This window comes from Pandoraea sp. NPDC090278 (assembly GCF_044772185.1).
Lineage (GTDB): Bacteria > Pseudomonadota > Gammaproteobacteria > Burkholderiales > Burkholderiaceae > Pandoraea.
Genome location: NZ_JBIVYJ010000001.1, coordinates 1,440,695 through 1,498,365, shown reverse-complemented (window position 1 = coordinate 1,498,365; position 57,671 = coordinate 1,440,695). Strand labels below are relative to the sequence as shown.

General features: G+C 64.2%; 46 protein-coding genes and 2 pseudogenes (2 of these 48 running past the window's edge). 30 read left to right on the top strand and 18 right to left on the bottom strand.

Annotation, left to right across the window (positions count from 1 at the left end; translation table 11 throughout):
- Positions 1–454, top strand: partial view of a hybrid sensor histidine kinase/response regulator gene (locus ACIQWO_RS06430; RefSeq protein ID WP_402820739.1) — the end only. Its footprint begins 1,286 nt before the window's first position; 454 of the gene's 1,740 nt are visible here — the last part of the coding sequence; its start codon lies beyond the left edge, outside the window; it ends in the stop codon at positions 452–454.
- 20 nt (positions 455–474) lie between these two features.
- On the opposite strand, the gene ACIQWO_RS06425 is transcribed toward ACIQWO_RS06430, so the two are convergent.
- The 3 genes from ACIQWO_RS06425 to ACIQWO_RS06415 form a co-directional block, all read right to left on the bottom strand.
- Positions 475–1,140 carry a hemolysin III family protein gene (locus ACIQWO_RS06425; protein ID WP_150737074.1) on the bottom strand — a complete coding sequence of 222 codons (666 nt, stop codon included), beginning with the start codon at positions 1,138–1,140 and terminating at the stop codon, positions 475–477.
- A 44-nt stretch (positions 1,141–1,184) separates the two neighbouring features.
- Positions 1,185–1,739, bottom strand: coding sequence for a peroxiredoxin (locus ACIQWO_RS06420; RefSeq protein ID WP_039398025.1), 555 nt, complete (start codon positions 1,737–1,739; stop codon positions 1,185–1,187).
- A 202-nt stretch (positions 1,740–1,941) separates the two neighbouring features.
- Entirely contained in the window at positions 1,942–2,448 is a 507-nt protein-coding gene (locus ACIQWO_RS06415) for an Lrp/AsnC family transcriptional regulator (RefSeq protein ID WP_402820734.1), read from the bottom strand.
- A gap of 172 nt (positions 2,449–2,620) precedes the next feature.
- On the opposite strand from ACIQWO_RS06415, the gene ilvB reads away from it, so the two are divergent.
- From ilvB to astA, 6 genes are all read left to right on the top strand, one after another.
- A complete protein-coding gene (gene ilvB, locus ACIQWO_RS06410; protein ID WP_402820732.1) occupies positions 2,621–4,453 on the top strand; it encodes a biosynthetic-type acetolactate synthase large subunit in 1,833 nt (610 codons plus the stop codon).
- Between the two features lie 191 nt (positions 4,454–4,644).
- Entirely contained in the window at positions 4,645–5,424 is a 780-nt protein-coding gene (locus tag ACIQWO_RS06405) for a basic amino acid ABC transporter substrate-binding protein (RefSeq protein ID WP_402820729.1), read from the top strand.
- Between the two features lie 152 nt (positions 5,425–5,576).
- A complete protein-coding gene (locus tag ACIQWO_RS06400) occupies positions 5,577–6,329 on the top strand; it encodes an amino acid ABC transporter permease (protein ID WP_402820726.1) in 753 nt (250 codons plus the stop codon).
- Positions 6,313–7,035: an amino acid ABC transporter ATP-binding protein gene (locus ACIQWO_RS06395; RefSeq protein ID WP_402820723.1), complete on the top strand. Its 723-nt coding sequence runs from the start codon at positions 6,313–6,315 to the stop codon at positions 7,033–7,035. The genes ACIQWO_RS06400 and ACIQWO_RS06395 overlap by 17 nt, the downstream gene beginning before the upstream one ends.
- A 200-nt stretch (positions 7,036–7,235) precedes the next feature.
- Positions 7,236–8,477, top strand: coding sequence for an aspartate aminotransferase family protein (locus ACIQWO_RS06390; RefSeq protein WP_402820720.1), 1,242 nt, complete (start codon positions 7,236–7,238; stop codon positions 8,475–8,477).
- A gap of 207 nt (positions 8,478–8,684) precedes the next feature.
- Complete coding sequence (gene astA, locus ACIQWO_RS06385) at positions 8,685–9,749, top strand: arginine N-succinyltransferase (RefSeq protein ID WP_402821868.1); 1,065 nt, start codon at positions 8,685–8,687, stop codon at positions 9,747–9,749.
- Between the two features lie 28 nt (positions 9,750–9,777).
- Here the strand turns inward: astA and ACIQWO_RS06380 are convergent, their stop codons facing one another.
- The 5 genes and pseudogenes from ACIQWO_RS06380 to ACIQWO_RS06360 form a co-directional block, all read right to left on the bottom strand.
- Positions 9,778–9,873, bottom strand: coding sequence for a spore coat protein U domain-containing protein (locus ACIQWO_RS06380; protein WP_402821865.1), 96 nt, complete (start codon positions 9,871–9,873; stop codon positions 9,778–9,780).
- 64 nt (positions 9,874–9,937) lie between these two features.
- A pseudogene (locus ACIQWO_RS06375) lies at positions 9,938–10,687 on the bottom strand (spore coat protein U domain-containing protein); the annotation flags it as partial.
- A gap of 62 nt (positions 10,688–10,749) precedes the next feature.
- A complete protein-coding gene (locus ACIQWO_RS06370) occupies positions 10,750–13,311 on the bottom strand; it encodes a fimbria/pilus outer membrane usher protein (protein WP_402820717.1) in 2,562 nt (853 codons plus the stop codon).
- A gap of 2 nt (positions 13,312–13,313) precedes the next feature.
- Positions 13,314–14,081 (bottom strand): molecular chaperone, encoded by a 768-nt coding sequence (locus tag ACIQWO_RS06365; protein WP_402820714.1) that lies wholly within the window; start codon positions 14,079–14,081, stop codon positions 13,314–13,316.
- A 15-nt stretch (positions 14,082–14,096) separates the two neighbouring features.
- Positions 14,097–14,624 carry a spore coat U domain-containing protein gene (locus ACIQWO_RS06360; RefSeq protein ID WP_402820711.1) on the bottom strand — a complete coding sequence of 176 codons (528 nt, stop codon included), beginning with the start codon at positions 14,622–14,624 and terminating at the stop codon, positions 14,097–14,099.
- 578 nt (positions 14,625–15,202) lie between these two features.
- Between ACIQWO_RS06360 and ACIQWO_RS06355 the strand changes: the two genes are divergently transcribed.
- The 9 genes from ACIQWO_RS06355 (at position 15,203) to ACIQWO_RS06315 (ending at position 28,304) form a co-directional block, all read left to right on the top strand.
- A complete protein-coding gene (locus ACIQWO_RS06355; protein WP_150574348.1) occupies positions 15,203–15,775 on the top strand; it encodes an HdeD family acid-resistance protein in 573 nt (190 codons plus the stop codon).
- A 96-nt stretch (positions 15,776–15,871) separates the two neighbouring features.
- Entirely contained in the window at positions 15,872–16,357 is a 486-nt protein-coding gene (dps, locus tag ACIQWO_RS06350) for a DNA starvation/stationary phase protection protein Dps (protein ID WP_402820706.1), read from the top strand.
- Between the two features lie 184 nt (positions 16,358–16,541).
- Positions 16,542–19,247: a GNAT family N-acetyltransferase gene (locus tag ACIQWO_RS06345; protein WP_402820703.1), complete on the top strand. Its 2,706-nt coding sequence runs from the start codon at positions 16,542–16,544 to the stop codon at positions 19,245–19,247.
- A gap of 91 nt (positions 19,248–19,338) precedes the next feature.
- Complete coding sequence (gene corA, locus ACIQWO_RS06340) at positions 19,339–20,316, top strand: magnesium/cobalt transporter CorA (RefSeq protein WP_150574345.1); 978 nt, start codon at positions 19,339–19,341, stop codon at positions 20,314–20,316.
- 238 nt (positions 20,317–20,554) lie between these two features.
- Positions 20,555–21,901, top strand: a complete 1,347-nt coding sequence (locus ACIQWO_RS06335; RefSeq protein WP_402820699.1) for a CaiB/BaiF CoA transferase family protein — start codon at positions 20,555–20,557, stop codon at positions 21,899–21,901.
- A gap of 160 nt (positions 21,902–22,061) precedes the next feature.
- A complete protein-coding gene (locus tag ACIQWO_RS06330; protein ID WP_402820696.1) occupies positions 22,062–22,904 on the top strand; it encodes a sulfite exporter TauE/SafE family protein in 843 nt (280 codons plus the stop codon).
- A 595-nt stretch (positions 22,905–23,499) separates the two neighbouring features.
- Entirely contained in the window at positions 23,500–24,006 is a 507-nt protein-coding gene (locus ACIQWO_RS06325; protein ID WP_402820693.1) for a hypothetical protein, read from the top strand.
- 204 nt (positions 24,007–24,210) lie between these two features.
- Positions 24,211–24,885, top strand: a complete 675-nt coding sequence (locus tag ACIQWO_RS06320; protein ID WP_039398051.1) for a response regulator transcription factor — start codon at positions 24,211–24,213, stop codon at positions 24,883–24,885.
- 29 nt (positions 24,886–24,914) lie between these two features.
- Positions 24,915–28,304 (top strand): ATP-binding protein, encoded by a 3,390-nt coding sequence (locus tag ACIQWO_RS06315; protein ID WP_402820690.1) that lies wholly within the window; start codon positions 24,915–24,917, stop codon positions 28,302–28,304.
- Between the two features lie 56 nt (positions 28,305–28,360).
- Here the strand turns inward: ACIQWO_RS06315 and ACIQWO_RS06310 are convergent, their stop codons facing one another.
- A complete protein-coding gene (locus ACIQWO_RS06310; protein ID WP_402820688.1) occupies positions 28,361–29,266 on the bottom strand; it encodes a LysR family transcriptional regulator in 906 nt (301 codons plus the stop codon).
- Positions 29,267–29,396: 130 nt separating this feature from the next.
- Here ACIQWO_RS06310 and hmgA point away from each other — a divergent pair, with 130 nt between their 5' ends.
- On the top strand, positions 29,397–30,716 hold the full coding sequence (gene hmgA / locus ACIQWO_RS06305; protein ID WP_402820685.1) for a homogentisate 1,2-dioxygenase: 1,320 nt from the start codon (positions 29,397–29,399) through the stop codon (positions 30,714–30,716).
- Positions 30,717–30,843: 127 nt separating this feature from the next.
- Positions 30,844–32,118 carry a fumarylacetoacetase gene (gene fahA / locus ACIQWO_RS06300; protein WP_402820682.1) on the top strand — a complete coding sequence of 425 codons (1,275 nt, stop codon included), beginning with the start codon at positions 30,844–30,846 and terminating at the stop codon, positions 32,116–32,118.
- A 46-nt stretch (positions 32,119–32,164) separates the two neighbouring features.
- On the opposite strand, the gene ACIQWO_RS06295 is transcribed toward fahA, so the two are convergent.
- From ACIQWO_RS06295 to astE, 4 genes are all read right to left on the bottom strand, one after another.
- Complete coding sequence (locus ACIQWO_RS06295) at positions 32,165–32,365, bottom strand: hypothetical protein (RefSeq protein WP_402820679.1); 201 nt, start codon at positions 32,363–32,365, stop codon at positions 32,165–32,167.
- 137 nt (positions 32,366–32,502) lie between these two features.
- A complete protein-coding gene (gene ydiK / locus ACIQWO_RS06290; protein WP_402820676.1) occupies positions 32,503–33,687 on the bottom strand; it encodes an AI-2E family transporter YdiK in 1,185 nt (394 codons plus the stop codon).
- A 128-nt stretch (positions 33,688–33,815) separates the two neighbouring features.
- Positions 33,816–35,726, bottom strand: coding sequence for a hypothetical protein (locus ACIQWO_RS06285; RefSeq protein ID WP_402820673.1), 1,911 nt, complete (start codon positions 35,724–35,726; stop codon positions 33,816–33,818).
- A 294-nt stretch (positions 35,727–36,020) separates the two neighbouring features.
- On the bottom strand, positions 36,021–37,091 hold the full coding sequence (gene astE / locus ACIQWO_RS06280) for a succinylglutamate desuccinylase (RefSeq protein ID WP_402820670.1): 1,071 nt from the start codon (positions 37,089–37,091) through the stop codon (positions 36,021–36,023).
- A 197-nt stretch (positions 37,092–37,288) separates the two neighbouring features.
- Between astE and astD the strand changes: the two genes are divergently transcribed.
- From astD to ACIQWO_RS06250, 6 genes are all read left to right on the top strand, one after another.
- Positions 37,289–38,770, top strand: coding sequence for a succinylglutamate-semialdehyde dehydrogenase (gene astD, locus ACIQWO_RS06275; protein ID WP_402820667.1), 1,482 nt, complete (start codon positions 37,289–37,291; stop codon positions 38,768–38,770).
- Between the two features lie 83 nt (positions 38,771–38,853).
- Entirely contained in the window at positions 38,854–40,215 is a 1,362-nt protein-coding gene (gene astB / locus ACIQWO_RS06270; RefSeq protein ID WP_402820664.1) for an N-succinylarginine dihydrolase, read from the top strand.
- Positions 40,216–40,286: 71 nt separating this feature from the next.
- Positions 40,287–40,835 carry an NADPH-dependent FMN reductase gene (locus tag ACIQWO_RS06265; RefSeq protein WP_402820661.1) on the top strand — a complete coding sequence of 183 codons (549 nt, stop codon included), beginning with the start codon at positions 40,287–40,289 and terminating at the stop codon, positions 40,833–40,835.
- A 147-nt stretch (positions 40,836–40,982) separates the two neighbouring features.
- Positions 40,983–41,348, top strand: a complete 366-nt coding sequence (locus tag ACIQWO_RS06260; RefSeq protein ID WP_402820658.1) for a DUF1488 domain-containing protein — start codon at positions 40,983–40,985, stop codon at positions 41,346–41,348.
- Positions 41,349–41,620: 272 nt separating this feature from the next.
- Positions 41,621–41,830, top strand: coding sequence for a DUF2964 family protein (locus ACIQWO_RS06255; protein WP_150574331.1), 210 nt, complete (start codon positions 41,621–41,623; stop codon positions 41,828–41,830).
- A gap of 140 nt (positions 41,831–41,970) precedes the next feature.
- Positions 41,971–42,162, top strand: a complete 192-nt coding sequence (locus ACIQWO_RS06250) for a DUF2964 family protein (protein ID WP_150574330.1) — start codon at positions 41,971–41,973, stop codon at positions 42,160–42,162.
- A gap of 30 nt (positions 42,163–42,192) precedes the next feature.
- Here ACIQWO_RS06250 and ACIQWO_RS06245 read toward each other — a convergent pair whose 3' ends face one another.
- On the bottom strand, positions 42,193–42,942 hold the full coding sequence (locus ACIQWO_RS06245; protein WP_402820654.1) for a class I SAM-dependent methyltransferase: 750 nt from the start codon (positions 42,940–42,942) through the stop codon (positions 42,193–42,195).
- A 371-nt stretch (positions 42,943–43,313) separates the two neighbouring features.
- Here ACIQWO_RS06245 and ACIQWO_RS06240 point away from each other — a divergent pair.
- Positions 43,314–44,500 (top strand): annotated as a pseudogene (locus ACIQWO_RS06240) (TIGR03862 family flavoprotein).
- Positions 44,501–44,569: 69 nt separating this feature from the next.
- Here ACIQWO_RS06240 and ACIQWO_RS06235 read toward each other — a convergent pair.
- From ACIQWO_RS06235 to ACIQWO_RS06220, 4 genes are all read right to left on the bottom strand, one after another.
- Entirely contained in the window at positions 44,570–45,730 is a 1,161-nt protein-coding gene (locus tag ACIQWO_RS06235; RefSeq protein WP_402820651.1) for a methyltransferase, read from the bottom strand.
- Between the two features lie 95 nt (positions 45,731–45,825).
- Complete coding sequence (locus tag ACIQWO_RS06230) at positions 45,826–47,769, bottom strand: FUSC family protein (protein ID WP_402820648.1); 1,944 nt, start codon at positions 47,767–47,769, stop codon at positions 45,826–45,828.
- A gap of 22 nt (positions 47,770–47,791) precedes the next feature.
- Positions 47,792–48,442 (bottom strand): HAD-IB family hydrolase, encoded by a 651-nt coding sequence (locus ACIQWO_RS06225; RefSeq protein WP_402820646.1) that lies wholly within the window; start codon positions 48,440–48,442, stop codon positions 47,792–47,794.
- 6 nt (positions 48,443–48,448) lie between these two features.
- Positions 48,449–48,811, bottom strand: coding sequence for a hypothetical protein (locus tag ACIQWO_RS06220; protein ID WP_402820643.1), 363 nt, complete (start codon positions 48,809–48,811; stop codon positions 48,449–48,451).
- Positions 48,812–49,096: 285 nt separating this feature from the next.
- Between ACIQWO_RS06220 and bcsB the strand changes: the two genes are divergently transcribed.
- From bcsB to bcsA, 5 genes are all read left to right on the top strand, one after another.
- Complete coding sequence (gene bcsB / locus ACIQWO_RS06215) at positions 49,097–51,454, top strand: cellulose biosynthesis cyclic di-GMP-binding regulatory protein BcsB (protein WP_402820640.1); 2,358 nt, start codon at positions 49,097–49,099, stop codon at positions 51,452–51,454.
- Entirely contained in the window at positions 51,455–52,705 is a 1,251-nt protein-coding gene (gene bcsZ / locus ACIQWO_RS06210) for a cellulose synthase complex periplasmic endoglucanase BcsZ (RefSeq protein WP_402820637.1), read from the top strand.
- Positions 52,690–56,544 carry a cellulose synthase subunit BcsC-related outer membrane protein gene (locus ACIQWO_RS06205; protein WP_402820634.1) on the top strand — a complete coding sequence of 1,285 codons (3,855 nt, stop codon included), beginning with the start codon at positions 52,690–52,692 and terminating at the stop codon, positions 56,542–56,544. Before bcsZ ends, ACIQWO_RS06205 begins: the two co-directional genes overlap by 16 nt.
- An 80-nt stretch (positions 56,545–56,624) precedes the next feature.
- A complete protein-coding gene (locus ACIQWO_RS06200) occupies positions 56,625–57,404 on the top strand; it encodes a cellulose synthase operon protein YhjQ/BcsQ (RefSeq protein ID WP_402820632.1) in 780 nt (259 codons plus the stop codon).
- Positions 57,401–57,671: the 5' portion of a UDP-forming cellulose synthase catalytic subunit gene (gene bcsA / locus ACIQWO_RS06195; RefSeq protein ID WP_402820629.1), read on the top strand. The gene runs 2,414 nt beyond the window's last position; 271 of the gene's 2,685 nt are visible here — the first part of the coding sequence; its start codon is at positions 57,401–57,403; its stop codon lies off the right edge, out of view. Before ACIQWO_RS06200 ends, bcsA begins: the two co-directional genes overlap by 4 nt.

Below are 57,671 nucleotides of genomic sequence, written 5' to 3'. Positions count from 1 at the left end.
GGCCCGGGAGGCCGGGTTGGACGGTGTGCTGACCAAGCCGGTGTCGCGCCAGCGGTTATCGCAAACGCTGGCGGTCCGCTGGCCTGCGTCGGAGGAGGGCGATGACGAACTCGTCCCCGATGTGACGTGCAATGTCGGCAGCGATGCAACGTCGGAGGCGGCGCTATCGCTCAGCCACGAGAAAAGTCCGCCGAAATCGCGGTCGGCGCTAAGGGATGACCCCTACGCGCGACGCATGATGCGAGATGAAATGGCGAAGGATCTGGCGCGCTTTCGTCGTCTTTTGGCAAGACGCCGTCGCGAAGACCTTGAAGCCGCTCAGGGCCTCATTCATCGCATGCGAGGCGCGTGCCGCATGTTCGGCGATCCGGCGTTGACCGAGCGGTGCGACCGGCTCGCCGAGAAGCTGGCGAACTGCCGGTGCACTGCGCAGGGTTCAGGGGACGACGTTTGATCGGAAAGGATCCGGAAGCGTCAGATGTAGCGCCAGACGGCGAGGTAATGACAGACGGTGCCACCGATGGCGAAGAGGTGCCAGACGAGATGCCCGAACTTGATGTGCCCGTCGAGCGAATAGAAGATCGCCCCGATGGTGTAGGCAGCACCCCCGGCATATAGCCATCCGGCGCCGGGGCCGGGAATGGCGGCCAGCACCGGACCTGCGACCAGCACGGCCATCCAGCCTAACCCGATGTAGAGCAGCGTCGAGACGAGCGGGCGGTCGAGCAACCCGAGCGACTTGGCGACGAGCCCCGCAATTGCCATCGCCCACACGCCGGTGAGCAGGGGCCAGCCCCACGGATCGTGCAGGATCTTGACGGTGAAGGGCGTGTAAGTCCCGGCAATGAAGAGAAAGATGGCGCAATGGTCGACGCGCATGAACACGCGCTTCGCCCGGCCGTCCGGCAGCCCGTGGTACAGCGCGGATGCCAGATAGACCACGACCATCGTGACGGCGAACACGCCGATGCCGATCTGCTGCACGGTGCTGGGCAGCGGCGGGCGTACGGCGGTGAAGAGAAACGGGATCGCTGCGAGCGCGGCCAGACAGGCGAGGCCGTGGCTGAGGCTGTTGGCGAGTTCTTCGCTGCGGGTCTGCGCGCGGGCGATGGTCCTCGCCGTCGGTGTAGCCGTGGTCATGCAGTCCTCATCGGGGAGTCGTCAGTGATGCCTTGGTGATGCCTTCAGTGATGCGTCTCGTGCCACTTGCGAACGGCAGCCATCGTGTTCTGGACGTGCTTGTCCGGATCCATGCTGACGTAGCTGTAGATCACTTTGCCGTCGGGGGCGATGACGTAAGAGATGCGATTGGCGATGTCCGGTTTGAGGGCGAGGACGGCGTCGTACGCCTTCATGATCTTCTGATCGGTGTCGGCCGCCACGGCAAACTTGCTGCGGCACTCGGACACGGAGAACTTGTTGAGCGTGTCGATGTTGTCGTGCGAAACGCCGATCACCGTCGCGCCCATCTCCTTGAACTTGTCGGTCGCTTCGGCGAAGTCATGTGCTTCGATCGTGCATCCGGTGGTAAATGCAGCGGGGTAGAAGTACAGCACGACGGGGCCCTGTTTGAGCGCGTCCGCGAGCGAGAACGTGAAGACTTTGCCGCCGAGCGAGGCTTGCGCCTTGAAGTCCGGCGCCGACGCGCCGTTCTGCAATGCCGCATGGGCGGGGATCATGCACCAGGCCGTGACACCGACAATCGCGGCAGCGGCGGTCATTCCTAACCAACGTTTCATGCAAGGCTCCCGAAGTGGATGCTTAAGGATAGAGGCTTGCGGGGGCGCTGTCCAACGTGCTCCGCGTCGCTTATCAGGACGATCGAAGGATGCCTGATGTTTAACTGGCGGCTGACGAGTGGCAGACGAGCGGCAGACTAGTGGCAGACAAATGGCCGACAGTTTACGGTCGGTTCCGTGACATGAATCTGTCAGCACTGCGTCATGAGTTGCCGGAGGACGCATTGCCATGCGCACTGGGCTGGCCACTGCCGATGGGCAGCACCGTGGTGGACTTGATCTGCGAGAGCGCAATCATCGAGTTCACTTCCTGCACCATCGGCAACTGAGAGAGCCGCTCGAAGAAGAAGCGCTCGTAGGCGTCGACATCGCGTGTGACGATGCGAAGCAGAAAGTCGACGTTGCCCATCAGCACGTGGCACTCCAGCACTTCGGGAAAGTCCTGAATCGCCTTGGAGAATTCGGGCAGTGCGTTGCGGTTGTGTCCGGCGAGTTTTACGTGGGCAAACAGCATGACGTTCAGCCCGACCTTCTTACGGTCGACCAGCGCAACGCGCCGCTCGATCACGCCCTCGGCATCGAGCCGGTCAATGCGTCGCCAACATTGCGATTGAGACAGCCCGATGCGCTCGCCGATCTGCGCGGCGGAGAGCGAGGCGTCTTCCTGCAAAAGTGCGAGGATTTTTTCATCGAATTCGTCAATTTGCATGATTTATTCCTCGACATAGGTAAATTTGAATGAATCATGTGAAATCGACGGGTTTTTGTCAACGATACGCGAAGCATTTACCGCTCGATCCCCGTAAAATTCACAGCTATTAGTGATATTCGCCGCAACAATTCCCTCCCGTTCGACTGAATCAGCAGGAAAACACGTACCTATGAAACTCGATTTGACTTTGCCCGCTGCCGAAACCGCGACCGGTGCCGTCGCCCAGCCCGTTGCTCCGCTGTCTGCCAAAGGCGCAGACCTGATTGCGCGCACGCTGGTCGACATTGGCATCGATACGGTGTTCTGCTACCCGGGCGGGGCCAATCTCGAAATGCTCGATGCGCTCTCGCGCGTATCGATCACGCTGGTGCGTACCGAGCATGAACAGGGCTCCGTCTTCGGGGCGCAAGGCTATGCGCGCGCGACTGGCAAGTTGGGCGTCTGCCTTGCGACCTCCGGCCCGGGCGCGACCAATCTTGTGACGGGCATCGCCGATGCCGCCAGCGATTCGGTGCCGATCCTGGCCATTACTGGCAATGTCGCTACACACTGGCTGGGCAAGAACGCCTTCCAGGAAGTCGACATCGTCGCGATCACCAAGCCCGTCACGAAGCTCGCGCGTCAGGTGCGCGAAGCGCGCGACATCCCGGCCGCACTGCGCGAAGCCGCGGCGTGTGCGCTGGCTGGACGTCCCGGTCCGGTCTTGCTCGACTTTCCGAAGGACATTCAGCAGGCACGTCCCGAACAGCCGACGGACAAGCGCTTTACGTCCGCCGTGCCTGCGGGCATGAGCGACGAGACGGCGCAACGCATTGCCGCATTGCTCGCGCAGAGTGAGCGGCCGGTCCTTTACGCCGGTGGCGGGGTGATCGCGTCGGGGACGAGCGCGCAACTGGTCGCACTGGCCGAAGCGCTCGACTGCCCGGTCGCGCTCACGATGATGGGACTTGGCGCGGTGCCGGACGACCATCCCCTGTTGCTCGGCCCGCTGGGCATGCACGGCGCGTATGCGGCGAACGTCGCGGTCAACGAGGCCGATCTCGTGCTGGCGCTCGGTGTGCGCTTCGACGACCGGGTGATCGGCGATCCCGCGTCGTTCGCGCGTCACGCGAAGATCGTGCATATCGATGTGGATGCTGCCGAGATCGGCAAGAACAAGCCGGTCACGCTGGGGGTGCACGCGGATCTGCGCGACGCTTTTGCCGGTCTGCTGGCGCACGCCAAACGGCGTGACGTCCCGGCATGGCACACCTATCTTCGCGAGCGCCGCAACGCCCATCCGCTGCGTGCACCGCAGACGGCAGGCGAGGCGAGTGCAGGCAAGGACACCGGTGTGCTGACCGGCGTGGACGTGATCGCCGCGCTGGCGGCGCTGCTGCCGCCGGAGGCGGTGGTCACGACGGGCGTGGGGCAGCACCAGATGTGGGCGATGCAGCACCTGCGTTTGCGCGAGCCGCGTACGTTCCTGTCGAGCGCCGGATTCGGCACGATGGGCTTCGGTTTGCCTGCGGCCATCGGTGCGAAGGTCGCGTTGCCGAACGTGCCGGTGATCGATATCGACGGCGACGGCAGCCTGAATATGTCCGTCAACGAACTCTCGACGTGTCGTCGTTACGGCATCGGCGTCAAGGTGCTAGTCATCAACAACCAGTGGCTGGGCATGGTGCGCCAGTGGCAGGACATGATTTATGCGCGCAACCGGGTGGCATCGTCGCTGGTCGACCCGAATGCGCCGGATGGGGCGAACGATGGGCGTCCGTACCCGGACTTCGTGACGATTGCCGCCGGGTATGGCGTGGCGGGCGCTCGTGTCACCCGTGCCGAGGAATTGCCCGCTGCATTGGCGCGCATGCTCGAAGACCCGAGCGAGCCGTATCTGCTCGACGTCCTTGTGGCGCGTGAAGACGACGTGTACCCGATGATCCCGGCCGGTAAAACCTACCGCGATGTGGTTTTCGGTCCTGGGCAAGCCGCCGGGCCGATTGCGGCGGGTGCATTCTGAGTTTTCGACGCAACCGGCCGGAAGACGGAGCGGGCTGCAGGCCCGTCGCATAGGTATTTTCACCGTGTGAGAATTCGGCCTCACGTCGCGAGATCGCAACGAGAAAACCCGCTTTGGCGGGTTTTTTTCGTTTCAAGGGCGCCGAGGAGTATCATTGCGCTCTTTCTGGAATCCTCGCCAAGGAAATTACTATGTTGACGAAGCGCCTGGTGCTGGCCGCCGCTTGTATTCTGACGACCTTTGCCGCGCTGCCGGCAGCACAGGCCGCCGATCCGACCTACACCGTGGGCGCAGGCGGCACGTACCGTCCGTTCGAGTTCGAAACGCCGCAAAAGGAACTGGTCGGCTTCGATATCGACATCATCAAGGCGATCGGCAAGGCCGGTGGTTTCAACACCAAGCTGGTCAGCACCCCGTGGGAAGGCATCTTCGCCACGCTCGATCAGGGCGACCGCGACATCATCATTTCCGGCATCACCATTACCGACAAGCGTCGTGAAATGGTCGACTTCTCGGCCCCGTACTTCCCGGCCGATCAGGTCATCATCACCTCGCCGGGCGCGAAGGTCACCGGTCTGGTCGATCTGAAGAAGCTGCAAGTCGGCGTGGTCAATTCGAGCACTGGCGACATCGCCGTCTCGGAAGAGCTGGGCAAGGCCAGCACCGCCATCCGTCGCTTCGACAACACGCCGCTCATGCTCGAAGAGCTGTATCGCGGTGGCGTGGACGCCGCCGTGGGCGACGTCGGCGTGATCAAGTTCTACATCAAGAGCCATCCGGAAAAGCCGTTCAAGCTCGTCTACGACAACAAGTTCAAGCGCCAGTACTTCGGTATCGCCGTGAAGAAGGGCAACAAGGTCGCGCTCGACAAGATCAATACCGGCCTGAAGAAGATCGTGGCTGACGGGACCTACGCCAAGATCTACAAGCAGTGGTTCGATGCCGACGTACCGACGCTGCCGCAACAGTAAACAACGCGTATAAGATTCGCGCCACGCGCGCCAGAGATTCTGGCCACTCGCGGCCCGTGAGCTGATCGTCAACTACCGACGTCAACCCCCGGGCCGCGAGCGTTTTTCCGCCGGTCAGACCGGTCCGTTTCATTTTGTGAGAAAGGTGCTTCATGGGTGGGTTCCAGTGGAACATCATCAGCGAATACATGCCCCTGTTCGTCGAGGGCACGCTGATGACGCTCAAGTGCACGGTGATCTGTGTGATCGCCGGCACGTTACTTGGGCTCGTGCTTGGCGTTGGCCGTCTGGCCGAAGCGCGTCACGGCTTCTATAAGTATTTCCTGCGCTACGCGGTGCAATACCCCGTGCGCTTCTACGTCAGCTTTTTCCGCGGCACGCCGCTGTTCGTGCAGATCCTGCTGATCCACTTCGCGTTGATGCCGTTGCTGATCAACCCGTCGGGCGGCCTGCTCGTGAGCGGCGATTTCGCCCGCGAAATCCGTTCGCAGTACGGTGCGTTCATGTCGGCCGTGCTGGCGATCTCGCTGAACGCCGGTGCCTACGTGTCGGAAATCTTCCGCGCCGGTATTCAGTCGATCGACCGCGGACAAGCCGAAGCGGCCCGCTCGCTCGGCATGACCTACATGCAAACGCTGCGCAAGGTGGTGCTGCCGCAGGCGTTCCGCCGCATGCTGCCGCCGCTGGGCAACAACGCCATTGCCATCGTGAAGGACTCGTCGCTCGCATCGGCCATCGGTCTGGCCGAACTGGCGTACGCCGCACGCACGGTGTCGGGTGCCTACGCGCGCTACTGGGAGCCGTATCTGACGATTTCGCTCATCTATTGGGTGATCACGCTGGTGCTGTCGGCATTTGTTCAACATCTTGAAACGAGGTACGGCAAAGGTGATCGTCGTCAATAACCTGCAAAAGCAGTACGGCGAGGCGCACGTACTGCGCGGCATTTCCTGCCGCATCGAAGAAAAGGAAGTGGTGTGCGTGATCGGACCGTCGGGTTCGGGCAAGAGCACCTTCCTGCGCTGCCTGAATGGTCTGGAAGACGTGAGCGGCGGCGAAGTGCTCGTCAATGGCTTCCACGTGGAAGATCCGAAGACGGACATGAATGCCATGCGCGCCAGCGTCGGCATGGTGTTCCAGCGCTTCAACCTGTTTCCGCATATGTCAGTGCTGGAGAATCTGATTCTCGCGCCGATGCAGGTCAACGGCATCAAGCGTGACGAAGCGGTGACCATTGCCGAACAGTTGCTCAAGAAGGTGGGTCTGATCGAGAAGATCGACGCCTTCCCGAATCAGCTCTCCGGCGGTCAGCAGCAGCGCGTGGCGATCGCCCGCGCACTCGCCATGCAACCGACGGTCATGCTGTTCGACGAGCCGACCTCGGCGCTCGACCCGGAGCTGGTGGGCGAAGTGCTGGAAGTCATGAAGTCGCTCGCCGAAGAAGGGATGACGATGGTCGTCGTGACGCACGAAATGGGCTTCGCCCGTGAAGTCGCCGACCGCGTGTTCTTCATCGATCAGGGCGTGATCATGGAAGAAGGTCAGCCCGAGCAGATCTTCACGGCGCCGAAGCACGAGCGCACGCGCGAATTCTTGCGCAAAGTCTTGTAATTCTCATGATCGCGGTGCGCGCAATGGTATATCCGCGCGCCGCATCTGATTACAATGCGAGGGTACGCGCGCCGAGTGACTTAGCGCCGCGGCGCGTCGCAGGCATCCTGAGCGCCCAGCCAGGTTTTTTCACAGGGCAGTGACCTTTGTCCGGGCCTGCCCCGCAATCGCTGATTGCACTCCGATTTCACGAGGTAGTCATGAGCCAGCAAATCGCTGTGACCCGCCAGACGTTCGACGACGTGATGGTGCCCAATTACGCTCCTGCCCAGATGGTGCCCGTGCGCGGCGAAGGCTCGCGCATGTGGGATCAGGAAGGTCGCGAGTATGTCGACTTCACCGGCGGTATCGCGGTCAACGCGCTCGGCCATGCCAATCCGGAACTGGTGAAGGTGATCGAAGAGCAGGCCCGCAAGGTCTGGCACATCGGTAACGGTTACACCAACGAGCCGGTGCTGCGTCTGGCCACGGCGCTCACGCAAGCGACGTTCGCCGACAAGGCGTTCTTCTGCAATTCGGGTCTCGAAGCGAACGAAGCCGCACTCAAGCTGGCGCGCCGCTACGCCTACGACCACGCCGCCGAGCGCGGTGGCAAGGAAAAGAGCGAGATCATCTCGTTCTACAACTCGTTCCACGGCCGTTCGCTGTTCACCGTGAGCGTGGGCGGTCAGGCCAAGTACACCGAAGGTTTCGGTCCGATTCCGACGGGCATCATGCACCTGCCGTACAACGATCTGGAAACCGTCCGTGCGACGATTTCGGACGCCACGGCCGCTGTCATCGTCGAACCGGTGCAGGGTGAGGGCGGCGTGCTGCCCGCCGATCCGGAATTCCTGAAGGATCTGCGCGAGCTGTGCGATCAGCACGGCGCGCTGCTGATTTTCGACGAAGTGCAGACGGGCGTCGGTCGCACCGGCACGCTGTATGCCTACGAACAATACGGCGTGACGCCGGACATCCTGACTACCGCCAAGGCGCTGGGCAACGGCTATCCGATTGGCGGCATTCTCACGACGAGCAAGGTTGCTGCAAGCTTCTCGCCGGGCACGCACGGCTGCACGTACGGTGGCAACCCGCTCGCGACGGCCATCGCCGGTCGCGTGCTGGAACTGATCAACACGGCTGAGACGCTGAATGGCGTGAAGGCGCGTCACGACCATTTCATCAAGGGCATCGAGGCAATCAACGCGCGTCATGGTGTGTTCGATCAGGTGCGCGGTATGGGCCTGCTGATCGGTGCCGTGCTCAAGCCGGCGTTCGCCGGTCGTGCCAAGGACATCGTCGTCGAATCCGAGAAGAACGGTCTGATGCTGCTGGTGGCGGGCGGTGACGTGGTGCGTTTTGCGCCGTCGCTGAACATTCCGTTCGCGGACATCGACGCCGGTCTCGCCTCGCTGGAGAAGGCGGTTGCCACGGTGGCTGCCACGGCGAAGGCCGCTTAAGAAGGCCGCCGAAGCGCGCGGTGAACGTAACAAGACCTGCGCCGATGCACAGGACTTCGGGCCGGACCGACGGATGACGTCGCTCCGGCCCTTGTTTTATCCAACTCACGGGATGCTTCCATGACGCGTCAATCGAAAGCGACGGCGATCTCCGGCGCTCCAGCGAATACGGCTGCTGCCTCCTCTGACGACATCGCGGCGAATTCGCTGCGCGTGGTGCGTCTGGCGCGTCCGGACGATCTGCCCGCGCTGCTGGCGCTGGCAGCGATGGCCGGGCCGGGCATGACGTCGTTCAAGCCCGACCGGGCAGCGCTCGAAGCGCGTCTGGCGCGCGTGGCCGCGACCGTCGAAGGACATGCGCCCACGGCGGAGCAAGGCTATCTGTTCGTGATGGAGGATGTCGACACCGGTGAGGTTACGGGCGTTTGCGGTCTGGAAGCTGCCGTCGGCCTCGATCAGCCGTTCTACACCTATCGCAAGGACACGATTGTCCACGCGAGCCGGGAGCTGAATGTCTGGTCGCGCATGCTGACGCTCTCGCTCTCGAATGACCTCACCGGCTACAGCGAACTCTGCTCGCTGCTGCTTGACCCGAAATGGCGCGGACACGGCAACGGTGCGCTGCTCTCGAAGGCCCGCTTTCTGTTCATGGCGCAGTTCCCCGAGCGATTCGGTCCGCACGTGTGTGCCGAGTTGCGTGGCTTCTTCGACGACGAGGGACAGAGCCCGTTCTGGCAGTCGCTCGGACAACACTTCTTCAAGATCGACTTCGATCAGGCGGACTACCTCACGTCCATTGGCAAGAAGTCGTTCGTGGCTGAGCTGATGCCCAAGTACCCGATTTACGTCGACTTCCTGTCACCGCAAGCGCAAGCCGCCATCGGCGTGACGCACCGCGACACGCTGCCCGCTCGGCGTCTGCTGGAGCAGGAGGGGATGCGCTCCGGGTCGCACGTGGACATCTTCGACAGCGGGCCGGTGCTCGAAGCGCGTGTTGCCGATTTACGTGCGGCGCGCGACAGCCGCTATCTGACGGCGAACGTCGTGGCGACAACAAACGAGGACGGCAGTCCGGTACCGGCGACGCCGAACGCGGAACCGTATCTCGTGGCGTGCCTAGGCCTCGAAGGTTTTCGCGCGACGCTGGTGATCGGTCGCCCCGAGCGCCGTGCGTTCGCGCTCAGCCCTCTCGCCGCGCAGGCGTTGGGCGTGAAGACGGGCGATCGCCTTCAGGTCTTGCCGCTCAAGCCGCCGCGCGCCGAAGCGGTCTGAACTCGCCCGGCACCTTCACGGAACGCCATCAGAACTGAATCGTCGCCGTGACCGTGTCGGTGTAGACCCCGGGGGCGGGCGTCGATTGAGACGGCACGCGCGCATAGATCGGAATGGCCTGCACAAGCCCTGTACCGGTGCCGGTCAGTTGCGACGTCCCCGACGTGCCGTCCCCCCCAGATCGTGGCGTAGCCGCTGTCGAGATACAACTGATAGCCGATGCTCGACGTGAGGCCGCTCATTGTGCGCGACGTGACCGTTCCCAGTAGTCCGCCCGACAGGCTCACGCGATAGGCGTCATTCTTCGTGCATTGCACCGAGAGTTGCCCGCTGCCGGTGACTGGACTGGCGAGCGCCGATTGTGTGGCAAAGGTAATGTTGGCGGCGGCGATGGTGCAGTTGTTGATCACGGTGACGTTCGCGGTGAACGGCGAGCCGGGCGCGGCCGTCATGGCGGTGCCACAGGCGGGCGCGGGCGAAAGCGCTGCGTAGGACGCATATTGCAGCGAGGTGTCCGTCGACGCGAACGCTCTCGTGTAGACCGTGTTGCTGCTGCCGGTCGTGGGCACCGTCGTTTGCGACGCCACGATCCTGCCGTAGAAGTTCACATTCTGTGTGACCGTGCCGCCGAGCAACGGCCGCGCCATCGTCAGCGAGATCACGCTGCTCGTGCCGCTGCCCCATGCGTTTGAGTACGCAGGATCTGTGAAGAGTCCGAAATTGATTGTGTTGCCCGCATTCGTCAGCGTAAGCGGCTGGGTGGCATTCAGCGCCAGACAGAGTTTGACGTTTGGATTGCCGGTGAGCACGGGCCAGTTGCACGACACGGGGATCGTGCCGGTCGCCGAAAGTGCGAAACCAGAGATCGGGCTGAACGCAGCGAACGCAAGCGTTGGCGTGCCGACGGAACATGTCTGCGCCAGCGCACTCGTCGTCATCGCGAGGCAGCCCACTGCAATGGCGCATTGCCGTCGCACGATGCGAAGCAGGGTCTTGAGCCTCATGACCGATCCTCCACATCGGAAGGCGTCGATGGCGTTACAGGCGCTAACCCATCCGATGTCGACGTTGTCTCCGACGAGCGCGGAAGCGCTTCCTTCGCTAGCGTGCCGAACGCCACGCATTCCAGCGGACCGACGCGGGCGATGCGTCCTTCGGGCGGCGTCGTCCAGTCGAAGGAAACGCGGCAGCGCTGCCGTCCGTCGCGTGATTCGAGGGTGTTGCGCGGGCCGAGTGCGTCGATGAACACTTCGCCGTCGTAGCCCACCACCGTCACCATGCCGCTTTGCACATGGCGCACCGACGTACCCGGGTGTAACGGTTGCCCTGAAGTGTCGACCAGCGTGACGAGTGCCGCGTGATAGCGACGTACCGGAAAGTGCACAAGCACGCCGCTGCGCGACTGCGGCGCCACGCGGCGTTCGGTTGTCGTGACTTCGAGATCGGCGGGCAGATGCATGGGATCGATGCCGATGCGCGACGCTTCGAAGCCGTTCAGATCGGGCACGAGGAAGTAGCCACGAGAGTCCGTGCGGCCGACCGGCACCGATTCGCGCATCACGGGCACGTTGGCTTGCGCGTCGGTGCTCACGAGTGCAAAGGCGTCGTAAGTGCGCCGCGTGGCGTGCACGCTGTTGTCCATGACGACGAGTGCACCGGTCATGCCTACGCCGACGCCGGATTGCCGTCCCACTTGCTGCGCCAGCGCCGAGACCTGCCCGTGACGCCCGAGATACTGCACTTCGCCCTGCATCGTGCGTTGCGAGAAGGCGCGTCCGCCGAGCACCTGCCAACCCCAGCCGCCAGCGTAATCGGGCGTGCGGTTCGCGCCCGCCCACGCCTGCGTCTGTCCGTCCTGTTGACTGAACGATGCATTCCCCAGCGCTGCACTTGCGCCTTCGCTGCCACCGCCGAGCAAGACGCTGAGCATCGCGAAGATACCGTGAGAGCGACGCCGCGCAAAGTCGCGAAAGCCGCCCATCGAGAGCATGCCGCGCGTGCCCGCGGGTAGCGTCAGGCTGGCAGACAGCACGCGCGTTGCTGGCTGACGCGGCACGCGTTGGGCGAACCAGGCGAGCGACGCGGTGCTGCCACGCGCGAACGGCACGGAGACGCTCACGCGATCGCTCGCACGCGGCACAGGCACACCGTCCAATGTGGCGATATCGCGGTAGTGACCGGTCGTGCGGATCATCTGTGCGTCGATGCTCACGTGGCGCGACAGGTACTGATAGCCCGCGCTCCATTGACCGCCGGTGCCGCGTCCGCCAGAGACGGCGGTGGACGCGCTGATGACGCCTGCCTGCCCCAGTGCCATCAGCGCGCCTGCGCCAGCGAGGGCGAGCCGTCTCCCGGCTTGCGCCTGTGCTTCGAGGGTCAGGGTGTCCGTTGCGCCGTAGCGCGCGGCCACCGACGCGACGGGATGACGCCGGTACGAAAACGAGCGCACGCCGTAGTCGTCGCGCGGCAGGCCAGCCTCCATGGAAAAGCTCGACAGACCGCGTGCGAGCAGGCGGGGATCGATGTAGAGCGGCACGGTGGTGATCTGCTCACGCCCGAGCGCGTCGCGCGTCACGACGCTCGCTTGCAAATCGCCAGTGAGGCCCGGTGTCTCCTGAATGACGAACGGACCGGGCGGTACGCGTCCGCCCATGCGGCGCACGCCGTCGAGATACAGGTCGACGGACGACGGCACCACGGCGCTGCCATGCAGGGCAGGGATGGGAAACGTGACCAGATCGGGGCGCAGCGCGAAGTTGCGACGCCATTGGAGCCCGCCAATGCGCAGCGACCGGCTCCATGAGAGCGAGCCGGTGATGAGGTCGCCCGCGACCCACGTGGTCAGTCGCGACGGGTTGTCGTGTTGCCACCAGGTGTCGTAGCGTCGGTAGCCACGACGCCATCGCGAATGCTCGGCGAGACCGGTCTGTTGTAGCGTGCCCCCCGACCAGAAGCCCCGCACTTCACTCCACACGGAGGCGCGTGTGAAACCGTCACGCTGCACGTAGCCGTCGTAGTTGACGATCAGACCGGGGTCGGCCGTCGCGCCGATCACGACCGGTGCGGGGCTGCCCAGGCGATAGGGCGAGAGCCACGCATCGCCGACCTCAAGCGCGAGCGTCTGGTGGGTGGCGTCGTAGGACACGCCGATGCCGTTCAGCGAATCGAGCGCGACGTCGACGGCATCGTTGTCAGGCAGGCCGCCGGATGATGACGTCAGGCCGAGCGCGCGCAGATCGCCTGCGCGGGCGAACCAGCGGCCTTGCCGTCGCGCGAATGGGGCAATGCGCCCGGTCGATTCGCCGTTGATGATGACCTCCAGTACGTAGGGCCCGTCGAGCCGGGCGATGCCTGCTGCCGTCGTCGTTCGCGTGGGCGCGGTGGTGGACGACGACGCCGTCGTTGTGTGTGAGACGGTCCGCGAGGCGTCGTCGAACAGCGCCGCACCGGCGTTGCGTGACTCGGCCGATGACGGGAGCGCCGTCAGCGCACCGAGCGTCGTCAACGTGGTCGTCAGCGTGGCAAATGCGACACGCATCCGCGTGGCGACGGCCACGGACACGCTTAGCGACGTTCGTTCGACGCGGCGCCTGCGACAAAGCGCATCGGCACCGCGTCGACGCGTGACTCCACCGTGAACGGCGCAACGGGGGGCGCACCGGCGGGCCAGCGCACGGCGAATCGACGCGTTTGTCCGGCGAGCACGTAGCCGAGCAAGCCACGCGTGAGTTCCACGCTGCGTCCGGAAGCGTCGAGTACCCGTGTTGCCCCCAACTGCGCGTGACGCTCGCCGTCATTGCGAACCTCAAGTTCGCCCTGCGTCATGCGGACGTCGAAATGCAGTGAAGGCGAGCGCGTCTGATTCGTTTGCACGAACACCGGCAGCGAGTAACGCAGACGGATGGAGACACCCTCCGACGGCGCGGCATCGACGGGCGGCAACTCGTCCACCAGCAGCCGGTAGCTTTGCTCGTTCCCCTCGATTTTTTGCGCCACGTGCACCAGCCGCACGATCTGCCGGTCGCCCGGCTCGATACGCACGATGGGCGGGCTGGCGATGAGCGCGTCGGTGGGGGTGAGCACGTTGTCGCCATTGCGTTGCGTCCATGCATACAGACGCAACTGGCCGTGAATCGGCAGATCGCCGGAGTTGCCGAGTGTGAGCGTGGTCGCAGGCTGCGTCGGCATGATGTTGACGATGACCGGCGAGACTTGCAGCGTCGCGCCGTTGCCATCGGTCACACAAAGCGTGACCAGCGCGACGAACGCGCCGCCACAGGCATACGCCGTCGGTCGGCGGACGACCGGTCTGGGAGAACGCATGTTCGTCATGATTCACCTGACCTCTCAGAAGTAGACGGTCGCCGTGACGGTCGACGAGTAGACGTCCGGCGCGGGCATGGTGGCCGAGAGCGTCGCCTGACCGTAGACGGTGTACGTCTTGACCACGCCCGTGCCCGAGTCGCTGAGTGTGTTCGAGCCCTGCGTGTTGCCCCACGGCGTGGCATAGCCCGCGTCCTGAAAAAGCCCGAACGGGATGGTCGTGGTGTTGCCGGTGAGCGTGCCCGCCAGCAGGCGGTTGGTCTCCGTGGAGTTCGCTACGGTGCCCGCATTCAGGCCGATGTTGTAACCCGTCGACGCGGTACAGATCACGGTGAGCGACGAGGTGCTTGCCACCGGTCCCGTCGCCGAGCCTTGCACCGCGTTGAACGTCATGGGCGTGGCGGCAATGGTGCACCCGGGCAGGATCGTCAACTGAACGCGCATCTGGGCGGTTGCCGACCCGTTGGAGTAAACGGCGGCATGGGCCGGCGCGCTCTGGCCAAGCGCGGCGACGATTCCCGTGAGGGCCAGACAAAGCAACGGTCGGTTCATGATGTTTCTCCTTTGGAGTCCTATTCGAAAGTGCGATGGTGCACCGTGGGGACTACGTAGATATCGTTCTCATGACGTCCGTACACGCACCGAATTTCGGACGCTTTTTACGTAGTCTATGAAGGCATTTGCCCGAAATGCGAACGCACAAAGGACTTTCGGAATGATCCCAATTTCACGGCGAAACGACGTACTGAGCGTCTCAGGGGTGTACGCGCAAAGCGCATGCTTTCGACGGACGCATTGCGCATGTGGTGAGTGACTGAAGGCAACGATAGTGAGGTAATGCGCGCGAATGCGACGCATTGCCGCAGCGATGGCGGGGCGATCGCGGGTGTCGTTGCGGAAGTGCCGGTGGGCGTGCAGGGCGGAGAATCGAGGCCGGATGATGTCTGTCAAAGCGCGTGCGAATGACACAAGCATTCGCGTATATTTCACTTGATCTCACGTCGAAGCCGTCTCTAGAATGGGTTCTTGACGCCCACCTAGCGCGCTCATTCACACTAAACGTGTCGTAGGTGTGATAGGTGCCGGTCGTCCGGATTCGCTGCCTGCGGATATTTCACGAGAGGGATGCCATGCTCAGACTTCTGTCGAAATACTGGTGGTTGCTTGTGCTGCGCGGTGTGTTGGCCGTGATTTTCGGTATCGCGGCCTTTGCGTTACCCGGCGTGACGATTGCGGTGCTGGTGCTGTGTTTCGGCGCGTTTTCGTTCGTGGACGGGGTCTTCTCTCTTAGCGGCGCATGGAGCGCACGCCAGGAGCATGCCGATTGGTGGCTGCCGTTGCTGCAGGGCATCGCGGGCATAGTGATCGGAGTCCTGACTTATCTCAACCCGGCGTTGACCGCCGTTGCGTTGCTTATCTATATCGTGGCCTGGAGTTTCGTCACCGGCGTGTTGCAGGTGGCTGCCGGTATCGCGTTGCGTCGCGAGATCAAGGGCGAACTGTGGGTCATTCTCTCCGGTGCCTTCAGCATCCTGTTTGCCATCTTCATCATGTGGCAACCGGGCGCGGGCGCGTTGGCGCTGATCTGGGCCATCGGGTCGTGGGCCATCATCTGGGGCGCTTTGCTGGTGCTGGCCGGTTTCAAATTGCGAGGTGCCGCGCATGGCGTGCCGCATGCGCCGCCGGGACACCTCAGGTCGTAGTCGCATTGTCTCCGTTCGTCCGCATGGGCGCCGAGCGCCCCTCGCCGACGGCTTCCCCCCGGCAACCTGCGGGTTGCCAGACGTCAGGAGTGTCAAATGGCTTTGAACCATACGCGTAACACCCTCGGTGAAAAGATCCGTATCGAATCGGTGAACCAGCTCAATCGCGGACTGATCAACGGCATCGATGTGCAGCGTCAGGCGAAGCAGGCGCACTGGAACGTGCACGGCCCGGGCTTTATCGAACTGCACTTGCTTTTCGACGAGGTTTACAACGCGGCCATCGAGTGGGCGGATCTGTGCGCCGAGCGTCTGGTCGCGCTGGGCGGCGTGGCCGACGGCCGCGTGCAGACCGTTGCACAGAAGACCGAATTGCCGACGTACAAGAACGAGTTCAAGCGCGGTCTCGATCATGCCGCCGCACTGGCCGAAGCCCTCGCTGCCTACGGTGAGATCATTCGCGTCCTGATCGATGCGTCCGCCGAGATCGGCGACGCCACCACGTCGGACGTCTTCACCGAAATCTCGCGCGGCGTCGACGATCACCTGTGGAAGGTCGAAGCGCACCTGCACGGCGAGTGACGACATGCCCGGGCGCTTGTGCGGGCGCCCGCGCGACGAACCCGTCGTTCGACGTCGACGGTTCCGCCGATAGTTCTGCATCACAGACGACGATGAACGCGCGCGCCGCTTGAGCCGGAGCGCGCGTTCTCACGTTCTCAGCCTCGCTGTTTTCCACGCTGTCTTACTCACCCCCGGAGTCGCCATGACCACCCGTAACCTGAGCCAGATGTTCCAGCCGAAGTCGGTCGCCGTGATCGGCGCGTCCAATCGCGAGCGACGCGTTGGGACGACCGTGCTGCAAAACATCGTCGACGGGGGCTTCAAGGGCGACATCTATCCGGTCAATCCGAAGTATTCGACCCTCGCCGGTCTCAAGTGCTACCGAGACGTCGGCGATCTGCCGCAGGCCCCCGACCTTGCGGTGATCTGTACACCGCCGTCGACCGTGCCCGATCTGATTCGCGACCTGGGTGAGCGTGGCACGCGCGCGGTGGTCGTGCTGACCTCGGGGCTTGCCAGAGAAAAGGATCGTCACGGCGTGACGTTGCAGGACCGCATGCTAAAAAATGCGAAGCCGCACGTGCTGCGCATTCTCGGTCCGAACTGCATCGGGCTACTGAGTCCCGGCATCGGCCTGAACGCCAGCTTCGCACACATGGGGGCACGCGCAGGCAAACTCGCGTTCGTCTCTCAGTCGGGGGCGCTCACGACAGCCGTGCTCGACTGGGCCGACGCTCGCGAAATCGGCTTCTCGCACTTCGTGTCGATGGGCGACAGCGCGGACGTCGATTTCGGCGACATGCTCGATTATCTGGCGAGCGACCCCGGTACGGACGCCATTCTGATGTACATGGAATCGATTCGCGATGCGCGCAAGTTCATGTCTGCCGCGCGCGCCGCATCACGCAACAAACCGGTCGTCGTGATCAAGTCGGGGCGCGTGCCTGAAGGCGCACAGGCCGCTGCGTCGCACACGGGGGCGCTGGCTGGCTCGGACGACGTATACGACGCCGCGATCCGTCGCGCGGGGATGTTGCGCGTGGATACCACCGACGAACTGTTTGCGGCCGTGGAGACGTTGGCACGCCTTAGACCGTTCCCGGGCGACAAGCTGTCGATCATGACCAACGGTGGCGGCGCGGGTGTGATGGCGACCGACGCGCTGGTGCTCGACGGCGGCAAGCTGGCCCATCTGACAGAGAAGACCCGTGCCGCGCTCGACGCTGCATTGCCGAAAACGCTGGGCCGCGCGAACCCGGTGGACATCGGCGGTGACGCGGATCTCGAACGCTACACGGCCACACTTGCGGCGCTATGCGAAGACCCTGAGACGGCGGCCGTCCTCTTCATTCAGGCACCCACCGCCGTGATGCCGAGTCTCGACGTGGCGAACGCGCTGGCGGCGCTGCCGCGTCCGTCGAAGAACGTCTTCACCTGCTGGCTCGGCGGCGAGACGGCCGAGCGCGCGCGCCGCATCTGCCGCGAAGCCGGGCTGCCGACCTACGACACGCCGGAGAACGCCGCGCGTGCCTTTCTCGAAGCGGTCAACTATCGACGCAACCAGGCGCTGCTGATGGAAACACCGCCGTCGATCCCGCCGGGCTTTGCGCCGGACGTCGCGCGCGTGCGCGCCATCGTCGACAGCGCCATGCGCGAGGGCCGGGACTTGCTGACCGAACCGGAAGCGAAAGGGGTGCTGGCAGCCTACGGAATTCCGGTGGTCGAGACGCTCGTGGCCGAGACACCGGAGCTGGCGGGCGAAGTTGCCAAGGGCATCGGTTTTCCCGTCGCCGTCAAACTGATTTCACCGGACATCACGCATAAGTCCGATGTAGGCGGCGTGGTGCTCAACATCGAAACGGCAGAGCAGGCGAGCGACGCGGCACGCCAGATTCGTAAGCGTGCACTGGCCGCGAAACCCGATGCACGCGTGACCGGCTATTCGGTGCAGCGCATGGCGAACGGTGCCGAAGCCTTCGAGTTGATCGTGGGGGTGGCCACCGATAACGTCTTCGGTCCGGTGCTGCTGTTCGGGCAGGGCGGCACAGCTGTCGAAGTCATCGCCGATCGCACCATCGGTCTGCCGCCGCTGAACCTGAACCTCGCGCGCGACATGGTGGCGCGCGCCCGTGTGTCGAAGTTGCTCGCGGGCTATCGAAGCCGTCCGGCGGCCGATCATGAGGCCATCTATCTGACGCTGGTGAAGCTCTCGCAGCTCGTGTGCGATGTGCCGGAGATCGCCGAGCTGGACATCAATCCGTTGTTTGCCGATGCACATGGCGTGCTGGCGCTCGATGCACGCATTGTGGCGCGCAAGCCGTCGCTCCCGGGGCATGGACGTCTGTCGATCGCGCCGTATCCGCAGGAGCTGGAAAGCACCATCGATGCTGGCGGAAAGCCCGTGCGCGTGCGTCCCATCCGCCCGGAGGACGAACCGGCCTACAACGCGTTCTTCCACACGCTGACACCGCAGGACGTCCAGTTCCGCTACTTCGGTCTGATCAAGGAGCTGTCGCATTCGCAAATGGCGCGCGTCACGCAGATCGACTACGACCGCGCAATGACGTTCGTCGCCACGGAAAAGGACGAGGCGGGCAATACGCGATTGCTGGGCGTGGTGCAGGCTTTGGCCGATCCGGACAACACCGTGGCCGAATTCGCGGTGACGGTGAGTCCTGCGGCGCAAGGGCGAGGGTTGGGGCGCGCACTCATGGAGCATATCGTCGACTACAGCCGCAAGCGAGGCACCGGAGAACTCATCGGCTATGTGCTCACGGCAAATACGCGTATGCTGACACTCGCCCGTCATCTCGGCTTTGTGGAAGACAAGGAGATGGAGGCGGGCATCGTTCATATCCGGCTGCCGCTGCAACAGACGGCGCAGGCGCGGGAGACACGCAAGGGCTGACGGTCGCGAGGGTGGCGGCGGTCGCATGCGCAGTGCCCGGCGCTCGCGCCACGCGCAGAGTGCAGGGCGGCCGCCTCGACCAGGAAGACGCATGCTAGTGAATTGTGTGGCCTATGAGGATGGCCGCAAGATTGCCGATCTGCACCCCGATGAAATCTCGGACTATCTCGAACGTCCGCACTGCTTTGTCTGGGTGGCGCTCAAGGATCCCGGTCCGGGCGAGTTGGCGCAGATGCAGCACGAATTCGGCCTGCACGACCTCGCCGTCGAAGACGCCCAGCACGGGCATCAGCGTCCGAAAATCGAGCAATACGGCGACTCGCTCTTTGCCGTGCTGCACGTGCTCAACAAGGACGCCGACGGCGATTTCACGATTGGCGAAGTCGCGATTTTCGCGGGCCACAACTATGTACTCTCGGTGCGCTCGAATGCCACGCAGGGACTGGGTGCGGTACGTGCTCGGGCCGAGAAGGAGCCGCATTTGCTGCGCCAGGGCTCGATCTTCGTTCTCTATGCCCTGATGGACGCCATCGTCGACAGCTACTTCCCTGTGTTCGACGACCTCGAAGCGCAACTCGAAGCCATCGAAGAGCAGATCTTTACCCCGAACGCGCCGAACAAGGGGCGCGCGATCATTGAGGATCTGTATCAGCTCAAGCGTCGGCTCATTACGCTGCAACACGCGTGCGTGCCGCTCATGGAAGCCGTCAGCAAGTTGTTCGGGGCGATGGCGCCCAAGCTGTGTGGTGGCATGCAGGAGTACTTCCGCGATGTCTTCGACCATCTCCAGCGGATTACGAAAAACATCGATCTGCTGCGTGAAATGGTTACGACGGCGCTTTCCGTCAATCTCGGCATGATTTCGCTCTCCGAGAACGAAACGACGAAGCGCCTCGGGTCGTTCGCGGCACTCTTCGCCGTGCCAACGATGATTGCCGGGATCTACGGCATGAATTTCGCCGACATTCCCGAACTGAAGTTCCAATACGGGTATCCGGTCTGTATTGCCGCGATGGTTGTCATCGACGTCTTGCTGTTCATGAAATTCCGTAAGGCGGGCTGGCTGTAACGACCCTTGTGAGGCCGTGACAGCCAACAGGCGGGGTGCGATGTCTGTGTCAGGCGCGTGTCCCGGCGGGCGTTGCCACCCGGGTTGTTGCCCGGTGGCAACGTGTGGTGCGACCTCCATTTTTTCGCAGTGACCGGCGTTGAATAACTGTTCTAGAATGCGCTGAATGCCGCGTCAGACGGCTGCCAAGGGTTGAGAACAACAACAAATCGCCAGGCAAGCAAATAGGGGTCAGATATTGAATGCACCACTTTCGGGGATCCGCGTCATTGAGTTCTGTCGTGGCGCGGCAGGTGCCTATTGCGGCATGTTGCTTGCCGACATGGGCGCGGACGTCATCATGGTCGACGATCCCGTCGACGATATTTCCAACGAATACCAAAGCACGATCGGCGAATCGGCGCAGGTCGGATTGCGTCGCAACAAGCGCTCTGTCGCGCTGGATCTGCTGACGCTCGAAGGCCGCAGTCTCGCTCACACGCTGGTGCGCGGAGCGGACGTCGTCATCGAATGTCTGCCACCCGGCACGTTAGCGCGCGCCGGGCTTGGCTACGATGCGCTGTCGGCTGTGCAACCGCATCTCGTCTACGTTTCCATTTCCGCATTTGGACAGGATGGCCCACGCTCTGTGCCGCAGCCAGGGGTGCCCGCGCTTGAGGCGCTCAGGGGCATGCTGGGGGTCGTGCCAAGCGGTGCCGAGCCGCCGCGCGATCTGCCCATTGCCGATCTGGCCGCAGGACTGTACGCCGCGTTTTCCGTCTCGGCTGCGCTCGTCGCAGCGAAGCAGCAGGGGGTGGGCGTGCACATCGATGTGCCGATGCTCGGCGCGACGCTGGCGATTGCGGCGTTGCGGGCGGGCGATGCCGGCGCCGAGGCTGCCCATCGTGCAGGGCTCGTGCCGGCTGCCGCCATGGCCGGAACGGAAGCGGGCGACGCGACGCAGGTCGACGCCGAGATGTCGGCCGTGGCGCGTCAGCGCCGGGCGCTGGCCGACGCAGCGGGTCATGGCAAGGTCTCGCCGCTGGCCGTACCGCTGGCCGATGAGGGCGAGCGTTTTGGCGGCCCATCGGCCCCTTGGCCGACCTTCCGAGCGCGCGACGGCTACTTCGGTATGGATTTGGACGTCCAGACGCATTGGGAGGCGATTTGCGCTCTCGTGCACCGTGTGGATCTGCTCGACGACCCGCGCTTCGGCAGTGCGCGAGAGCGGGCGCGTCATCAGGCGGCGTTGCGCGACGTGCTCGAAGCGGTATTCGTGCTGGACGACCGCGATGTCTGGCTCGCGCGGCTGGTGGCCGTCGGTGTCCCGTGCACGGAAATCAGCACCTATTCCCGTGTGCTGTCCGACCCACAGGTGGCGCATATGGGCTGGGTGCGTCCGATGGTGCTGCCCAGCGGTGAGACGACCCACACGATAGTCTCGCCTGTGCGTCTTAACGGACAAAGCCCTGTCACGCGTCTCGATCCGCCCGCGCCGGGCGCTCACACCGGAGACATCATCGCGGAACTCGACGCGGAATTCGATGCCGAGTCCGGCGCCAGCGAGACGCCCGTCGACATCAGTGCCCGGACATCCTCGTCATAGGCATTTTTCGTTGTTTCCCGTATTTCCAGACACGGCGGCGCTCAGGTAGCGCCGCATTTCTTTGCTGTCGTCTGATGCTTCTATATAATTCAGCGTCATAAGCTTATGACAAATAGTGATTTGGCTTTGGTGCCAAGTCACTCTCTGCTGGATATCGCCCATGTTCCCCGACCTTTCGAGTGCTTCGCCCACGGCCGCCCTGCTCGGTGCAGCGGTCGGACTGGTGTTGGGTTTGACGGGCGCGGGTGGGGGCATCTTTGCGGTGCCAGCGCTGGTGTTCGGACTCGGTTGGGGCGTGCCGCAGGCGGGGCCCGTCGCGTTGCTCGCTGTCGGTGCGAGTGCCGCCGTGGGCAGCGCGCAAGGTTTGCGGGCGGGCATCGTGCGCTATCGTGCGGCGATGCTGATGGCGGGCATCGGGGTTTGTCTCGCGCCGCTGGGCTCGTGGATGGTGCATCGGCTGCCGGAACGGTGGCTCGTGGGGCTGTTCGCCATGGCGATGCTGATCGTGGCCGCGCGGATGTATCGAGCGTCTCGAGGTGGGACGCGTAGTGTGGGCGCGGGTGGCACCTCAGGTGCTTGTGCACCGTTGCCGCCGTGCCGGATGGACCCTGCGACGGGGCGCTTGCACTGGACGCGGCAAGTGGCGAGCACGCTGGGTGCGATTGGCGCCATCTCAGGCTTTGCGTCGGGGCTGCTCGGCGTTGGGGGTGGTTTCGTCATCGTGCCTGCGTTGCGCCGCTTCACCGACATTTCGGTGCACGGCGTCGTGGCGACGTCGCTCTTCGTTATCGCGCTGATTTCTGCGGGCACCGTCGCCAATGCATGGTGGCATGGCATGCATCCGGGAACGCAGGGATGGACGTTTGTCGTGGGCGCGGTGGCGGGCATGTTGCTGGGGCGTGCGCTCGCGCCACGTCTGGCCGCATCACGGCTTCAGCAGATCTTCTCCGCACTCATGGCCGTCGTGGCATTCGGCATGTTCGTCAAAGCGTTTGGCGCTTGAATCTATTTATTCAAAATTGCAAAGTCGCTGCGGCTTTGGATTTCCTTTTGCCTATCTCCCGCTTTAATCGTATTTAATTGAATTTAATCGCTGCCGGTGTCGGCGGCGTTGACGCGCTTTACGTCTCGCAGTCAAAAGTCTAAAAATATTTCGAAAGTCGCAACGTCTTTCGAGTGACTTTTTGCCAATTCAGCACCCGCGTACCACGCTGCGTGCGGTCTGTGGCTGACATGATGGGCATCTTTCAAATGAATCTTTTCCTCACTTGCGTGTCAATTGGAACGCTGCCTGAGCATCTGCGCTACGTCATCTGAGTTATTTCCGCACTGATTTCGATGGCGACGCGCACGCTGTGTAAGCCGCGAACGGTATTCCTCCTAATTTGGACTAGGATGTTTCCTATAAAGAGATCCAAAACGGTAGGGTTTTGTAGATTTATCCTATATTTCCGCTGGTCGTAAAAATGACGCGTAACGTTCCTTTGTCACGCGGCGAGACGATTGGTAATGGACCGATGACCCCAACACACGTTGATGCTTTCTTACCCAGCCAATGCCCTCGCTCAGGTGCCACACAAGCAATGGGGCGGCGTGCTGTGACGACACTAATAAGCTTTGGCAGCGCGCTGGCGATGGCGCTGCTTGCGGGATGTAGCGAATACAAAGCGTCGACGGCGAATGTGACGGGCCTCACGATGGAATCGGAGCCCGACACTTCGCTGGCGCGGGTGGAGCCTCCGGTTGCGTCAACGCGAGAGGTCGAAACGCGGATGCGCCCGGTGGCAGCAGCGGTGAAGCTAAGCGATACGCCGCGGGTGGGCACGGTCGTGAGCGGTTCGTACCGATGGATGGCGGATTGGCCTGAGACCGATAGCGTGCACCTGTGGGAAGCAGCCGCCGGACCGACACGCATTCGCGTCATCGGACGGGCGCGCGAGATGATGCCCTCGGCAGGTTTGCGCGGCGTTCGCATTCGTTACTGTGTCAAGCCGGTCATCGGCACGGGCACAACCCGGTTGACAGGGCACAAGACGTGCTCGGCGTGGACCGCCGTCGATGGACCGGGTGCGGTCGTCGCCGGGAGTGTCGGGAGCGCCAGCTAAGGCAGGCAGCGGACGATGGGCCGTGAGCGGCCCCGCCGGACTGTCGGGGCCCGCAATTGTCGCCCAGCAGCAATGCGGTCACGCCTTCGTGACCAACGCGTGCGTCGCCAAGACGCACATTCCTCTTTTGGGAAGCCATGACGCGACGACACGGCGAGGGATCGCGCGCGCCCACGGCTGACTTCTTTTAACAGGATCCAGCAAATGATGGTAAAGATTCTGATTGCGGACGATCACCCGATCGTCGCCTCCACGCTACGTGAAATGCTGTCCCCGGACCCGGGTTTTCACGTGCTGCCTCCTGTCTCGAATTCGACCGAGTTGTTCAAGGCGCTCGAAACGAATTCCGTCGACGTCCTCATTACCGATTACTGCATGCCCGGTGGTGCATTCGGCGATGGCCTCGTCATGATCAACCGCGTCCGTCGCAAGTATCCCGACGTCAAGATCATCGTGTTCACGTCGATCGAACAGCCGGCCATCATTCATGCACTCGACAGCTGTGGCGTGTTGGGTGTGATGACCAAGTCCGACGATCTGCGTGAAATCACCGTGTGTGTAGAGCGTTGCCGTCGCGGCATGAGCTATCGCGGTGGGCGAGCCGAGCAGATTCTCGAGGAGCAGATGCGCCGCAAGCCGACGGCACGACGCCCGCTCTCACCCAAGGAAATGGAAGTGCTGCGCATGTATCTGGATGGTCAGAACGTGTCGCAAATTGCGGGCGCGCTCAAGCGTTCGGCCAAGACGATCAACAACCAGAAGCGCATGGCTATGTGCAAGTTGGGTTGCCGCACCGACATGGAGTTGTTCAAGCTGCATGTGTCGAGCCCGGTTCAGTTTGCGCGTGACGGCGAAGCCGAAGCGCCGAGTGCCGCCTGAGTCCGCCCCGATCACAGACGTTGGAGTCTATGCCTGCCAGAACGATGACGCGCGACATCGCGATCGCGGGCCGCCTGCTTCGCATTGGTGGCCTGCTGGCCCTGCTGTTCGGTTTGTCGGTGTGGGTCGCAGCGGTCTCCTATGCGCTCTTCGGCACACTCTGGCAAAGCGGACAAAAGACAGAGTCGTTCTTTGCGGCTGTCGGGCGAGAGATCCGGGACCTCGAAATCTTCAACGAACAGGCTCGCGCGATGGCGCAGGCTACCCAGGCAAGCGCTGTGCGTCCCGGCGGCACCACGCAGGCGCTGACCGATCGCATTCTGAAGCCGCTTAACTCCATGCCGGTGGGCACTGCGCGACGCATCAGCGGGGTGGGCTGGGACAGCGAATTCGAAATCGTCAAACTGGCGGAAATCACGCAAGCGCGTGCAGCGTTGCTCGCGCGTCTGACGTTGCGTCTTATGGTGCTCGACGCCAACTTCTGGAGTCCGCTCGACGCACAGGACGAGACCTTCATCATTTCCGCAGACGGTGCGTTTGCGACCTACCGTCCCGCCGTTGGCCGGGAAGCGTTCAGTCCGGCCGATCTGGCGCGCGACACGCAGGCGATTCTCGCAGAAATCAACAAGGTCGAGCGCTATCACGCGCGTATCCGGGGCAGCAGTGAAGGTCCGTTCTGGACTTACAACTACACGCATCCCGTCACGCATCTGAAAACCGTTTCGAGTTTCGTGCCGATTCGCGATCTCAACGGTCATCTGGTGCTTTATGTCGGCACCAGCATGTCACCGGATATGATCGTGCCGCCGCGCATGCGCAACCTTGAACGTTCCGGCGAAGCGCTCCAGTTGATCTCTGAGGACGGCCTTGTCATTGCGAGCGCCGGGCTTCCGATGTCGTCACTGGGTAATTTGCGTACGCTGGTGACGTTGCCGCTCTTTGGCGGAGCGCAGATGACCTTGCGCTCCGACGGTCAGCGTCTGGTGTTCGAGCGGCGATTGGCATCCACGCCGTGGTTCGTGCGTTACGCCGTGCGCCCCGCGCAGTTGCTGCAAGAGAACGCCACGTTGCTGCTCGGCGCGACGTTGCTATTGCTTCTGTACGCTGGCGGCGTCTATGCAGGCATGCGTTACATGCGTCAACGGATCATCGAGCCTGCGCGTCAGCGTACAACGGCATTGCTGGAGCGCGATGCTTTCACCCAGACGCTTATCGAGACGGCACCCGTCGGTATGGCGATCATCGATCCGTTCGAGCCGGCCGTGGTGATGAGTAATCCGGCGTATGCCGGTACGGTCGATTTGCTCAGACATCTTGGCGATGGCGAGCTGACGCGGATGTACCGTCAATTGCACAGCGGTGTGGTGGCGCGTCCCGTCCGGCGTCTTCTCAGCGCGCTCGACGACGCGGGGGAGCGCCACTACGCGGTGAGCTTCGTCGATACGGTGTTTCGTGAGCAACCGGTGTTGATCGGCACACTGTCGGACGTCACCGAACAGCGTCGCTTCGAGCTGGAGCAACGCAAGGCACGTCTTGCTGCGGAGAGCGCCAATCGCGCGAAGGACGTGTTCCTCACGACCGTCAGTCATGAGATGCGCACGCCACTGTATGGCACGCTGGCGTCGCTCGAATTGCTCAGCGCGCAGAACCTCGGCGACGATCATCGCTATTACGTGGACGTGATGGAGAGTTCGACGCGTAATTTGCTCGATCTCATCAACGATCTTCTCGATTATTCGCGCATTCAGGTCGGTCGCTTCGAACTGAATTCGCGCGATTGCTCACTGCTAAAGGAGCTTGAGGCGGTGGGGTTGTCGTTCACGGGCCGCGCGCGTTTGCAGGGTCTCACGTTGGACTGGATGATCGATCCGCTCCTCGTTCGTGCGGTGCACACGGATGCGCTGCGTCTCGGACAGGTCGTGACCAACCTTGTCGGCAACGCCATCAAGTTCACCGAAAAGGGACACGTGGCGTTTAGTGCAATGGTGACGCGCTCGGACATGCAGGGCTGCGACGTGGCCTTTACGGTTGGCGATAGCGGCGTTGGCATTGCGGCTGCGGATCTGGCCGATTTGTTCCGGCCATTCGGCAAGAGCACCACCGAGCCCGGCATGCAGCATGGTACCGGGCTGGGGCTTGCGATTTCGCATCAGTTCGTCGGCATGCTCGGCGGTGTTCTGGCCGTCGAGAGCGAGGAGGGGCAGGGCACGACCATGCGCTTCACGCTGCATCTGCCATGGGCACCCGATAGCGAGGCACCGGTTGTTGTGGATTCGCTGGAGACGTTCGCCTATGTGAGCGCATTGTCGCGTCGTCACTGGTACCTCGATGCGTTGATCCGCCGTGCGGGTTTCATCCCGGTTCGATATGACGAGGCCGTGTCATGGTCGACGGGGGCGGGTCGCGAACAGGATTCCGGCCTCCTGATGTTCGCTGACGAATGGCCGGTGCGCGGTATGGCGGGCGCAGAAGTCTACTTACTCCGTGCTACGCCGGTGGACCGTCCGGCCGGAAGCACACCGACGTGGCCGCGCGACATCGCTCTGCTGCAACAGGCTGAACTTTGGGAGGCGCTGGGTGCCACGCCACGCCCGGGCCTGTCGACCAACGGCGACCTGCCGGTGCCGGGCACGGCCAATGCGCAGACGCGCGTGAAGCCGTTGGCCGGTTGGTACGTCCTGGTCGCAGACGATCATCCGATCAGCGGCATGTTGCTGTCACGTCAGTTGGAAGGGCTCGGCGCGATGGTGGATTGCTATCACGACCCTCGCGAAGCGCTTGACGCGTTCGATGCCGAGTCGCACATGCTTGTTATCACCGACGCCAACATGCCCCACATTTCCGGGCATGCGCTGGCGACGGCGATCAAGGCACGTGCACCCCATGTGCCGGTGGTGGTGGCCACAGCCGACGTCACGCTGCGCAATGATCGCGAGGCGAAATCGCCTTACGATGCGGTCGTCTACAAACCCGTGGACGCCCGTTCGTTGTTGCGTGTCATCGAACTGGTTCGCTCGCGCTACCCGTCGCTTTGCGTGGAGATCACGCCGTTGCCGGCGTCGTCGCGACTGATCGAGAATGCACCCAAGCCGGTGCCTGAGGCGGCGTCACCCAAGGACTGGCGTTTGCCCTTGTCGGACATGCTCGACACCTTTGTCAAGATTGCGGATCAGGACATTGCGAATTGTCGGGCGGCGCTTGCCGAGGCCTCGCGCGAGACACTCCGCCACTCCGCGCACCGGCTGCGTGGCGGCTTCATGGCGTTTGGCCTGAGTTCACTGGCGTCCCTGGCCGCACAGGTCGAGCATCTTGCGCCGCAGGCGTCGGTCGGTCAGATGGAGGCGGCTTTCGACACACTTGATACGGCCTGGAACGATTGGCTGCGCTCGCAAGGGCACGCTATCGCCAGCGACGCGTGAGCGTGAGGTAGGAGAGGATGGCGGCGGGCGGCGCCGGGAAAAGGCGGCCCGCTGTGCTACTCCACGAAATGCTCCGAAATCAGCTGACGTAGCCACTGATTGCCAGCGTCCTGATGGTAACGACGGTGCCAGAACACATTGGTTTGCAGCGCTGGCAGACGCAGGGGTGGTTTGACGAAGTGCAGCCCGAACGGTGCGGCGGCGCGTTCGGCAAACTTCTGCGGCACCGTCACCACCAGATCGTTCGTGCTGACGATGTAGGGCACCGCGATGAAGTGGGGTACCCAGAAATTGGCGTCGCAACCGAAGCCAGCCTGTGCGAGAAGCTGATTGACACGCGCGTAAGGGTTGTCGCCCGTGGCAACGAACAGATGGCGAGCCGCCTTGAATTCGGCCAGGCCCGCGTCCGGCGAATCAAGCGCGTGACCGATGCGGTACATGCTCACATATTGCTGACGGAACAATCGCCGCTGGAAAAACGGCCCTGTCAGATCGTCGAAAGCCCCCACCGCAAGGTCGATGCGCCCTGCGGCCATCGCCTCCTTCAGATCGGGCAACGACGCGCGAACCGTGCTGATACGTACTCCCGGCGCCAGTTGTGTGCACAGGTCGATCAGCGCGGGCATGAAGTACACCTCACCGACGTCCGTCATCGCCAACGTAAATTCCCGCTGACTACTCACCGGATCGAACGCCTCGCGATGGTTGATGGCCCGCGAAATGCCCGCCAATGCAGCCGATACCGGTTCAGCCAGCGCCTCGGCGAACGGCGTGGGCTGCATGCCGGTGCCCGTGCGCGTGAACAACTCATCTTCGAATGTCTGCCGCAGCCGTGCGAGGCCGTTGCTGACGGCGGGCTGCGACAGCCCAAGCTCCCGTGCCGCCTGAGAGATGCTCCGGTGCGTAAGCACCGCATGGAACACCACCAGCAGGTTCAAATCGACGTCGCGTAAGGAAATCATAAAAGAAAGCGTCAGCGGTTCACTGGAGTGATATTCGCGTTGTGAATATAGTGGATTTGTCTATTTATATCGCAAAATGTGGTCGCTTGGCGGACAATTGTTCCATTCGAAAACAGGAGACGAGGCACTCATGCGTCAAGCAGATCAGATTCAGGGGGAGCTGGGCTACTTGTCCGGTTTCGCCAATGAGTTCGCGACCGAGGCATTGCCGGGCGCGCTGCCCATCGGGCAAAACTCGCCGCAACGTGCGCCTTACGGCCTCTACGCGGAACAACTTTCCGGCACGGCGTTCACGGCACCTCGCGGGCACAACCGCCGCTCGTGGGTGTACCGCATTCGTCCTGCCGCCATGCACAAGCCGTTCACCGCGATCGAGAACACGCGCTGGTTGAGCCGCTTCGACGAGGTGCCCACGCCGCCGAACCAGATGCGCTGGGATCCGCTGCCGATGCCCGAAGCGCCGACCGATTTCGTCGACGGCATGATCACGATGGCCGGTAACGGCGGTCCGGACGCCGGTCACGGTTGTGGCATTCATCTGTACGCGGCCAACAAGTCGATGGACGGCCGCTTCTTCTACAACGCCGACGGCGAATTGCTGGTCGTGCCGCAAGAAGGGCGTCTGCGTATCGCCACCGAATTCGGCGTGCTGGAAGTCGAGCCGTACGAGATCGCCGTGCTGCCGCGCGGCGTGCGTTTCCGCGTGACGCTGCCCGACGGCCGCGCTCGTGGCTACATCTGCGAGAACTACGGCGCATTGTTCCGTCTGCCGGATCTGGGCCCGATCGGCTCCAACGGTCTTGCGAATCCGCGCGACTTCCTGACGCCTGTCGCGGCTTACGAAGATGTCGAGGGCGACTTCGAACTGGTGGCGAAGTTCGGCGGCGCGCTGTGGCGTGCCGACATCGGCCATTCGCCGCTGGACGTGGTCGCCTGGCACGGCAACTACGCGCCGTACAAATACGATCTGCGTCACTTCAATACGATCGGCTCGATCAGCTACGACCATCCGGATCCGTCGATCTTCCTGGTACTGCAATCGCAAAGCAATGCCCCGGGCGTCGACGATATCGACTTCGTGATTTTCCCGCCGCGCTGGCTGGCGATGGAAAACTCGTTCCGCCCACCCTGGTTCCACCGCAACATTGCGAGCGAGTTCATGGGCCTGATCCATGGCGTGTACGACGCCAAGGCCGAGGGCTTCGTGCCGGGTGGCGCGAGCCTGCACAACTGCATGTCGGGTCATGGCCCCGATGCGGGAACGTTCGAGAAGGCCTCGGCGGCCGACACGAGCAAGCCGCACAAGGTCGATGCCACGATGGCCTTTATGTTCGAAACGCCGGCGGTGATTCGCCCGACGCGCTTTGCACTGGAGACCAAGCAGTTGCAGGACAACTACTACACCTGCTGGCAAGACTTGAAGAAGCACTTCAACCCCAACCAGAAGTAAGGGACGTTGTTGGCGTGAAAGGCACAGAAGCCACCGCGCCACGACACCTTTGATTATCCCGACGGCCGGCCCGGCGCCTCTCTCGCGCACGGTCGGCCGAAGCGTTACCTCGAACAAGGAATTCCACATGTCTGCTCTCCTGCAAAGCTGGGTCGCGTCCGCCAACACCGGTGTGACGGACTTTCCGCTGCAAAACCTGCCCTACGGTGTGTTCAGCACGCAAGCACAGCCCACGCCGCGCGTTGGCGTCGCGATTGGCGATCAGGTGCTCGACCTGGCGGCGCTCGAAGCCGCCGGCGTGCTCAAGGCAGGCGATACGCCCGTCTTCGCGCAAGCGTCGATCAATGCGTTCGTGGCGCTCGGTAGTGCCGCCTGGCGTGCCACGCGTGCTCGCCTGACGTCGCTGCTGGCCGTCGACGGCGACGCCGCGCTGCGCGAGAACGCGGCGCTCAAGTCGCAAGCAATCGTGCCGCTGGCGCAAGCCACGCTCCATCTCCCGGTGCAGGTGCCGGGCTATACCGACTTCTACTCGTCCAAAGAACACGCCACCAACGTCGGCAGCATGTTCCGTGACCCGGCGAATGCGTTGCTGCCGAACTGGCTCGAAATTCCGATTGGCTACAACGGCCGAGCCAGCTCGGTGGTCGTGAGCGGCACGCCGCTGCACCGTCCGAATGGTCAGATCAAGCTGCCGGATCAACCGCGCCCGATTTTCGACGCCTGCCGCAAGCTCGACTTCGAACTGGAAACCGGCTTCATCGTCGGTCGCGAAACGGCGATTGGCGAATCACTGAACGTGGAAGACGCGGATGCCGCGATCTTCGGCATGGTGATCCTCAACGACTGGTCCGCCCGCGATCTTCAGCAGTGGGAATACGTGCCGCTTGGCCCGTTCAACGCGAAGACGTTCGGTACGTCCATCTCCCCGTGGGTCGTGACGATGGAAGCCCTCGAACCGTTCCGCGTGGCCGGTCCGGCGCAATCGCCTGAGCCGCTGTCGTATCTGCAACAGCAAGGTAAGCACGCGTTCGATATCGAACTCGAAGTCCTGCTGCAAGCCGACGGTGATGCCGAGGCGACGTCGATTTGCCGCACGAACTTCCGTCACATGTACTGGAGCATGGCGCAGCAATTTGCCCATCACACGGTCTCGGGTTGCAACGTACGTGTGGGCGATCTGATGGGCTCGGGTACGATCAGCGGTCCGACGCCGGACTCGTTCGGCAGCCTGCTCGAACTCACGTGGAACGGCAAGAATCCGATTACGCTGGCCAGCGGCGCGAAGCGCTCGTTCATCGAAGACGGCGACACCGTCGTGATGAGCGGCTGGTGCCAGGGTGATGGCTATCGCATCGGCTTCGGCGACGTGTCCGGCAAGATCCTGCCTGCCAAGGCGCGCTGAGCGCACGGGGCAGACCTGATGCCGGTCTGGTCCCGACCTGACGTCGCTATGCGGGGAAGCGTTGCCACCACGGATTGACGCGTCCCACTAACAGGCTCGCGGTGACACGGCAACGTGTCGGCGTGTAGGCCAGTTCATTGGCGACGCGTCGCAACAGTGGCGGATCCCCCAGGCGGGCGCGACGCGGCACACGTAGCGAGCGCCGGGTACGCGGGGTGGTCTGGACGGTGGTGTTGGTCGATGGCATGGCGTGGCTCCCGAAGGTGTGTGGGTGTGGGAGCCATTTAGCCACGTCGCAGTGATACGCGACAGGTGAAGGAATCCGAAAAATGGGTGCGGGGCGCGTGACGTACGCGCCCCGCGTTCAACCCTCCGACTGGGCGGTCAGCGAGGTTTCTTGACGTCCGGTGCGGCCGTCGAGAGCGTCTTCGGTGCCGCATCCGGCGTACCTTCAGGCAAGGCTTTTCCATCCGCAGGCGACGCCAGCGGCGCACCGCTCGGTGCTGTCGCCGGACGATTCAGTCCCTCGTTGATCCACGCCATCAGCAGCGTATAAGTTACGGCGAGAATCACCGGGCCGACAAACAGTCCGACGATGCCAAACGTCAACATCCCCCCGAGTACCCCCGCGAGAATCAGCGTCATCGGCAGATCGGCACCCCGGCGAATGAGCATCGGGCGCATGACGTTATCGAGCATGCCGATGAAGATCGACAGCACCAGCAGCAACGTGGCGAGCGTCGGGCTGTCTTGCCAGTAAAGCCACGCCACGCTCGAGAGCAGTACCGGAAACGGCCCGATCTGCGCGATACACAGCACCAGCATCAGCGCGGTCAGGAAACCCGGCAATGGCACGCCGGTGAGCCACAGGCCAAGTCCACCGAGCAACGACTGTGTGACGGCCGTCACGACGATCCCAAGCGCGACCGCGCGAATCGACATACCTGCAAGTCGCACCGACTCCTCGCCGCGATCGCCACCGAGGCGTCGCGCAATGCGGATCAGTGCCCGTGCGGCACGTTCACCCTGCATGAAAAGAATGCCGGAGATGATCAGCGTGAGGCCGAGGTGAACCACCAGCAAGCCGATGGACCCCAGCTTGGAAAATCCCCATGACGCCGCTTTGACGGCATACGGCTGAACCTTGGAGACGAGACCGCCGGGACCGGCGGCCGCAAGCGACTGCCATTCTTCGCTGGCGCGCTGCCCGACCACGGGAATGCGCGCGAGCCACTCGGGCGGCATGGGGAGGCCGTTCTGGCCGAAGGAATGGACCTGATCGCTGATGTCCGAAGCGTGTCCGATCAGCGTGCCGATGGCTGCCGAGAGCGGTGCCACCACGATGATCAGCATGCCGACGATCATGATGGTCGTGGCAAGCCACCGTTTGCCCCACAGGCGACGCTGAAGACCGATGAGCAACGGCCAGGTCGACGCGACGATCGTTACGGCCCAGATAAAGGCGGGCAGGAACGGCAGCAACACCCATAAAGTGCCGACGATCAGTAGTCCGAGGACCAGCACGATCAGCAGGTTACGAGCGAGTTCGCTCGGTGTGGAATTCAGCATAGGCGCTCCGGCAGGCAGGGGATGACGCGTCTTGCGGTGCGTCCGTCAGAAGTGTCATGCGCAAAGAACGCGCTTGGAGAGCAAGATGCCACGCCGGGGCAGTCACGGCAAGTGCGCGCAACACTTCGTCACAAAGCCGTCAGGATGTCCTCGCGTTCGCCGTCTTCGTCCGGGGCCGTGGCAGTCTGGTGTCTCGCGGGCGGCGACACACCGGCGGGCGGGATCGATGTTCCCCGTTTGCGTCCCTGAAAGCTCTGATGTCCGCGATGCGGGTCATGTGGGCTGGCTGGTACAGGACGACTGACGTCGCTGTCCGACGACGTGCTGATGGCGTCGTTCATTGGCAGGAAGACAGCGTCGTCGCTGGACGTGTCGCCGGCATCGGTGTGTTGCCCATTGGCGACGGAAAAGGCGTTCGTACGGTTGCTGGCCGGACTGGCCGGGCTGACTGGACTGTCCGGCAGATCGGAGTGAGAGCTGCCGGAGGAGTGCCCCGAATCGTCCTGCGAGGTCAGTGTGACGGTGCTGATCTTCGGGCGTCCCCGCCGACACATGTAGGCCGTGGCAATCGCCTCATGCCGCGACGCCATGCCCTGCATCGACACGAAGGACGCAATCAGTCCGTAGAGCACGCTGAGCACCGCCTGTGTGTGCCAGTCGATGCCCCCGCCCGCAGCGCTGCCTGCCTCCGGCGGCGTGGTCGCGTTAGCACGGAGCGCCAGGGCGTTTTCCCAGACGGTCTCGTCGGAACCGGATGCTTCGAACGCATCGTCGATCTCCCCAGCCGTGGAGGCAGCGCCGTGGAACGTCGACAGGAAATAGAAGCCGAGGGTCAGCGTGAGCCAGATGGCCTTCGGCGCGCCGGAGCGCAGCAACCCCCCGAAGGCGGCCTGAAACGCGGGCCAGAACGACTCGCCGCCCTGCGGCGGGACGTCGTCGCTCATCTTGCAGATCAGATCCGCAAAGCGATCCTGCAACAGCGGTTCGAGCCGGGCATGGTCCGGATCCAATGCGATTCGGTCGATGATCGGCCCGAGGAATGCGCCGGGAATCGGACATAACAAGATCTCGAGCGCGGCGTGGATCGTGTTACCGAACCGATACGCCATGATGCCCGGCACGGCACTCGACAGCCCGGCTTCGGCGGCGATTCGCGCCAGGTTGCGCACGACACCGTAGCAAAACACGAATCCGATCACGTGCGCGGCAACGTCTCGTACCGGATGTCGCAGCATGGCGCTAACGGCTTCGAGCGACTGCGTGGGTGTGATACGCGCCATCCGGCTCGCCAGTTCCGGATGCCCGGCGGTAAAGCGTGCCATCCCGATCAGGTTGATCAGCACAACCCCCATCGCTTCGATGGGCGGCCACATGAGGGCAAGACGCCGCTGAGGATCGACAGTGTCTGCAAGGACGGAGAGCACGGTGGAGCCGAGGGCGAAGGGAAACGCGTCGCGCTCAAGGCCGATTTGCATTGCGCGCCAGGAGACGCCGCGATGCTCATGACGTACCAGCGCATCGAGCCGATGCCGGACCGTGTCCACGCACAGGCCGCGCTGCGCCAGCAGTTGCGACTCCGTGCGCAGATGGGGGAGCAGTTCGTCGAACCATGGCGGCGTGGCCGTCATGGTGTTGGGGCGGGCGCCACTGCGCGATGCGGGTGCTACGGATTTGGCGCGTGATGCGCCGCTGCAGTGCATGCGTTCAAAGCGGCGCAGCGCGGGCACGGCGACCTCATCACGCAGCATCGTGTAGATCTGATCGGCAGCGGCGGGGGTGTCCCGTGCGATGGATAGGCCTCGGGCAAGGGCGCGTCCCCGTTGTGCACCCCGCGACGATGCCAGGTTGGCGGTGCGTCGCAGCACGAGCGAGAGTTCGTCGCCATGTTCACGGGGAATGGCCTGTGCGATAGCGGTGATCCGGGGCGTGCGATGGCCCTGCGTCAGCCTCAGGGCAGCCTGCTGCGCGCGGGCGAAATCGCCGACGAGGTGACGCGCCGGTTCGCTCGACGGTGTGGCCGCTGCATGGTCGACGCTCAACGCGTTGACGCGTGAAAAGTAAGAGGGGGCTAGCGAGAGTTCGTGAGGCATGTCGTCGGTGGACGGCCGGACACGCGCGTTTTCCCGATTCCCTTTACCCGCGCCGCCCGCGGCCGTTTCGCAGGAGAAATGAAGTGGGCGATGCTACCCGTATCCCCGCGCGACGACGACGCTCGGACAGGCGTTTAAAAACGTTCATTCGCAATCCTGCGTAGGGGCCTCGCGCACTGCCGGTGACACGTCACCGGCAAACACACAAAACCTCCCCAACCGCCGGGGTGTCCCGCACATCATTCACTCGGGCACGACCATCACGCCTGCGCGTAGACCGTTCGCCACATTCGGATTGGGAAACACGATGCGCTCTTCCGGGTGCGAAACGGTGTAGGTGTTCTCACCGTCGCGCGCCAGTACGGTACCTGCGGGATATGCCGTGAAGTTCGGCGTGTCGGCGGGCACGTCGAGGACGAACGCATCCGTACGGCGCACGATTTCGCCCGCCACGCGAAAGCGCTTTGCCTGCAGCACCTTGCCATCTTCGCGCGCCGCCATGTCGCCACCGGACAACCATCGACGCAACGCGGCGTCGATGCCCGCGAAGTCCTCCAGCCGGTTCTCGCCGAACGGCGCGACCTTACCCAACTCCAACGTGCAACTCTCGGCGCCGAAGCGCGCACAGGTGTAGTACGAGAACGTGATGGACGGCTGTTCGGTGCGCATCGTCGCTTCGATGTCGGCGGCGGCAAGCGCATCGAACCAGGCCGCCTGAGGAGGGCGTTCCGGGGTGCCCGGGACGACGGCAAAGCGGGGAAACAGCGAAGCGCGAATCGCGGTGTGCATGTCGACGTGACGTCGTTGACGACGAACGCCGTCCACCCCTGCAAAGAACTGCGCCACGATGACTTCCAGCTCGCGTGCGCGCTGAACGGCTGGCGACTCGGCGCGTTTGGCGTGCGCGCCCTGAAACAGGCGATTGAGGTCGTATTCGAGATAGCGCTTGCCTGCGCGCACGGCATCCGGGTTGCCAAGCACGACGAGCACACGCTCGCGCAGCGTCAATTTTCCGTCGGCGATGTCCTGCAAGATGCCGTCGACGATTTCGATGGGGGCCGTTTCGTCTCCGTGAATGCCGCAGGAGAGGATCGCGTCATAACGATGGCCTGCTGCGGATGGGGATTTGGCGTCGGACGTATCGGATGCATCGGAGGCAGCAGCGAGCCCGGGCGGCGTCAATTCCAGCACACCTTCTGCGTGCCGCTGCCAGTGCACACCGCAAGGATCGATGCCTGCGTCATGAGGGTGATCTCGCGATTCGCGTACGTCACTGAGCCAATGACGAAGGGCCGAACGTTTGGCGTCGGTCATGATGAGCATTCTCCTAAAGCTGACTCGTATTCTATGCGTGTCGATGGCGTGACTGTCATGTGACGTCGCGCATGCCCGGGGGACAAGCGTTTGCCGCCGCGTGCAACGGCCGCGCATTGTTCCGTCTGTCGAATCCGTGTCATCATGATCCGCATCGCACGCCGCATCATCGGGCGTGGCCTCCGGGACTGCGACCCATGACCGATCTGTACATCGAAGGTGCCTGGCGTGCTGGCAACGGTGCGCAATTCCGCTCTCTCGATCCGATGTCGGGTGACGTCGTCTGGCGCGGACATGCCGCCGATGCGGCGGACGTCGACGCTGCGGTGCAGGCCGCGCGTCGTGCCCAACGCGACTGGGTGCGGCTCGGCGTCGATGCCCGTCTGACCATATTGCAGCGCTTCGCGGCCATCGTGACCGCGAACACGGAAACATTGGCGGATGCCATCGGTCGCGAAACCGGCAAGCCGCTCTGGGAAGCGCGTACCGAAGTCGCGACGATGTCCGCCAAAGTGGTCAATTCAGCCAGGGCCTATCAGGAGCGAACCGGCGAGCGACGCAGTCCGGTCGCCGACGGCGAGAGTGTCGTGCGGCATCGCGCCCACGGCGTGATGGCCGTCTTCGGTCCGTACAACTTTCCCGGGCATCTCCCCAACGGGCACATCGTGCCCGCACTTCTCGCGGGCAATACCGTGGTGTTCAAACCCAGCGAACTGGCACCCGGCGTCGCGCAGCGCACGCTGGCATGCTGGATCGAAGCCGGTTTGCCGCCGGGGGTGCTCAATCTTGTGCAAGGTGCGCGCGACACAGGCGTCGCGCTGGCCGCGCATGACGCTATCGACGGCGTGTGCTTCACCGGCAGTTCCGCAACGGGCCGTGCGCTCCATCAGCAATTCGCGGGCCGACCGGACAAGATGCTCGCGCTGGAGATGGGCGGCAATAATCCGTTGATCGTCGACACGCCAGCGGATATCGACGCCGCAGTGCACGTCGCCGTCCAGTCAGCCTTTCTCTCCGCCGGACAGCGATGCACCTGCGCACGGCGGTTGCTGGTGCCCAAAGGCGGGCAGGGCGATGCATTCATCGAGCGGTTGACGTACGTCACGCAACGTATCAGCGTCGGGCGTTACGACGCCGAACCGCAGCCGTTCATGGGCGCGGTGGTGTCGTTGCAGGCCGCACGTCGCATGACGGCTGCGCAGGCCGATTTGGTGGGGCTGGGGGCGCGCGCCATTGTGCCGTTGTCTCAACCCGATGGTCGCTCGGCGTTGCTGACGCCCGGTCTGATCGATGTGACGGCGCTTGCCGAGCGCAATGTCCTGCCCGATGAGGAATACTTCGGGCCGTTGCTTCAGGTGCTGCGCTACGACACGTTCGACGACGCCATCCAGCTCGCGAACCGCACCCGGTATGGACTCGCCGCCGGGTTACTGTCCGACGATTCCGCACGATACGAACAGTTTTTCGCTGAGATACGGGCAGGCGTCGTCAACTGGAACCGGCCGACGACAGGGGCGGCGGGTGCCGCGCCGTTCGGTGGTGTGGGGGCGTCGGGCAATCATCGGCCAAGTGCGTGGTACGCCGCCGATTACTGCGCGTACCCGATCGCGTCGATGGAGACCGACCGCCTGGCGATGCCGGAACGCTTGAGTCCGGGACTGGATTTTGGCGCAATGTGATTCAGGCACAATGCCGCAGGTTGGTGTACGCATTGCTGTAGGTTTTTCGTCTCAGGGTTTGGGTCTTTCTCTCAGGATTTCACATGACGCGCTTTGCCCTCGAAGCCAACTTCGACGGATTGGTCGGCCCCACGCACAACTACGCGGGTTTGTCGTTTGGCAATGTGGCGTCGGCCAACAACGCCAATCGCGTATCGAACCCGAGAGAGGCCGCGTTACAGGGGCTTGCCAAGATGAAAGCGCTGGCCGACATGGGCTATGCGCAGGGCGTGTTGCCGCCGCAAGAGCGTCCTTCGGTCGCGTTGTTGCGTACGCTCGGTTTTTCGGGAGACGACGCCACCGTCATCCGCGAGGCCGCCCGCAGTGCGCCGGGACTACTGGGGGCCGCCTGCTCAGCGGCGAGCATGTGGACGGCCAATGCCGCCACCGTCAGTCCGTCGGCCGACACGTCGGACGGTCGCGTGCACTTCACCGCCGCGAATCTTTGCAGCAAGCTGCATCGCGCCATCGAACACGACACCACGTCGCGCGTCCTGCGTGCCGCGTTTCCCGACGAGGCCCACTTTGCGCATCACGACGCGTTGCCCGGCTGGCCGTCACTCGGCGACGAGGGGGCCGCCAACCACACGCGGCTATGTGGCGCGTATGGCGAGCGCGGGGTTGAGTTTTTCGTCTACGGTCGCGACGACCTCGCCACCGCCGCAGCGCCCCGGCGTTTTCCCGCCCGTCAGACGCTGCAGGCGAGTCAGGCCATCGCGCGTCTGCATGGATTGAACGAGGCGGATGTCGTCTTCGCCCAGCAACACCCCGACGCCATCGACGCGGGCGTCTTCCATAACGACGTGATTGCGGTGGGCAACGGCAACGTGCTGTTCTGCCATGCACAGGCATTCCTCGATCAGGCGGCCGTGCTGGCCGCGCTGCGCGAACGGCTGGCTGCACAGGGCACGTCGCTCGAAGTCGTCGAGGTGGCGGCTGCCGACGTGTCGATGGAAGACACCGTCGGCAGTTACCTGTTCAACAGCCAGTTACTGGCGCGCCCGCCGCAGGCGGGGGGCGGCATGCGGCTGGTCGTGCCACAGGAATGCCGCGAGCGCCCGGCAGTATGGCGTTATCTGGAGTCGCTGGTCGCCAGCGGTGGGCCGATTCGTGAGCTGCACGTCTTCGATTTGCGCGAAAGCATGCGTAACGGCGGCGGACCGGCGTGTCTGCGGCTGCGTGTGGTGCTCACCGACGAAGAGCGTGAGGCGGCGTACGCTGGGCTGTGGATGGGCGATGCTCGCTACGCCACGCTGACCGATTGGGTGAAGCGTCACTACCGCGACCGGTTGGCCGTGGCCGATCTGGCCGATCCGGCGTTGCTGGACGAGTGCCGCACCGCACTCGATGAACTGACGCAACTGCTCGGTCTCGGCAGCCTGTACCCCTTCCAGCGCGTGGCGTGAGCCGTACCGAGCGTCTTGCCGCCGTCAACCCATTCCGCTTTGCAACAAGCAACGAAAAAGGAGTCGATTCGATGACGACGATCATTGGTTTGTCCGGCAGCCTGCGCAAGGGCTCTTACAACACGGCCTTGCTGATGGCCGCCAAGGCGGTGGCACCAGCGGGTGTCACCCTGGACGTGAGAACGCTTCACGGCATTCCGCTGTATGACGGCGATCTGGAAGCGAGCGAGGGGATTCCTGCGGCGGTGACGACCCTGAAGGACGCTATTGCACAGGCCGACGGCCTGCTGCTCGCAACCCCCGAGTACAACAACGGTATGCCGGGCGTGTTCAAGAATGCGCTGGATTGGCTATCGCGTCCGCCAGCGGATAGTGCGCGCGTGTTCCGCAATAAGCCGGTGGCGATCATGGGCGCATCGCCCGGCGGTTTCGGCACGATCCTCAGCCAGAACGCCTGGTTACCGGTGCTGCACACCTTGCAGACCACACCGTGGTGGCAGGGGCGGTTGATGGTGTCGCATGCGAACAAGGTCGTCGACGCCGATGGCAATCTCGTGGACGAGGCTGTGCTCCAGCAAGTGAAGGATTTTGTCGCAGGCTTCGTCGAGTTTCTCGGTTAGTGCAACGGTGTTGGGTGAGTTAATCGTTATTAATCATGGTCTTGCGATGGTTGATTGACGTTGAGTATCGAGAGCCTAGTGATCCGGAACCTTCTCCAATCGATCGTGACGAACCGATAAGCGACGCAATTTTCCGATCGTCCACCGATGCACTATGCTGGATGGAACGTGTCGGCCGACACGTCGATTGCGTCCTTTCGTCAACCCGGGGGTGCCGCCATGCAGATCGAGTTTCCGGATCACCGTCCCATGTTCAATTACGAAGAGCTGACGATCGAGTTTGCTGTCGTCGTCAATGGTCGGCCGATCGATTGTGCCGTCTCCGCCGAAGCGCTGGAATCTCACTTCCACGCCCATTCGGCACGCGCTGACGACCTGCTTCACGCATTCGAACACGGTCGCAGCCGCATCCATGCCCTCACGCGCGAGTACCTCGCAATGGGACTTCCCGGTCCCGTCCTGCTGCGCAGCGGGCATTTCCGCTGGGCGCAAAGTCAGAGCGCACGCCGTTAAGCGACAACTGAGCGACAGTTGAGCGACATCCCGCCAGACTACCTTCTTCCCATGAGGTGAAGGTAGGACTCGGCTGGCCTTCGCGCGGCCACAAAGGGCCGGGATATTGACGCGCATCAAACCCCGGATGGTTAGGCATACGACTCAATTGGCGCGCCATAGCGTTCGGCGTACACTGGTGTTGCCGCGAAAGAAGTTACGAAGCCAACTGATGTAGCGAACGAATGAAGCTTCGCGCGCGGCACCATTGCCGATAACTATAAGGAGTCGCTATGGGCTCGGAATTTCGCGTCGTCATCGCCTCGATTGCGGCCTTCATGACGCTTGGCGGGGCATTCGCCACTATCCACGGTTTGCTCTACGACAAAACCCACGTCATGCATGGCGGGGTGATCACAGTGATGTTCGGCATCTTGTTCGTCGTCGTGATGCTCACACCCTGGCCGCGTGACAGCGAAGCCGAGACCAAGTCAAAGTCCTGACTTCCGATATTTTCGCTGCACGAAGGCTGGACCTGCGACGGTCGGCTTACCGTTTGCACAACGGCGTCCTACACTGAAATCGAGGGACGCCGTCGAAGCCTTGGCTTCGCAACGGGCGTGGCCTCGTTGCGAGGTGACGTATGTGCTCCGATACCCGCGTCTGCATTGCCTCCATCGCCGCGTTCGTGATGCTGGGCGGCATTTTCGCCACAATCCACGGTTTGCTCTTCAACCTGCCGGAGGTGTCCCGCTACGGTGTGGCCGCTGTGCTGGCGGGGGCGACGTGCACCGCCACGATGCTGATTCCGTGGGGTGCACGCGACGAATCGTGACGATTCAACCGAGCGTAGCCCGCACCCAACTTATCGTGCGGGCTTCTGCAGCCGTGCCCGCAGACACATGAAGGCAGGGGCAAGGGATAGCTCGTCATAAAGCCGGGGGCTGACGGCTTTCATCTCCTGCAGCGGGAGCGGTTCGACCATGTGTTCAAGCTGCCAGCCAGCGGCCGCAGCGGCGTTGAGAATGCCTGCCAGCGGCCGACGGTAAGACTCGACAAAGGGCTTCGGCTCGCCGAAACCACTCCAGTACATCCCGAAGCGTGTGATTTCGAAGTAGCTTCGGTTGCGCCGCGTGCGCTCGTCGAGCCAGTCGCGCATAGGGTGTCCCATCGACCAGACCAGCGTTGCGCCGGGTTTGGCGACGCGCGCAAATTCTCGGAATGTCGGGCCGAGGTCTTCCACGTAATCGAGTGCAAGCGCGCTGACGATCGCGTCGAAGCTGTCGTCGTCGAGCGTGGCGAACGGTGCGCCGAGGTCCTGCACGTCGAAGGCGGCGGCCATGCCCTCACAGCGCTTACGCGCCAGCGCGATCATTTCTGGCGTCACGTCGATGCCACGGACGGTAGCCCCTTGCGCGACGAGCCACGCGCTGTTGATACCCGGCCCGCAACCCGCATCGAGCACATGCAGACCAGCGACGTCGCCCAGTAACTGGCGCGTGGCAGGGCGCTCATACAGTGCGTTATGCGGCTTGGTGACGGCAATCTCGGCGTAACGTTCGGCGAAACTGGCGTAAGCGGTGCGTCCCATCGACGACGGTTCGGATGACGACATGCGCGACTCCACGTGTGACGTCCTCTGCGCGAAAGGGGAGCGTGCATCGGCAATGGTGCCCGGGCAGGCGTCTCGGTTGCGGCAGGACGGATGAAAAATGCGGGGGAGGGATTGTAACGCCAAAGCGTCGAGAATCCTGCAGATGTGGCTCCCATGAGTCACTTCGACGAGGCTTTCGAGGGCTTCATACGTCACCGATGTGGGACAATGACGCCCTTGCCGCGCGGGTTTTCCGCCGCCGGTCTTCCTCATATTCCAGCATGCCCCCATTGAACGCACCTCATTCCCCATCCGACGACCTGAACGCTTCACCGACCGATACCGTCGACGTTGTCGATGTCGCGGTGATTGGTGCGGGACCGGCCGGTCTGATGGCGGCCGAAGTGCTGTCGGCGGCGGGCTGGCGCGTAGACGTGTACGACGCCATGCCCTCGGTCGGGCGCAAGTTCCTGATGGCGGGCAAGGGTGGTAGAACCTCACGCATAGCGAACCCGCCGAGCCGTTCGTGGCGCGCTACGGCAAGCGCGCCGGGGCCGTCGGTCAGTGGTTGCGTCGTTTCAGCGCGGACGACGTGCGCTCGTGGTCGCACCGCTTGGGCATCGACACGTTCGTGGGCACGTCCGGCCGCGTGTTTCCCGTCGACATGAAAGCCGCGCCGCTATTACGTGCGTGGCTATCGCGTCTGCGCGCGGCAGGCGTGCGTCTGCATGTGCGGCACCGTTGGCTTGGATGGGACGAGAACGCCGCAGCAGGACCGAACCATCTGCGCTTTACTACACCGACTGGCGAACGTCAGGTCTGTGCAAAAGCGGTGGTGCTGACGCTCGGCGGCGCGAGCTGGCCGCAACTGGGGTCGGACGCCGCATGGGTGCCGTCATTGCGCGAGCACGGTGTGAGTGTCGCGCCGCTGATCCCGGCGAATGCGGGCTTCGAGACGGACTGGACGCCGCACATGCGCGAGCGCTTCGCAGGCCATCCGGTGAAGTCCGTCACGATGACCTTGCCTGACGGCGCGACGCGCCAAGGGGAATTCGTAATTTCCCAGCACGGCATCGAAGGCAGTCTCGTCTATGCGATGTGCGCGCCGATTCGCGACGCCATCCGGTCGAGCGGCAGCGCGCAGGTCTATCTGGATTTGCTGCCGGACTGGAGTGCAGAGCGCGTGGCAGTTGAGGTGGCACGTCCGCGCGGGTCACGTTCGATGGCGAGCCACTTGCAGAGTCGTTTGGGCATCGCGGGCGTGAAGGCGGCACTGTTGCGCGAATGTTTGTCTCGCGAGACGTTCAACGATCCCGCAGCGCTGGCCGCAGGGATCAAGCGCTTGCCGCTGACGTTGCTCAGGGTCCGGCCGATTGCCGAAGTCATCAGCAGCGCTGGTGGCGTGTCGCTGGAATCTCTGGATGCACAACTGATGGTGAAGGCGCTGCCCGGCGTGTTCTGTGCGGGCGAGATGCTGGACTGGGAAGCGCCCACTGGGGGCTATCTGCTGACGGCCTGCTTTGCGAGTGCTTGTGTGGCGGGCGATGGCGCGGCGGCTTACCTCGAAGCGAACCGCTGATCCGATGTTCGCCGACGGCGTTTGCCGTCGGCACTTCCTGAATCAAATACTACTCGGCCGTCCCCGAGCTTAGGCGGGACGCACACCCAGACGCCACAGCGACGTCACTTCGGCGCGACGGGCCGCGTGCAACGGATCATTGGCGTCGGCCGCTTTCGGGTGATTTGCCCGCACGTCGTGACGCGCCAGCACCACGAGTCCTGCACCGTGAATCCACGACAGCAGCGTCTCACGCGTGCGCAAGCCCAGATGCTCGGCGAGATCGGACATCACCAGCCAGCCTTCGCCGCCCGGGCTCAGATGCGCAGCGAGCCCGTTCAAGAAGCCCTTGAGCATCTGACTGTCCGGGTCGTAGATGGCGTGCTCGATAGGCGCGTTGGCCTTCGCGGGCAACCACGGCGGATTACAAACGATCAGCGGTGCCTTGCCTTCCGGGAACAGGTCGGCGTCGACGATCTTCACCGAGCGGTCGTAGCCAAGACGCGTCACGTTCTCCCGCGCACAGGCCAGTGCACGCGCATCGCGATCGGTGCCGATGACTTGCGCAACGCCACGACGCGCCAGCAGTGCCGCAATCACGCCCGTACCCGTACCGACGTCGAAAGCAAGCGACGTGGCAGGCAGCGGTGCCTGATCGATCAGTTGGAGATATTCGCCGCGCACGGGCGAGAACACGCCGTACCACGGGTGGATGGAAGCACCCAGCGCCGGAATCGCGACACCCTTCTTGCGCCACTCGTGCGCACCGATCAGGCCGAGAATTTCACGCAGCGAGGCGACCGAGGGGTTAGCGTCCGGTGCGCCCCACGCTTCGGTGCACGCTTCACGAACCTCCGGTGCGCGACGCAGCGGAATGCCGTAATCGGCGTCCAGCGGGATCAGCACCATGCCGAGAATGCGCGCGCGTTGCGCCTGTGCCATGCGGTGCTTGTGGAAAGCGTCGGCGGGGCTCGGCGCCGGGGCATCCTTAGCGGCCGGTTTGCGGCGCGGGCGATGCGGCGGACGGTCGACGCGACGCGCCATTGCCTGCATCAGTTGGCGTGCGTTCTGGTAATCGCCGCGATAGAGCAGGGCAGTGCCGCCACAGGCGAGTTGATAGGCTTCATCGGCGGTGACGGTGTCGTCGACGACTTCGACGCGACGCGGCGGCGTAACGCCAGCTTCTGAGCGCCAGCGGGCGGTGACGGGGCGACCGTCTTCGGTCCAGTCTAGCGTCGGGGTATTGTTCATGCGAGGTCTTCTGAAAGGCGTGGCGGCGCACCGTGGGTGCGCCGTAAGCCCGCATTATGCCTGCGTTGGCACGTGTCCGGGCCGAAAGCCGGTTTTCAGTCGGATGCGCCCGGTGCGCTGAAGAGCATGCCGATGGCTTCGCGCAACACGCGGTCGAGGATCGGATCGACGCCGTCGATGGGCCCGTCGGGCAGCACGGGCACGGGGCCGCCGTGACGCAACGCGGCGGCCATGTGCGTGAGAATCGCCGCGCCGGGATGCACCGGTGCATCGTGATCGTCCCCATGCGGGACGGTGTCGGTGATCGCATTCGCCACCCGCTCCAGCGACACCAGCGCGGGCCACCAGCGCGCGGCGCGTCGACTTACCAGCGGCGGTTCGGAGAGTGCGCGCTGCAAGGCGACGCGTGTGTCGTCCAGTGCCTTGTAAGCTGCGCGGCGCGCCGCAAACGCCGCGTCCGCGTCATGGGTGTCCGCCAGTGCTGCGTAACGGCCAAGCGCATCGAGCGCGTTGGCAACCCTTTCGTCCAGTTGACGGCGCTCCCACTTCGCCCACGGCAGATAGCCGACGAGCAGCACGATGGCGCAGGCCGCGACAGCATCGATGAAGCGCGCCAGCGCGATGTCCTGACTGCCCGGCTGCAACGCCCCCATCACCAGCATCAGGATCGGCAGGAGCAATGCGCTGAACAGTCCGTAGTTGCGGCGCAACGCCCACGGCAGGCAGGCCGCCAGCGGTATCAGCGTGACGAGATTGAACCAGCCGTTGCGGTCGATGGCGACGACCGCAGCCGACACCGCCACGCCGACGATACTGCCCACACCGCTTTGCAGCGCGCGCGCAAACACCGAGCCGTAGTTCGGCTTGAAGATCACCACGACGATCAGCGGTACCCAGTAGGAGCGCGGGAGCGCCGTCACGGCGATGAAGATCTGTGCGACGAGCACGCATAGGCCAATGCGCACGAGGTAACGCCAGACGTCCGGCCACGGCCACTTCGGCATCCATCGCGGATGCACGGCGGCACGCGCCTGATGACGGGCCAGCGCCACGAGCGGGGCTTCGGACGCATGCACAACACCCGTGAGCAGCGGCTCGGCGCGATGCAGGGCGGCAGCCAGCGTCGGTGCGTCGTTCTCCTTGGCTGCTGCGACAGCGGTGTCGAGTGCCGCTGGCCGGTCGCGCGCAATGTTGCGTGCTACACCGTAAAGCGCTTTGCCCAGTGGCGCGGGCACCGGCTGGCCGCTCTGCACGAGCCCGATAACGGCCGACGTAATCGGCTCGGCGGCAAGGATCTGCGCGGCGCGGCGCTCCAGCACTTCCCAGCCGCTCGACGTGCTCGCCCGAGCGGTGAGCAACGTGTCGTAAGCGGCGGCAATGGCGTTTTCGAGCGAGCGCCGGGCGAGTCTTACGCGCGGTGTGCCGCTCGCGTCGAGCACGTTCGCCAACTGTTGGTAGATAGCGGCGACGGCGTCGCGCTCAGCCGCACCGGGGTGCCTTAACCAATGCACGGCCATGAGCAACATGCTGAAGATGCCACCGGCGGCGAGCAGCAACGGCGCGCGCCATTCGGGCGGGGGCAGCGCGAGGCCCCAGCCGACGATCAGATAGACCGCGCCCTGCAACGTCGCTGCGGACGCCACGTTGCCGAACGTGCCGATGAAGCTGAAGAGCAGGATGGCGATTTGCAGCAGCACGTGGGCCAGCCACGGATGGGTCTCACCCACGGTGTGGATCAGCATCCCGGCGTGAAAGCCGAGCACGCCGGTCACGATGGTGATCAGGATGGAGCGGGCGCGCGAGCGATAGGGGCCGGTGCGGTCACCCGTGATGGCGGGCAGTGCGCCGAGGGCGATGAGCGAGGCGTCGGCGCCATAGCCGATGGATGCACCGATGGCCGTGGGTACGGCGACGGACAGGGCGGCGTGTACGGCGTCCCAGCGCGAGAACGCCACCGGCTCCAGACGTGCGATACGCGACATCCATGCGACGCGCCGTCCCGGCGGGGGCAATTCAGGTGTCGGGGGTGTGGGCGTCATCGCGAGGGAAGCGCTCCCGGACTCACGAGGCGCGCGCAGGCGCGTCGGCGTCCGTCAGCGGCATCAGCTTGCCCTGACCCCGGATCCATGCGTGATCGGCACGCTCGGCCATTTCCTTGTCGCCACGGCTGTCGCCATAAGCGAAGAGCACACGCGGCGGCGTATCGCCCCACCACGCTTCGAGGCGTCTCACCTTTTCTGGGCCCCAGCAGTTCGGCTGGGCGAAGGTCCCGGCGAAGCGGTCCTGCGCATCAAAAGCCAGCTCTGTACTGAGCACCGTCTCGAAACCAACGCTTGCCGCCCAGGGCCGCAGATACAAGCCCGGCGACGCGCTCACGAGCACGATACGGTGACCCAGCGCCCGGTGCTGACGTACGCGTGCGAGCATCTCGGGACGGAGCAGGCCGGGCAACTGATGGGCGATGAAGTCTTGCGCGTCGGCTTCGAGTTGCGCGCGGGAGCGGCCTGCGAAGACCGCGCGCAGGAACGCTGCTTTGGCCATGCCCCGGTCGATGAACTTCAGGGCGGCCCCGATCAGCCAGGGAGACGCGAGCAACGCGCCCGCCACAAAGCGTGGTGTGCCGACGGTGCGGCGCACGAATACGCGCAGGCTGTCGGTGGTAGAGATAGTCCCGTCGAAATCGAACGCGGCGACGATGGAAGCGTCTCGCATGCCGGGTCAGCGCGTCCCGGCCGGATGTTTCGAAGATTGAGAGAGTGGCGAGACCGACGCTGCACCTGCACGGGCGTCCGCGACGGCCACCAGATGCGGCCAGCGCTCGCTGGCCTGCGCGCTCGCGGCGATCGCCTGCTCGTCGCGGTAGCGGGGCAGCACGTCGGTGCCGACGACTTCGCGCAGGCGGTCGATATCCGACGGATAGCGACGCTCGATCATCGCATCGGCTGCGTGCTCGGCGGCGTGTTCATCCACCGGATCGACGGCAGGGTCGGCAACAGGGACGGCAGCAGACCCAGCCGCATGTTCGACCATGCGCGCGTCGGACGGCCCGGCAGCGGAGGAGGAGAGTTCGGTCTGGCTCATGCCGGGCATTCTATACGGTGCATCGTGCAGAGGGCAATTCCCATGCCTACCGGTCGACCGATGTACCCGCCGCACGACACTCGGCGGCTAACGTCTGCTTGCTCACTCGCACCGAGGCAAGCTAGCATGGCGCAACGTGCCATTTCCAGACACATGAACTGCGCTGTCCCGCCGGGCCTGGGTAATCTTCGGATTGCCTGACGACGTGATGTGACGTCGGGTCAATGGGGCGCGTTCGTGTGGATGTGGCGAACATGCAGCGCAAGAACAGACGAGGCATCACACATGCAGCTTCGAGCGTCTTGGTCGCGTTACACGAAGGTCTCAGCCATCTGCCTGCTGGTCGCCGCAGCGATGGACCCGGGTGGTGTCATGCTTGCGGGAGCAGCGCCCACCGGAGGCCGAACAGGCAAAGCCCCGGCACCGGCCGGTGCCACAGCCACACCGGAAGTCGCCTCTGGGGCGAGCGCAGCAGCGGATGCGTCAGGCGCAACGGCGCCGGTCATCGCGCCTGTGCCCGGCACCAGCCAGCGCACCGTCACGTTCGCCCAACTGGGGCAGACGAACGGGCTGCGTCTGCGCGGCACCGAAGGGTCGGGCGACGTCAACTTCGGAATCCGACTCGATCAATCGGTCGCATCGGCCTTGCTCCGGTTGCGCTACGCCTATTCCCCCGCACTGATTCCCGATCTCTCGCAGCTCAAGGTTTATCTGAACGAAGAGCTGATCGCGACGTTGCCGTTCAACAAGCAGGACGGCGGCAAGAATCTCGTGCGCGACATTCCGCTCGACGCGCGCATGCTCTCGGGCTTCAACCGTGTGCGCCTCGTGCTCATCGGGCATTACACGATGGAGTGCGAAGATCAGATGCATTCGAGTCTGTGGGCCGATATCAGCCCGCAGAGCGAGATCGTCACGAGCACGCAGCCGCTCACGCTGCGCAACGATCTCTCGACGCTGCCCGCCCCGTTCTTCGACCGTCACGACAACCGCGATCAGGCCGTACCGTTCGTGTTCGGTGCGCCGCCGTCGCTGGCGGTGGTCCACGCCGCCGGTGTGGTGGCGACATGGGCCGGTGCGATTGGCGACTACCGTCGCACGCGCTTCCCGGTCAGCGTGAATGCGTTTCCGTCCAAGCATGCCATTGCGTTCGTGACGAACGACACGATGCTGCCCGGCCTCGATCTGCCCAAGGTCGATGCGCCGACGCTGCGCATGGTCTCGAACCCGAACGACCCGTCGCTCAAGCTGCTGGTGATTCAGGGGCGCGACGCCAAGGATCTGGAGACGGCCGCGCTGGCGCTGGTGTCGGGCCGGGCGGCGCTCTCGGGCGACGCGACCCGCATCGCCGAGCTCAAGCAGTTGCCGCCGCGTCCGGCTTACGACGCACCGCGTTGGGTGCGCACCGACCGTCCGGTGAAACTGGGCGAACTGGTCGATAACCCGAGCGATTTGCAGGCGAATGGCTATATGCCGTGGCCGATCCGCATCCAGCTCAATCTCCCGGCCGATTTGCTGACGTGGCAAAACACCGGTGTTCCGATGGATCTGAAGTATCGCTACACGCCGCCGGTCAAACCGGACGACTCGTCGATGAGCGTGTCGATCAACGACCAGTTCGTGCGCGCGTATCGCCTGCGCTCGGCGGGTGCGAGCAGCGACAAGAGTCATATGCTTGTCGAGCTGCTGTCCGACGGCACGATGGCCGACCGCAAGGAAGTGCGCATTCCGGCGTTCCAGGTGGCGTCACGCAACTCGCTATCGTTCCAGTTCGCGATGGAGCCGCACAAGGAAGGCATGTGCAGCCAGACCATCACCAATGCGGCGCGCTCGGCCATCGACGCCGATTCGACCATCGACTTCAGCGGACTGCCGCATTACGCCGAGATGCCGAATCTGAGCTTCTTCGCGGGCAGTGGCTTCCCGTTCACCAAATACGCCGACCTTGCGCAGACGGCGGTCGTCATGTCGAAGACGCCTGACAAGGCGGAGCTGGAAACGGTGTTCTCGGCGCTCGGCCAGTTCGGCCGCTCCACCGGCGTGTATGCCGATCGCTTCGAAGTGCTCGACACCACGCAGACGGATCGCTTCAAGGATCGCGACCTGCTGGTCGTCGGCGGGAAAGATGCCGCCGATCTGCTGACCAAGTGGGGCAAGAACCTGCCGCTCGTCATCGATCAGACGCGTCGCGTCATGCAAGCTGAACCTCAGGGCTACCGTGGCGACGGTGCGACCGGCTCTGCGCTCGCGGCCAGCCGCATCGGGCCGCAGCGCATGGACGCGGTCTCGCAAGGCCCGCTGGCGGCGCTGGTCGGCTTCGAATCGCCGGTGAGCAGTTCGCGCTCGGTGGTGGCGATCAACGCGTCGAGCGACGACGGATTGCTGAGCGTAGTCGACGCCATCGACACGCAGGGCAATGCGATCCACGGCGATCTGGCGGTCGTCAACGGTGCCAGCACGGCGTCGTACCGATTGGGGAAAACGTACTTCGTGGGCGATGTGAGCTGGTGGACGCGCATTCGTTACCACCTCTCGAGTCATCCGATTCTGGTCGGCCTCGCCGCGCTGCTGGCGGCGTTCGCGATAGCGCTCAAGTGTTTCGGCTGGTTGCAGCGTCGCGCCGCACGTCGACTGGAGAAGTAAATGACACGCGCCGATGCTGACAGACGGCGCCGTCGGGCCGTGCTGCGGGCGCTGGTCGCCTGTGGTGCGGGGCCAGCGCTCGCCGGTCTGACGCCCGCCGCGCATGCTGCGCCCGCTGCGGCTGCGAAGCCGTCGGGGGCGTCTGCGCCGGGTGCGACGTCTGCGGCCGGTGGTAAAGCCTGCCCGCCGGTCGACTGGCCCGCGTGGACGCGCTTCAAGGCGGGCTTTCTGAGCGACGACGGCCGCGTGGTCGATCACAGCATGGACGATCAGCGCACCGTCTCCGAGGGCCAGGCGTACGCCTTGACGTTCGCTGTCATCGCCAACGACCGGACTACCTTCGACAAGGTGCTCGACTGGACGGTCGACAATCTCGCCCAGGGCGACCTCACCGCGCATCTGCCCGCCTGGCTGTGGGGCAAGAAGGACGACGGTCAGTGGGGTGTGCTCGACAGCAATCCGGCCAGCGACGCCGACATGTGGATCGCCTACGCGCTGGGCGAGGCGGGACGACTCTGGAACGTGCGTCGCTATACGGCGCTCGGTGCGCTCGTCGCGCGTCGTATCGCGTCGGAAGAAGCCGACTTCATCCCCGGACTCGGACGCACGCTGCTGCCCGCGCCGGTGGGCTTCCATCCGGCCAAGGATCTCTGGCGTCTTAATCCCAGCTATGTGCCGATGCAAGTCGTGCGGCGTCTGGCGGGGCTCTTTCCCGAGAGCGGCTGGGGGCAACTGATTGCGTCCTCGCTCAAGCTGATTACGTTGACCGCACCGCCGCTGGGCTTCGCACCCGAGTGGGCGATGTACCGCGCGGGACGCGGTTTCGACATCGACCCTGAGACGCAGGGTGAGGGGAGCTACAACGCCATTCGTGTGTACCTATGGGCGGGCATGCTGGCCTCGGGCAGCGACGATTTCAGGGCACTGATGCACACGTTCCCCGGCATGTTGAAGTACGTGGCTGCGCATGGCGCGCCGCCCGAGCGGGTGAACACGCGCGACGGCACGGCGAAGCAGGACGGCGGGTCAGGCTTCTCGGCGGCGCTCGTACCGCTGCTGCAATCCGTTGGCGACACGGCGCTCGCACGCGCACAGGCTGACCGCGCCCGTTCGCTCGACGCTCAGTCGCCTCCCGGCTACTACAGTTCCGTGCTCTCGCTGTTCGGACTGGGATGGCACGAAGCGCGTTTCCGTTTTGCGGCTGACGGCACGTTGCAGGTGCCCTGGGAGGCGGTTTGCGCGACACGCTGATCCGCTCCGCTTGCATGACGTGCCTGCTGATGGCCGCAGGCGGTGGGCACGTGCGCGCTGCGCCCGCGCCTGCGAACAGCACGGCCAAGCCCGCCGTTGCGGCGAATCGCGACGTGAGCAACCTGCTCTCGAGCGCGACGCTGTGGCATTCGCGTCATCGCAACGATCTTGCGCGTGCCGCGCTGGAAAAGGCGTTGCTCGTGCAGCCGGAGCAGCCGGACGTCCTGTCGTTGCTCGGACAGGTCGATATCGAAGAGAACAAGCCTGCGGAGGCGAACAAGGCACTGCAAACGCTGCGTGCCCGCTATCCGAACGCACCGGCGACCAAGGCGCTGGCCGACGTGATTCGCATCAACACCGTCGACAAATCGCGCATCGCTCGCGCACGGCTGCTGCAACGCAGTGGTCAGGCCGATGCCGCCTTCGCCGAATACAAGGCGCTGTTTCCCGACGGTCCGCCCACGGGGGATCTCGGTGTCGAGTACTACCGGGCGCAGGCCAACGCCACAAACGGCTGGCCTGCGGCGCAGCAGGGGCTGGCGAACTTGTCGAAGGCGTCGCCCGAGGATTCGCGCGCGTCGCAGTCGTTGGCCGAGCTGATGATCGACCGGCCGTCGAGCCGTCTAGCGGGCACGCGGATGGTCGCGGATCTGGCGGCGCGTCCGAATGCCGATCTGAACGCCTTGCTGCCGCTCTGGCAAAAGGGGCTCTCCAAGGCAGACGGCAATCTTGCATGGCTGCCGCTCTATCAACGCTACCTTGCACTCGCGCCGAACGACGCCGACATCCGCGCGGGCTACGACAAGCTGAACGCCCAGCAGGCCGCCCGCACACGCATGCTGAACGACCCTGCGTACAAGTCGCGTCAGGCGGGCATCAAGGCGCTGGATCAGGGGCGTCTTAACGACGCCGAGAAGTCGCTCGATGCTGCGCGCGTCAAGCGACCCAACGATGGCGAACTGCTCGGCTCGCTGGGTCTGGTGAAGATGCGTCAGGGCGATCACAAAGGCGCGCAGGAACTGTTCGCGCAGGCCTTGCGTAAGGATCCGGATAACGCGGGCAAATGGCGCGGCCTGCTGAAGACGTCGCAGTTCTGGGGCGCGATGTCGCAGGCGCGCGACGCCCGCGATGCCGGACGTCTGGACGAAGCGGACCGCCTTGTGCGCGGCGCGCTCGCCAGCGATCCGAACAACCCCGACGGGCTGGCGCTGCTTGGCGACATCGCGCTCGACGACAAGCGCGACAAGGACGCCGAGCGTCTCTTCCAGCAGGCGCTGAAGATCGAGCCGGACAACGACACGGCGCTGCGCGGCATGATCACGCTGTACTCGCGTCAGCAACGCCGTGCGGAACTGGCGAGCCTGCTGGGCGATCTGCGACGTCGTTTCCCGCAGGACAAGGCGCGCTTCGACAAGGCCGAGGCGGCGGCGCTGTCCGACGACGCCGATCGTGCCATGGCCGAAGGGCACAACGGCCCTGCGCTTGCCGCGCTGGAGCGCGCCGTCGCGCTCGATCCGGGCAACGCGTGGACGCGCTACTCGCTCGCCAGCCTCTATCGCAAACTTCGTCTGCCGCAGATCGGGCGCGAAGTCATGGCCGAAGGCATGCGTCAGCCGCTGGAGGCCGATGACCGTGCGCAGATGCTTTACGCACAGGCGATCTATCTCAACGTGATCGACGACGAAGCCGGTGCCCGCGAATCGCTCGCGCAGATTCCGGCGGCGAACGTCACACCGTCGATCAAACGCATGCAGACGACGCTGGCGATTCGCGACACGGCCCGTCTGGCGCGCGAGGCCCACGCGGCGGGCAACGAGGACGAGAGTGAGCGCCGCTATGGCGAAGCCCTCACGATGGCAGGCGACGATCCGGAGCTGATCGGTGAGGTTGCGCGGGCACGCGTATCGGCGGGGCAGCCCGATCAGGGGCTGGCGCTCATGCGCAACTGGCTCGCGGCGCACGCCGACAAGCCACAGCCCGACGCGCAACTGCGCTACGCCGAGTTGCTCAGCACCGCTGAGCGCGACGAGGAGCTGGGCACCTTCCTGGCGAGCATGGACCCGTCCACGCTCGGTGCCGACCAGCGCGACGAATGGCAGGATCTTCAGGACCGGCTGGCACTGCGTCAGGCGGACCGCGCCCGCGCGTTGGGCGACTTCGACACGGCGCAAAAAAAGCTCGAGCCGCTGCTCTCGCGTCAACCGCCGGACAAGCGTGCGCTGTCGACGCTGGGCGACATCTATTTCGACGAACGCCGCTTCGACGACGCCCGCAAGATTGCCGAAGACCAGATCCGCCAGGATCCGACGAATCAGGATGCTCGTCTGTCGCTCGTTCGCGTGCTCTACGAGCAGCAGGACGACGCGGCTGCCAACCGCGAACTCGACCGTGCGCTCGCCGAAGCGTCGCCGGACGACGTCTGGACGCAACTCGCCGCCGTGCGGCGTCTGACCGCGATGGAGCGCTACGACGAAGCCATCGCGCTCAACGACCGGCTGCGCACGCAGTTCCCCGACACCTCGGCTGTCACCGTGCAGCGCGGGCGCATCGCACAGTCGCAGCGTCACTACAACGAAGCGAAGGGATGGTACGACCAGGCGCGCAAGGAGGAGATCGTGCAGGGCGCACTGCCGGGTTACGACGGCATGACGTCGGCCCAGTCGGCCATCGATTCGCTGGAGTCGCGTCGCAACAGCTACGTCGCGGCCGGGTACGAAATCGACCAGAAGAAGGGCGACGGCGGTATCTCGATGTTCAATGCCCGTGCCGTCCCGCTCTATGGTCAGTACGCCGTGGGCTACGACGGCCACGTCTTCGCGCAGACGGATTACGTCAGCGCCGATTCGGGTGACTTGCCGCTCAATGGCACCTCGGAGTTCGGCACGCTGCCGTTCCTGAACGTGCCGTCGTTCCGGGCGGCGAATCCCGGCGTGCTGAGCGACTACGGCACGAAGCGTCAGAAGGCGCACGGGCAGGCGCTCATGCTCGGCTACGAGAACGACTGGATTCGCGCCGATATCGGCCACACGCCGGTCGGCTTCCCGATTTCCTATGTGACGGGCGGCGTGCGACTGTTCGGCAATCTCGGGCGCTACAACTACTGGGTCGACGCATCACGTCGGCCGATGACCGGCAGCATGGTGTCCTACGCCGGGGCGTATCTGCCGCTGCCCGAAGTGTTCGGCGACGGCAAGTGGGGCGGCGTGCGTCGCGATGCGATCACGTTCCACGCGTCGCGCGACTTCCTGAAGTGGGGCATCTTCGGCGAGGCGAGCGTGGCGCGTCTCACGGGCGAGAACGTGCTGAACAACTCGGAAGTGTCGGCCCGTGCCGGTGTCGACCTGCCGTTGATTTACAAGCGCGATATGCGCCTGAATACCGGCCTCACGCTGTTCTTCGACAGCTTCGCGCAGAACGAACGCTATTACACCTACGGGCACGGCGGTTACTACAGCCCGCAAACCTATGTGTCGCTCACGCTGCCGCTCGAATGGTATGGCCGCACGCAACGCTGGTCGTATTACCTGCGCGGCTCGGTGTCGTTCTCGCAGAGTCAGGAAAAGGCCATGCCGTACTTCCCGACGAATGGCGCGTTGCAGGCCGCAAGCGGCGATCTGACTTACGGCTCTGGCGGCGGCTTCGGCGTGGGCTTCTCCGTGACGGGGCGCGCCGAGTACTGGGTCAACCGCCATTGGGTGATCGGTGGACAGGTGCAGTTCGAGCGTTCCGACTACTACGCGCCGAATCGCTTCCTCGTCTACATGCGCTATCACTTCGACGCCCGCCGTGGCGACGTGCCGATGCCGCCGTCGCCGGTCCGCCCGATCTGGAGTTACTGACACATGAGCGCTCGCGTCGATACCGAAGTCCTGATGACGAACGACGTTGTTCGGTCTGAGATCCCGACCGGGGAGGGCGCATGCTGACGCTCATCGCTATCGTTTCCACTGCGGGTGGCGCGGGGCGAAGCACCGTGACGGCCCATCTCGCTGCGCAGCTCGCCCACGCCGGACAGCCGGTCGCCGTACTGGAACTCGATGCACAGAACGCCATCGGTGCGCTGCTCGGACTGCGTGAGACATGCGAGACGGGGGTGCTGTCGTCCGGCGTGGCACCGGACGGCTGGCGCGCGGTGTTGCGCGACACGCCCGCTGGGGTGCCGTTGCTGCCTGCGGGACGCACGAGCGTCGCCGATCTGTCTGCGATGGCGCAGTGGTTGCAGGGCGATGCGGGCGGATTGCGTCGCCAGTTGACGGCCGTCGGCTTGCCTGAAGGCGCGCGGGTTCTGATCGACACGCAGCGTCTGCCCGATGCCATCGCACTCGCCGCCGTGGCGGCGGCCGATCTGGTGCTGGGTGTGGTGCCCGTGACGACGGCCGGTTACGTCACGCAACCGGATTTGATGAACGCATGCGACGGTCGCGTGCAGATCGTGCCGAACGTGGCGGCTGCCAATTCATCGCTCAACAACGATTTGCTGAATTTGATTCAGGGACGCGGTGGCGACGCGGTCGTCCCGGTGCGCATCCATCGCGACATTGCCGTCGGCATGGCGGCGGCGAACGGCGTGACGCTGGCCAAAGCGGGCAACGGCTCGCAGGCCGCGCTCGACTTCATCCATCTCGAAGCGTGGTTGCAGCGCGCGACGGCGGTGGGGGATGGGAGTGAGGGCACCGCCAAGGGAGGCACTCGCCGATGATCAGCGACGCGCTGCGCTCCCTCTACCGGCTCGGACGCGACATCCTCGCGGTGCGTCTGGTTGTGCCGCATCGCCCGGACGGGCGTCCGCCGGGCGTCATGCAGTGGGTGCTGGCCGCGACGGTACGCTCGCCGCAGCACCGGTTGTGGATCTCGCAGATGTCGGACCATGTCGTGGCGCGTCTGGCGGTGCGGCTCGACGTCCGGCAACTGGACGAATGGCGCGACTGGTGGCTGCGCGCAGTGTTTCAACCGGCGCGCTCCGGTC

Coding starts and splice junctions, on each gene's coding strand:
- ACIQWO_RS06425 (WP_150737074.1), bottom strand. CDS start 1,140: ATGACCACGGCTACACCGACGGCGAGGACCATCGCCCGCGCGCAGACC.
- ACIQWO_RS06420 (WP_039398025.1), bottom strand. CDS start 1,739: ATGAAACGTTGGTTAGGAATGACCGCCGCTGCCGCGATTGTCGGTGTC.
- ACIQWO_RS06415 (WP_402820734.1), bottom strand. CDS start 2,448: ATGCAAATTGACGAATTCGATGAAAAAATCCTCGCACTTTTGCAGGAA.
- ilvB (WP_402820732.1), top strand. CDS start 2,621: ATGAAACTCGATTTGACTTTGCCCGCTGCCGAAACCGCGACCGGTGCC.
- ACIQWO_RS06405 (WP_402820729.1), top strand. CDS start 4,645: ATGTTGACGAAGCGCCTGGTGCTGGCCGCCGCTTGTATTCTGACGACC.
- ACIQWO_RS06400 (WP_402820726.1), top strand. CDS start 5,577: ATGGGTGGGTTCCAGTGGAACATCATCAGCGAATACATGCCCCTGTTC.
- ACIQWO_RS06390 (WP_402820720.1), top strand. CDS start 7,236: ATGAGCCAGCAAATCGCTGTGACCCGCCAGACGTTCGACGACGTGATG.
- ACIQWO_RS06365 (WP_402820714.1), bottom strand. CDS start 14,081: ATGACGAACATGCGTTCTCCCAGACCGGTCGTCCGCCGACCGACGGCG.
- ACIQWO_RS06360 (WP_402820711.1), bottom strand. CDS start 14,624: ATGAACCGACCGTTGCTTTGTCTGGCCCTCACGGGAATCGTCGCCGCG.
- ACIQWO_RS06355 (WP_150574348.1), top strand. CDS start 15,203: ATGCTCAGACTTCTGTCGAAATACTGGTGGTTGCTTGTGCTGCGCGGT.
- dps (WP_402820706.1), top strand. CDS start 15,872: ATGGCTTTGAACCATACGCGTAACACCCTCGGTGAAAAGATCCGTATC.
- ACIQWO_RS06345 (WP_402820703.1), top strand. CDS start 16,542: ATGACCACCCGTAACCTGAGCCAGATGTTCCAGCCGAAGTCGGTCGCC.
- corA (WP_150574345.1), top strand. CDS start 19,339: ATGCTAGTGAATTGTGTGGCCTATGAGGATGGCCGCAAGATTGCCGAT.
- ACIQWO_RS06330 (WP_402820696.1), top strand. CDS start 22,062: ATGTTCCCCGACCTTTCGAGTGCTTCGCCCACGGCCGCCCTGCTCGGT.
- ACIQWO_RS06320 (WP_039398051.1), top strand. CDS start 24,211: ATGATGGTAAAGATTCTGATTGCGGACGATCACCCGATCGTCGCCTCC.
- ACIQWO_RS06315 (WP_402820690.1), top strand. CDS start 24,915: ATGCCTGCCAGAACGATGACGCGCGACATCGCGATCGCGGGCCGCCTG.
- ACIQWO_RS06310 (WP_402820688.1), bottom strand. CDS start 29,266: ATGATTTCCTTACGCGACGTCGATTTGAACCTGCTGGTGGTGTTCCAT.
- hmgA (WP_402820685.1), top strand. CDS start 29,397: ATGCGTCAAGCAGATCAGATTCAGGGGGAGCTGGGCTACTTGTCCGGT.
- fahA (WP_402820682.1), top strand. CDS start 30,844: ATGTCTGCTCTCCTGCAAAGCTGGGTCGCGTCCGCCAACACCGGTGTG.
- ACIQWO_RS06295 (WP_402820679.1), bottom strand. CDS start 32,365: ATGCCATCGACCAACACCACCGTCCAGACCACCCCGCGTACCCGGCGC.
- ydiK (WP_402820676.1), bottom strand. CDS start 33,687: ATGCTGAATTCCACACCGAGCGAACTCGCTCGTAACCTGCTGATCGTG.
- astE (WP_402820670.1), bottom strand. CDS start 37,091: ATGACCGACGCCAAACGTTCGGCCCTTCGTCATTGGCTCAGTGACGTA.
- astD (WP_402820667.1), top strand. CDS start 37,289: ATGACCGATCTGTACATCGAAGGTGCCTGGCGTGCTGGCAACGGTGCG.
- astB (WP_402820664.1), top strand. CDS start 38,854: ATGACGCGCTTTGCCCTCGAAGCCAACTTCGACGGATTGGTCGGCCCC.
- ACIQWO_RS06265 (WP_402820661.1), top strand. CDS start 40,287: ATGACGACGATCATTGGTTTGTCCGGCAGCCTGCGCAAGGGCTCTTAC.
- ACIQWO_RS06260 (WP_402820658.1), top strand. CDS start 40,983: ATGCACTATGCTGGATGGAACGTGTCGGCCGACACGTCGATTGCGTCC.
- ACIQWO_RS06255 (WP_150574331.1), top strand. CDS start 41,621: ATGGGCTCGGAATTTCGCGTCGTCATCGCCTCGATTGCGGCCTTCATG.
- ACIQWO_RS06250 (WP_150574330.1), top strand. CDS start 41,971: ATGTGCTCCGATACCCGCGTCTGCATTGCCTCCATCGCCGCGTTCGTG.
- ACIQWO_RS06245 (WP_402820654.1), bottom strand. CDS start 42,942: ATGTCGTCATCCGAACCGTCGTCGATGGGACGCACCGCTTACGCCAGT.
- ACIQWO_RS06235 (WP_402820651.1), bottom strand. CDS start 45,730: ATGAACAATACCCCGACGCTAGACTGGACCGAAGACGGTCGCCCCGTC.
- ACIQWO_RS06230 (WP_402820648.1), bottom strand. CDS start 47,769: ATGACGCCCACACCCCCGACACCTGAATTGCCCCCGCCGGGACGGCGC.
- ACIQWO_RS06225 (WP_402820646.1), bottom strand. CDS start 48,442: ATGCGAGACGCTTCCATCGTCGCCGCGTTCGATTTCGACGGGACTATC.
- ACIQWO_RS06220 (WP_402820643.1), bottom strand. CDS start 48,811: ATGAGCCAGACCGAACTCTCCTCCTCCGCTGCCGGGCCGTCCGACGCG.
- bcsB (WP_402820640.1), top strand. CDS start 49,097: ATGCAGCTTCGAGCGTCTTGGTCGCGTTACACGAAGGTCTCAGCCATC.
- bcsZ (WP_402820637.1), top strand. CDS start 51,455: ATGACACGCGCCGATGCTGACAGACGGCGCCGTCGGGCCGTGCTGCGG.
- ACIQWO_RS06200 (WP_402820632.1), top strand. CDS start 56,625: ATGCTGACGCTCATCGCTATCGTTTCCACTGCGGGTGGCGCGGGGCGA.